This is a genomic window from Clostridium sp. OM02-18AC (assembly GCF_003481825.1).
Classification (GTDB): Bacteria; Bacillota; Clostridia; order Lachnospirales; family Lachnospiraceae; genus Brotaphodocola.
Genome location: NZ_QULW01000004.1, coordinates 1 through 57,671, shown reverse-complemented (window position 1 = coordinate 57,671; position 57,671 = coordinate 1). Strand labels below are relative to the sequence as shown.

Here is a 57,671-nt window from a genome sequence, read left to right as displayed (position 1 = left end):
TGGTGCCATCCGGAAACTTTTACAATTACCCGGAAATCGTATTGTCGGTCATGACAACCCTTGCGGTATTCTGGATCGCATATACGCACAAGAGCTATTATGACAGTCATGCGGAGCTGCTTGACCGTCTGAACAATGTGGTGGATTCCATCGGTTTAGGTATTTTTTCTGTTTACGGGGTTCAGGCAACTCTGCAGTCCGGGTGTCCGCGCAATTTCTTTCTGGCGATTTTCATGGGAATGATCACCGGGGTCGGCGGCGGAATCATCCGGGATATGATGGTGCAGCGGATGCCCATGGTCATTTCCAAGCACATCTATGCGGTGGCATCGCTTGTGGGAAGTGCCTGCTATTTCTTTTGCGTACTCCATGGGATGCAGCAGAGCGCGGCGGCGCTGCTTGGAGCCGGACTGGTGTTTGGAATCCGTATGCTGGCAACAAAGCTGAAGCTTAATTTGCCGCGGATCCGGTAGAGCGGCTAATAGAGAATAAAAAACAGAAGTTACATTTTCAAATTCGAAAAAAAGAAAATGTGGCTTCTGTTTTTTGTTGAATTGCATATCGAGAAGGTATCAGTGGAGTGTCTGTTGATCATTGAGTGTGTGATTTATATTAAATACGTCCGCAAAAATGTAGACTAAAAATAAGCAACGTCCGTAAAAATGTTAAATTAAGCGAAATAACATCCGAAAAAATGTTCTGTTATATGGATTAACATCCGAAAAAATGTTATTATAGAATAAATCAGAGTGGAAAGTATATGTTGTATATGAGGAGGTTTCTATGGAAAGAGAGTTATTTGCCCGGCTGGAACGGTGGATGAAGAAACGAAATCGAAAACCATTAATCATACAAGGCGCAAGACAGGTTGGAAAAACATGGATCATGAAAGAATTTGGTGCCAGATTCTATGAAAATACAGTCTATATCAATTTTGATAATAACAAAGCAATGAAAGATGTATTTGAATTAGATTTTGACTTAAAACGGATTCTGTCAGCGATTAAAATTGAATATGGAAAAAGCTTTCAGGCAGAAAATACGTTGCTTATTTTTGATGAGATTCAAGAAGCACCGAAGGCATTGGCATCTTTAAAATATTTCTATGAGAATGCACCGCAGTATTCTATTATTGCTGCAGGCTCCCTGCTTGGCGTTGCATTGCATCAGGGAACATCATTTCCGGTTGGAAAAGTGGATTTTTTGAAATTGTCCCCTATGAATTTCAGAGAATTCCTTTTGGCTATTGGAGAAAACGGATTATATGAAACACTAAAGGCACAGGATTATGAATTAATAAATGCCTATGCCGGAAAATATATGGATTTGCTGAAAAAGTATTATTTTGTGGGTGGAATGCCAGAGGTTGTTCAGACTTATATTGATACAGATGACTTGTATGAAGTGCGTGAAATACAGGAGAATCTTCTGACATATTATGAAGAAGACTTTAGCAAACATGCACCAAAAGAAGTGGTTCCGCGGATTATGATGGTTTGGAATTCTATTCCATCCCAACTGGCGAAAGAAAACCGAAAGTTCATGTATGGAGCATTACGGGAAGGAGCAAGAGCAAAAGATTTTGAACTTGCAATTCAGTGGTTGGAAGATGCTGGCTTAATCTTAAAAAGCTACAGAGTATCCAAACCGGATATTCCGCTCATCGCTTACATGGAAATGAATAGTTTTAAAATGTTTATGTTCGATGTAGGTCTTTTGGCTGCGAAAGCAGGTTTATCTGCCAGATTGCTGCTGGAAGGAAGCAGGATTTTTGAAGAGTTTAAGAGGGCACTCACAGAACAGTATGTTGCGCAGGAATTCCACGCATCCGGATATCCACTTTATTATTTTGCTACAGAACGTTCAACCGGCGAGATTGATTTTATTTTGCAGGGAGATCTTGATTGTATCCCAATCGAGATAAAAGCAGAACAGAACCTTCGGGCAAAAAGTTTAAAAGCATTTTGCGATAAGTATCACCCCACCACAGCAATCAGAAGCAGTATGGCTAATTATAAGAAAGAAGACTGGCTGATCAATGTGCCGCTTTATATGCTTGCAGAGTATTTGGACAATGTTTTGTGCGGAAAATGAATGACCCGAAAAAATGTGGAAAATAGATAGAATTAGGGACGAAAAAGTGTAAAGAACGGGCGAAAACAGGCCCGAAAAAATGTATGTATTACGGATATAAAACTTTATACAGGAGAACATTTCATGACGACTCATTTACCCGATTCCCAACCGGAATCACAGCCAAACTGGAAACACGGCACCCCGACCGCTATTCAGGTGCGCGGCGCACGGGTGCATAATTTAAAAAATGTTGATGTAGATATTCCTTTACACAAAATCGTGGGGATTGCCGGAGTGTCCGGCTCGGGAAAATCCTCCCTGGCGTTGGGCGTTTTATATGCGGAGGGCTCTAGGCGTTATCTGGAGGCACTTTCGACTTATACCAGACGCCGTATGACACAGGCAGAAAAGGCGCAGGTGGATGATCTGCGTTATGTTCCGGCGGCTCTGGCGCTGCATCAGCGGCCGGGCGTGCCGGGCATGCGCAGCACGTTCGGCACATCGACGGAACTGCTCAATGTGGTTCGTCTGATGTTTTCGCGTCTGTCCAGCCACGTTTGTCCGAATGGACACCGGCTGGAACCGACCATGAATGTAGCTGCCGGACTGGAACTGGTCTGCCCGGAGTGTGGGGAGCATTTCTATCCGCCATCCGCAGAAGAACTGTCCTTTAACAGCACCGGTGCGTGTCCGGCCTGTGACGGAACCGGCATTGTCCGGGTGGTGGATGAATCGACCCTGGTCCCGGATGATTCGCTTTCCATCGAGGAGGGCGCAGTGCTGCCGTGGCAGACCCTGATGTGGTCGCTGATGAAGGATATCGCGCGGGATATAGGCGTGCGGACGGATGTGCCGTTTCGTGACCTGACGGAGCAGGAAAAAGAAATCGTGTTCCATGGACCGGCGAAGAAGGTCCATATGCTGTATCAGAATTCCAAGACCGGTGCGGCGGGAGAGATGGATTTTACTTATTTTAATGCTGTTTATACGGTGGAAAACGCTTTGGCGAAGGTGACCGATGAAAAAGGAATGAAGCGGGTCGAGAAGTTTTTACGGCAGGATGTCTGTCATGCCTGCGGTGGTTCCCGGCTTTCCGAGCGGGCGAGGGCACCGCGCATCGAAGGCATCACGCTGGCAGATACCTGCCGTATGACGCTGACAGATCTTTCAAAATGGGTGGACAGCATTCCGGCGACACTTCCCAAAGAGATGGTTTCCATGGCAGAAAGCATTTGCGATTCCTTCCGCGGAATGGCGGTACGCCTGTTGGAACTGGGGTTGGGGTATCTGACTCTGGACCGGGAAGCATCGACGCTTTCGACCGGAGAGCGGCAGCGGGTACAGCTGGCACGGTCGGTGCGTAACCGTACAACCGGAGTCCTCTATGTGCTGGACGAGCCGTCTATTGGTCTGCATCCGTCTAATATCGAAGGACTGCGTGGTGTGATGCGCGATCTGATCGAAGATGGAAATTCGATTGTTCTGGTTGATCACGATACCCAGATCTTAAAAGATGCGGACTGGCTCATTGAGATGGGACCGGAAGCCGGAGAGAAGGGCGGAAACGTCATTTCCCAGGGAACGATCACGGATGTGGCGGCAGACCCCAATTCCAGGATCGGCGGCTTTTTGTCTGGTGCCAGATCGATGCTGGTGCGCGAAAAAGCAGAATCGGAAAGTATGTTTGAACTGGGAAGTATAGAGATGACGACAGACCAGATCCACACGGTAAAGCCACTGACCGTGAAGATTCCGAAAGGGCGGCTGACGGCAGTAACCGGTGTGTCCGGTTCTGGAAAAACGACGTTGATCCTGGAAAGTCTGATTCCGGGTCTGCAGGCGCAGGTGCGTGGAGAGGCACTTCCGACGCATGTAAAAGCCGTGTCGGCTCCGGGCATCAGCCAGGTGAAGCTGATCGATGCGACCCCGATCGGTATCAACATTCGTTCTACCGTGGCAACCTATGCTGGAATCCACGATGAACTGCGCAAGATTTATGCGAAAACGCTGGATGCAAAGAAAGGAACATACAAGGCAGGGGACTTTTCCTACAATACAGGAAAGCTGCGCTGCCCGACCTGCGATGGAACCGGTTCGATCAGCCTGGATATCCAGTTTCTGCCGGATGTGGAGGTTGTCTGCCCGGACTGCGGCGGCTCCCGCTACAGCAAGGAAGCTTCCCTGGTGCATCGTGTCCGGGAAGATGGTACATCCAGCACGCTGCCGGAACTCATGAGCATGAGCGTGGACAAGGCACTTCCTGTATGCGATGACTTAAAGCTGGTGTCCAGACGGCTGCAGACTCTTTCGGATCTTGGACTTGGCTACCTGACCCTTGGCGAGGCAACCCCGAGTCTTTCCGGCGGTGAGGCACAGCGTTTAAAACTGGCGAGTGAGATGGGGAAAGGCCAGTCAGACACGGTCTTTGTCTTCGATGAGCCGACCATCGGCCTGCATCCGCTGGATGTACAGACGCTTCTTGTGGTATTTCAGCGTCTGATTGACAGCGGTGCGACCGTCATTGTCATAGAACATGACCTGGATCTGATCCGTAATGCCGACTATGTCGTCGATATGGGACCAGGCGGCGGAGAAGAAGGCGGTCAGATCGTGGTGTGCGGCACACCGGAGAAAGTGAAGGCGTGTGCGGAAAGTGTAACGGGAAAATATTTGTAGTAAGTAGGGAGTTTCCGGACTGAAAATCCCGTATGATACAGTCGTGGGAGCAGCTTACTTTTTCGTTCAAAAGAAAATCCCACGCAACCGCCGCCAGCCCTGTAACACCAAGTGCGAGCGCATCATCATCGGTATTGAATTTTGCGTGATGCTGCGCATAATTGGTCCCTTTGATTTCTTCATCTTCCAGAATCAGCTGGGCACCGGATTTTGGACAGTCTTCGCTGAAAATCAGCTCTTCGCAGGGCTGGAAGAGCAGGCGTACATTTCCGGGAATCTGATCTTTGAGCTGGAACAAAAGCTTTGCGGCACCAAGCAGCATGGCGATGTGGGCATCGTGCCCGCAGGCATGCATGACATTTGGATTTTTCGAAGCATAGGAGACTCCGGTTTCTTCACAGACAGGGAGCGCATCGATATCGGCACGCAGGAGAATACAGCGGCCGATGCTGCCAGGATGTAAGTCGGCGATGACGCCCGTGTCTGGAGCCATGGGAATGCCGATCCGTTCACGCTGCTCCATAACAGCGGCTACGGTGGTGCAGCTTCCGGCCTCTGCGATATATTTTTCTTTCCGGGCCATAAAACTCACGGCCCTTCCAATCGATTCTTCGGAAACGGAGATGAGATTATCTGCATAATCTTTCAGCATCTGGTAGCTGAGTGCCCCGACCCCACCGATGAGGGCATCACAGACCGAGCTTTCACAGGGATAATCTTTATAAAATACCCCGTCTTCATAGGATTTGATCATGGCAGGACAGGCTTCTGTCTGCACTCCGATGATCCGGATATCCGGTTTGATCGTTTTTGCGGCGACCGCGATTCCGGTGATGAGGGCACCGCCCCCGATCGGCACGACCATGGTGTCGATGTCCGGATTTTGTTTCAGGATTTCGATGCCGATGGTTCCCTGACCGCCGTAAATCTTCGGGTCATCGTAGTAGGCATCAATGTAGGTCATGCCGTGGACGTTGATGTAGTCCATGCCGAGGGCATGGGCTTCGTCATAATTGTTCCCCATGAGAAGCACCTCTGCACCGAAGTAACGGATCTTGTCCAGCTTGCTTTCCGGCGTTGTCCTGGGAACAATGATCTTTGCGTTTGGAATCCCAAGAAGCGATGCGGCATAGCTGACAGAGCTTCCGTGGTTCCCGGAAGAGATGGTCGCAATACCGCGGGACAATTCCTCCGGTGTCAGGGTCAGAAGCTTATTATAAAGTAATGATCTGTTTAAGTCCAGAATAACAAAACAGGCATAAGACCTCACCCCTCTGCCCGCTGGCAACCCTGACGGAGTGAAGTCCTATGCCTGTAACCCGGCACCCGGGGGTGCTGGAAGCATTCTGTATGAAAGTTAATATTTTTATAGCATGAATGGGCTGACTTGTCAATTGCGTGTGTTACTGTTCACATAAGTAAGCCTCGGGAATACTTGCATTTCACTGTTATTGGCAGTATAATACATTTGCTGCGCCGGTTCTGGGAGGAATGCGCATTTCGCGTATCGCCAGTGTCTAGGCTCACCTTTTCGAATATCCCGTAGAACACTCGGCGGCCGGAGCAGACTTGAAAAGATAATATGGTGGAATAAGCAGGGGCGTATAAGCTGCCAACCGGCAGCTTATACGCCCTATTAGAATTACAACAGCTTTTTTATGGCATCTACCAGATAAAAAATCCATGCCAGCACTGCATATCACCCCGACTTTCTGATACTATAGTATGTGCGAAAAACAGGTAAAAAAACGCGATACCTTGTGCGTGACAGAATGCAACGGGACTGCTATAATTAAGAAAAACGCGTTACAGATCGCGGGTATTTCCAGACCCATGAAAAGTCTGGAAAATCAGAATGCAGGAAAGGACGGTGAGGTGTATGAAGCCGAAGATCAGCATTGGAATACAGGATTTTGCTGTGCTGCGGGAACAGAATTGTTTTCTGGTAGATAAGACCGAGTTTATCAAATCCTGGTGGGAGTCGAACGATGTGGTAACGCTGATCACACGTCCGCGGCGTTTTGGAAAAACCCTGAATATGAGCATGCTGAACTGTTTCTTTTCGCTGCAGTATCAAAACCGGGGCGACTTGTTTGAGGGACTTTCTGTCTGGAAAGATCCGGCTTATCAGAAAATCCAGGGAAGTTATCCGGTTATTTATCTGAGCTTTGCAGATGTTAAACAGAATTGCTATGCGGACACTGTGCAGAAAATCCGCCATATCATAGGAGATACTTACCGGCAGCACCGCTACCTTCTGGAACAGAATTGCTTTACGGAAATGGAGAAACAGCAGTTTACCAAAATCATGAACTGCGACATGGATGAGGTGACAGCACAGGACGCTTTAAAAAATCTAACGTATTATCTGCATCATTACTGGAAAAAACGTGTGATCATTTTGCTGGATGAATATGATACACCCATGCAGGAAGCGTATGTTTATGGATACTGGGATGCATTTACCGGGTTTATCCGTGGTTTGTTCAATTCAGCATTTAAAACGAATCCGTATCTGGAACGTGCTGTTATGAGCGGAATCACCAGAGTATCCAAGGAATCCGTATTTTCCGATCTGAATAATCTGAAGGTTGTCACCATTACTTCAGACGAATATGCAGACTGCTTTGGTTTCACGGAAACAGAAGTATTTGATGCACTGGATCTGGCCGGTCTTGCAGATAAAAAAGAAGAAGTGAAACAATGGTACGATGGGTTCACGTTTGGAAGCAGGAAGGATATTTATAATCCATGGTCGATCACCAATTATCTGGACACGGCAAAGCTTCAGCCGTTCTGGGCATCTACCAGTTCGAATGATCTGGTCAGCAAACTGATCCAGACTGGTTCTGCGGAAATCAAGGAAAAAATGGAAGAGCTTTTGCAAGGCGGTCAGATTACCGTTACATTTGATGAGCAGATCGTGTTTGACCAGCTTGGGAAAAATGAAAGTGCGATCTGGAGTCTGATGCTGGCCAGCGGCTATTTAAAAGCAGAGAATGTGGAATACCGTGGATTGCTGCGAGAACCATGGTATCATCTGAGTATTACAAATCTTGAGACATCCAGCATGTTTTCCAATATGTTCAAGGGCTGGTTCGGAGTTACACAGACCAGTTATAACCGGTTTGTGAAAGCATTGCTTCAGGGCGATCTGGATGCCATGAATTATTATATGAATGAAGTGGCGCTTGCGACATTCAGCTATTTCGATACTGGAAAAGATTCAGACAGTGAGCCGGAGCGATTTTACCATGGTTTTGTTCTGGGACTCCTTGCAGATCAGGCAGAGCGTTATGATATCCGCTCGAACCGGGAAAGTGGGTTTGGACGTTACGATGTGATGATGATTCCAAAAGAAAAGCAGCGAATGGATGGACCGGCTGTGATTCTGGAATTTAAAGTCCACAATCCGCGAAAGGAAGCATCCCTGGAAGAAACGGTGCAGGCAGCATTGCAGCAGATCGAAGAAAAACAGTATGATGCAGAATTATTGGCGCAGGGAATCCGAAAAGAACAGATCCGGCATTATGGATTTGCGTTTGAAGGGAAACAGGTACTGATTGGATGATGGTCAGTACCTGTTTTTGCGGTGGTGCATCTGAATATAGCGGAAAGACATAGGAATAAAAATATAGGGTATCGGAGAGAAAGATGATTACAGATTTGACGAAAGAACATCCGGACCGGACTTTGTGGCGCTTTTTGCTGCCAATGATGTTCAGCGTGATGTTTCAGCAATTTTATAATATTGCGGATAGTATGATCGCGGGAAGGTTCGCCGGGGAAGCTGCTCTGGCGGCAGTTGGGGCATCGTATCCGATTACGGTAATCTATATGGCATTTGCGGTAGGAATGAATTTAGGCGCATCGGTTGTGATCTCGAGGTTATTCGGCGCTGGAGATAAGGCGGGGCTGAAGCGGGCTGTGTCTACAGCGTTTCTTTCGGTTTTGATCCTGGGAGTGACACTGAGTGTGTTTGGATATTTTGGCAGCAGCGCTATGATGCGGTGGATTCACACACCGCAGGATATTATGGCTGATGGCGTTCTGTATCTGAAAATCTATGTGTATGGACTGGTTTTTCTTCTGTTTTATAATGTGTGTACCGGGATTTTTACAGCGCTTGGAGATTCCAGAACACCGTTGTATTTTTTGATGGGATCCTCTGTTGGGAATATTTTTCTGGATTATTTGTTTGTAGCCCGGTTTGGCTGGGGTGTTTCCGGTGTAGCCTGGGCTACGTTTCTGGCCCAGGGTTTATCTGCCGTGCTGGCTTTTGTAACGTTGTGGCAGCGGCTTCTGGAATTTACAAAAGAAGAAGGACGGCAGCCACTGTTTGACAGAATTCTGTTCTGGCAGATCATTGTCATTGCCGTGCCCAGCATTCTGCAGCAGAGCGTTTTGAGCGTGGGAAATTTGTTTGTGCAGGAAATTGTCAATGGGTATGGATCCTCTGTAGTGGCGGGATATTCTGGCGCGATCAAGTTAAATACATTTGCGATTAACACCTTTATGACGCTTGGATCCTGTCTTTCCAGCTACACCGCCCAGAATCTGGGTGCCGGAAAACCAGCCCGGATTCCACTTGGCTTCCGGACAGGAGTGAAACTTTCAGAACTTGCGGCGCTTCCGTTTGTCGTGTTGTATTTTGTGTTTAGCCGCAGGATGATGGGACTGTTTTTGACGGCAGAAAGCGAAGCGGCGATCCGCGCTGGAATGGCATTTTTGAGAATTGTCTCGCCGTTATATTTTATGATTTCAATCAAGCTGATGACGGACGGAATCATCCGCGGATCCGGTGCCATGGCATATTTCGTGGCAGCCACCGTGCCGGATTTGATCCTGCGCATTGGATTTGCACTGCTTCTGACTCCGAAATTTGGAAGCACCGGAATCTGGATGGCGTGGCCATTTGGATGGTTTGCTGCAACGGCACTGACGATCTTGTTTTATCAGAGAGTTATAAAGGAACATATTGCAGATTAAGGAAACAGGTACTGATCGGGGAGAATCAGTACCTGTTTCTTTGTCAGATGTTTAAGTTTTCCATCATCTTATAGAAGCGCCAGAGTGTAGAACGGCTGATACCGAGTTTTTGCGCGATCAGCGTCTTTTTCCCGTGGTAAAAGCGGTCCAGCTCCCTTAATTCTTCAAAGGTCACATTACGTCTTTTGATCAGAATTCCCGGCTGCGCAGCCGGAACAGAAATGTCGGAGTCTGCTTTTGCAAGCGGCGAGTCGTGGAGCAGATGCTGGTAAAAAGCAGTGTCGTCTGGAATAGACAAAGACTCTTTCCCGGTAAATACAGCATCCGGTTCGGAAAGAAGAACCATGCGCTGAATCAGGCTTTCCAGCTGCCGTATGTTTCCAGGCCATGCTTCCAGTGTAAGCGTTTCACAGAATTCTGGAGTATCATTACAGCTTTTTTCATACAGCTGATTAAAGTATGAAATTTTATTGTGAGCGAGAAGTGGAATATCTTCGCGGCGCTGTGCAAGGGATGGAAGCGGCAGGATCAGCGAGTTGACTAAGTAGTAAAAACCAGAAGTCAGTAATTTGGAGAGATCCTGGTCAGAGCCGAGCATCAGGCGCAGTCGAAGCGCTTTCCGGGTCTGCAAATCGAGCCGTACGGAACCTGTCCGGAGCAGATCAGAAAGCGTTTCCTGCATGGAAAGGGAGAGTCTGTGTGCATTTCGGATATAGAGCGTTCCGGTGTTGGCTGATAACAGATCGTCTGTTGTGAGGAGGGAGGCTTCCCGGCTCACGAAAATTTGTGGATTTTGCGGGTCGAGGTGATGCATGCACCGGGCAAAGGTCTCTTTTCCGGTACCTTCTTCTCCAATCAGAAGGACCGGCATGGAGAGTTTTGCATAGCGGATTCCAAGCGAAATTGCGTGCTGAAACAGCGGGTGCGTTCCGGTCAGTTCAAAAAAGGAAGAAAAATCCCCTTTTTTATTGTCCTTTGCATTGCTTTGCATGCTGGTAAGACCATGTTGATGCATCCGCTGCTTTGCAGAATCTGGCCGGAAGTGTGAGCTTTCAGGAGAAAAGGTTAGTACAGCACCACGGCAGCTGCTGCCGGCAAAGATGGGGTTTATGGAGAGTTGAAATGTCTGATCATTCAGAAAAAAAGAATGATGAGTAACGGATTGACCAAGGGTAAAACATTTTTGAATCAGCTCTTTTTCCGACTGTGGAAACAGCGGAGCGAACGACTTCCCGCATAGGTAGGCGGAAGAACTGCCAAAGTATGTCTCAGCAGCGGGGTTGCAGACCGTGACTCTGCCGGTTTCATTGATGCTTAAGATTCCGTCTGTAATCGAGTTCAGGATAAGCGTACGTTCCTGGACTTTTTTTCGTTGGAGGATGAAGCCGCGTTGTACTTCCAGTGCCCGTTCATAAGCCTCTTTTACAGAAGCAAGGGAACTTTCGAGGAGAATGCAGTCCAGACCGGCTTCAGCAGCAAGCTGCTGTGTATAAATTCCTCCAATCACAACCTTTACTCCTTCCCTTTTGGCACGCTGAATGCCGGTTCGGATGTCCTGGCTGCTGTTGATCGGATAGAGGCGGATCTTGCAGTGCATGAGGTTTAAAAATTCGCGGACAGACTGTAGGACATCTTCGATTCCAAGATAGGCAATGGATGTGTCTTTGGCATCGTATGCTTTTTTTGCAGACTCGATCGACTGGATCAGTTCGGAGTCCTGGATCGGTATGGTTACGATCGGTATGGAAAGATGAGCGGCTTTGAGAAGCTTTGCTGTGTTTCCGCGGGCAATCAGAACATCGGTATCACTTGGAAGCTGATTTCTGGCATAGTTGACGGCTTCTTCCATATAGCAGTTGACGATGGAAAGATTCTCTGGGGCAGGAAGTGTTTTTCGCAGCATTTCTGCGTAATGGGCGATTGAGGAACCGGCGGTGATTAAGACAATATTAGACATAAATATGCTCCTTGAACAGTTCGTGTTTCATAATAAGACAATTATAAAACATAACTGCCGAATATACAACGAATTTGAAACGAAAATGGGAGAGAAACAGGGCGTAAGTTGACGGTATTTGAGAGAGCAGATAAAATGAGACCATCCAAAGCACAAAGCGTTGCGGAATGTACTTCACTTGCATGAGGCAACAAAGGCACAGGAAACATCAGATAAAATAAATCAGAAGGGAAATCAGAAAAAATCAGAGAAATAATCAGAAGGAGGAAAACGAGATGTTCCCAATTGACAAAAACGAGAAATTTACATTTGCAAAAGCAGTTTACCATAATTTTCGTCCGATTCCGGTGAAAAAGCCGTGGAGGGATGCAACCGGCGGATTTGGCAGTTTTGTACCGCTTCAGGGCTGGGTGGATATCTATGATTCCGAGGGTTATCATGGAGGAACGTTTTGTTCATCCGGCCTGGTGCAGAACATTCTTCCGCTGATCCTGACTGGCGAGACGAAAACATATGAGGAATGGTATCATTCCCTTTACTGGAAACTGAGAAACTTTGGATTTCAGAGTGGACAGATTGTCGATCTTGGACAGTTCGATCTGATTATGCTGGAGATTATGGCACGGAGACGTAATTTGCCGCTTCACCGTTTCCTTGGTGCGAAAAAAGACTGGGCTGCAGCATACAAAGGCGGCGGTTCTCTTCTTTCCAGCGATGAGGATCTGGTGGCAGACATGGTGCGCTACGTAGAAGAAGGTTACCGGACCATCAAATTCAAGGTTGGAAGTGACTGGGGAAAGAACATGGAGCGGGATGTCCGGCGCATGGAAAAGGTAAGAGCAGCGGTTGGAGACGATATCGAGATTGCCGTGGATGGAAACCAGGTATGGGATCTGGAAGATGCCGTGAAATTTGCGGATATGATTCGTCCTTATCATCCGGCCTGGTATGAGGAACCGGTACATTCTCACGATATGAATGCGATCAAAGAACTGAGAGAACGTGTTGGCATGATGGTAGGTTATGGTGAGTCGATGCGAAACCGTTTCGCATTTGAAACATATGTAGAAAAAGGTGTGGACCATCTGATGCCGTTGGTGGGCCGGATGAGCCGGATGAGCGACCTGCTTGTGATCCGCGATATGGCAAGGAAGAACGGGCTGCGGTTTTCTTCCGGTGGAACCGTGTGGATCAATGCAGCGTTCGGCGCGCTTTATGAGAAAAATGAGATGCTGGAGAATCATGAGCCAATGACCGAACCGATCGGAGACTGTCTGTCCGTGAAACCAGAAGAAAAGGGCGGAAAGCTGTGGCTTCCGGACATTCCTGGAAGCCCGATCCGACTGAATCTGGAGAAACTGGAGAAAGACGGAACATTGGAGAGCACCCGGTATTTCTATGCGGATTCCGCAAACCACAATTTCGCGGTGCGTGCAGCATACTAAGAGTTATGCCCTGCACCTCATCAGCTTCTCAAAATCCCCATGGCACATAGGCCGGTAGTACAGAAATCCCTGGATTTCGTCGCATCCTTCCTGCCGTAAAAAGTCTGCGATTTCTTTGGTTTCCACACCTTCGCAGACGATGGTTTTCTTCATGCGTTTGAGCATATGGAAAATCTCCTGCAGGACGATATGGGCATTTTCGGAAAGAGTGTCGCCAAGGAACATCTGGTCAATTTTTACTTCGTCGAACAGCAGATCTTTCAGCGTGTTTAAGGAAGAGTATCCGGAGCCGAAGTCATCCATGGAAATCTGGATACTGCGGTTCTGAAGACTGCGGATCACCTGGTTGACAGCCAGCGGGTTATTGACGTAGGTGGATTCCGTGATCTCAAACGTGAGCAGGGATGGATCGATACCATAAGAGTCGATGAATTCCTGGATCTTCTGGATGAAGGTCTGGGGCTGTTCGAAATGAACCGGAGATACATTTAAGGATACACGGAATTTTTCAGGAAGCTGATCTGCATATTTGCGCAGCCACTGAAAGGTCTGTTCGTAAACGTAATAATCCAGATCGATCACGAATCCGTTTTGCTCAAAGAGCGGGATGTAAATATCCGGAGACCAGAGCAGCTTTCCGTTCCGGATCCAGCGAACCAGGACTTCGGCGCTGGATACAGTCTGGGAAATGGTGTTGACCTTAGGCTGAAAATAAATTTCAAATTCATGGTTTTCCAGGGCACTGTGGAAAGAATGCAGGATCTCCGCCTGCATTTTTTCTTTCCGGTTGATCTCATCGGAGTAAAGACAGGTGTGGCTGATGAGTTTTTTGGCAATCCGTCTTGCCACGTTGGCACAGGAAATCATGGTTTCCGGCTTGGTTTCCTCTTCCGGGATTACATAGATGCCGGAGTTTGTCCGGAAAAAGCTGATGTGGTAGGTGTCCCGGATACGGCTGCAGATTTTCTGGTCGAGATTCTGAATCTGTTCCCGGAGTGCGTCACCGGTTTGCCTGCTGACATCGGCAATGCTGATAAATACATCGGAGAAAAAACGTGCGGTGAACAGGGAAAGCGAGGAGGCAGTAAGCTCCTCGTAGACAATGTTTAAAATTTCATTTCCGAGCGGATAGCCGTATTTATCGTTGATGAAGTGGAAGTTGTCGATATCAGTAGAAATTAAGGCAATCGGAAGGTTACCGGATGCCTGGGTCTGGAACAGCCGGATCTTCTCGGCGAGAAATTCGGAGGATACCGTCGGAATCACCGGATTGTTTTTCGTTTGACTCTGCGCTTCACTGGTGTTTTTGGAATCCTTTTTATAAAATTTGTCCTGATACATGCGTTTATCGGCTGCATTGATCAGGTCATCCACCATAAAATAATGGTTTCGGTAGCTGACTTCATAGCCTACTGCGTAGCTTAAAGGCAGGCTTGCGCGGGTGTTGTACTCCTGCACCAGCGTGCTCAGCTGCAGATCCATGTGTTTTAAGTCTTCTGGTTTTGTATTTTCCTGGATAATGATGAATTCGTCACCGCCGTAACGAGCAAGAAAACTGTGCTCATCCAGGATCCTGGTCAGACAGTAGGCAAATGCCTGAATAAATTCATCACCCTTTTCGTGTCCGTAGGTGTCATTGACATGTTTTAAATTATTTAAGTCAAACATCATAACGCCAACGCCAAACGTGTTGGCGCGGTCGTTTAGTTCCTGGAGCTTTTTCTCCAGCGATTTTTTGTTGTGGATTCCGGTTACATCCCGGTAGGCATTGTTGAGCAGGCGGGCCAGAAGTTCTCTCTGGATCAGGGCCAGAACAATACAAAGAACCAGAAATGTCAGTGTCATACACAGGGACTGGTACATGGCTTTGTAAGAAAGGTCGGGATCGACCAGAAGTTTGGTGAGATAAAGATTTAAAATCAGAATCAGCATGAGCACAGCGAGGATGATCTCGCAAAGATGCAGGATGCTCTTGTTTCGTTTCATAGTAGGTCTCCTTGGTAAAAACATTGCGATGCGCGAAAAAAAGGATAAGGCATCGTGCAACTGCGTCTTTTCGGGAGCGCAGTGCTGTGATGGGCAGATTACTCTGCCTGTATGATGATCATTTTGGCAAAATCCGCGCTGATGCCGATCTTACTCTCCTTGATCATGACAATATAGTAGCCGAAAAAGGCAGACAGAATGCGGACAGCGGCATTTTCTACAAATCCGAGAGTTTCCAGATAATGGCGCTGCTCCTCATCTCCGCATATTTTTTGAACCGTATATTGCTGATTGATCTCAGCTAAATTCAGTGGCATAAATTCCTCCTCTGGAACATTTTAATAGAAAGTTAGCTATAGCTAACATCATAGCATAAATCCCAATGCTGTCAATCATTTTCCATAGGAAAACGTCCTTCGTTTCCGAATAAAAACAGCAAATTTGAAGATACTGAGAAAACGTGATCAATAAGGATGATTTACAGAAAAAGTGCCGTGTGGTAGACTGTGGTTGGTTAGCAATAACTAACTTAATAAGGCACAGGCAGGAGGACATGACTTATGATGTATCTGGAAATTGAAAAAGTAATTGGAAGAGAGATTATCGATTCCCGCGGAAATCCAACCGTAGAAGCAGAGGTGTATTTAACGGATGGCACCGTTGGCAGAGGTGCGGCACCAAGCGGCGCATCCACCGGCGAGTTTGAGGCACTGGAATTACGGGATCAGGATAAGAGCCGCTTTGGCGGAAAAGGCGTTTCCAAAGCAGTGGAGAACATCAATACTGTCATTTCTGATGTTCTGTGCGGCATGGATCCGTCCAATGTTTATGCGATTGACCAGGCAATGATCCAGGCCGATGGCACAAAAGATAAATCCAGGCTGGGTGCAAATGCAATCCTGGCAGTTTCTATCGCAAGCGCAAGAGCAGCAGCAAACGCTATGGAAATGCCGCTGTACCGTTTCCTCGGCGGCGCAAACGGCAACCGTCTGCCGCTTCCGATGATGAACATCTTAAACGGCGGCGCGCATGCAGCCAATACCGTGGATGTGCAGGAGTTTATGATCATGCCGGCAGGCGCACCGAGCTTCAAAGAAGGTCTCCGCTGGTGTACCGAGGTGTTCCATGCACTGGCAGCCCTGTTAAAATCCAGAGGACTGGCAACTTCCGTCGGTGATGAAGGCGGCTTCGCACCGGACCTTGGCAGTGATGAGGAAGCAATCCAGGTAATTCTGGAAGCAGTTGAGAAGGCAGGATATAAGCCGGGTACCGATTTTGTCCTGGCCATGGATGCTGCATCCAGTGAGTGGAAGAGCGGGAAGAAGGGCGAGTATCTGCTTCCGAAGAGCGGCAAGAAGTTTACTTCCAAAGAGCTGGTAGAGCACTGGAAGAACCTGTGCGAGAAGTACCCGATCTACTCCATCGAGGATGGTCTGGATGAGGAAGACTGGGAAGGCTGGCAGATGATGACCAAAGAACTTGGCGATAAGGTTCAGCTGGTTGGTGATGACTTATTCGTAACCAACACCGAGCGTCTTGCAAAGGGCATTGAGCTTGGCTGCGGCAACTCCATCCTGATCAAGTTAAACCAGATCGGTACCGTATCCGAGACTCTGGAGGCAATCAAGATGGCACACAAAGCAGGCTATACTGCAATTGCATCCCATCGTTCCGGTGAGACTGAGGACACCACGATCGCAGATCTGGCTGTAGCGCTCAACACCTGCCAGATCAAGACCGGCGCACCGAGCAGAAGTGAGCGTGTGGCAAAATACAACCAGCTGCTCCGCATCGAGGAGGAGCTTGGCGTGGCAGCACAGTTTCCGGGTGTGAAGGCGTTCAATATTAAGCGTTAGTCGTTTGCAAGAATTTTCAAAAGCACTTCCTGCAGGGCCAGGGCCGCTTTCGAGTGGTAGCGCCCAGGTGGAAGTGCAGTGGCAAGCTTTACGGAGGCTCCGTCCGAGCCGAGGGACAAAAATTTTGCATCCCGGAAATAATGCCGGGAACTATAGTAAGTAAATGCCAGCCCATGACCGGCAGCGGCCAACGCGGCAGCAAGCAGTGCTGTCAGCGATTCGTTGCAGGTGATGGGCTGGAGTCCGTTTTTATGGAAAATACGGCGTCCTTCCCGCCCAAGGATTGTGTCATAGCCGCTTAAGAAAAATTCGTATTGGATGGCATCGGTCAGATTGACATAGCAGGGAATGCGGGAAGTCGTCTGGTCTGCTTTGGAAAACTGCTTTGCATCGTTCATAATCGGATGGTTTTCATGGGCGATCAGACAGATTTCATCGTTCATGACAAAGGTTGGGTCAAGCCTGGAATCGGAGACAGGGAGAACCAGGAGAGCTACATCAATCTCGCCGTTTAAGAGCATCTGCTCCAGTGCCATGGAGTTCTTTTCCACGATTTGAACCCGGATTCCGGGGTAATCCAGTTTAAAAGCATTGAGTACCGGGGGAAGCAGATAGGAACCGCGAAAACCGCTGATTCCAAGGATCACGCTTCCGCTTTTTAGTTCTTTGAGATCCTGGATCTCATCTTGCGTTCTGTGATATTCCGATAAAGTTGCGTAAGCATATTTCAGCATGATATTTCCGGCTTCGGTCAGCCGGACGCCTTTGGAGGTGCGGACAAACAGTTTACTGTCCAGATTGCTTTCCATCGTCTGCAAAAACTGACTCAGGCTGGACTGTGCCATATAGAGCCGGTCAGCCGCTTTTGAAATACTTTTTTCTTCCGCGATCGCGATCAGATAATTCCATTCTTTGATTTCCAAAACAAAATCCCCTTTCAACAAGCAATCGGTTTTTCCGATGGCAAGTATAACATATTTTGCCTTTTCCCGCTATCAAAAACTGAATACAATAAAGACACGCTTAAGCAGATGAGAATCAAAACAGAAAAAGGAGAGTATGGAATGGGAAAAGTATCCTTACAGGGCGTATGCGATATGCATGTGCACACCAATCCGGATTTAAGATGGAGAGCTTACGATGATTTTGAGCTGGCGGATGCGGCCATCCGCGTGGGAGCGAAAGCCATTGTCATCAAATCGCATCTTGGCTTTACGGTGAACCGTGCGTATATGGCAAACCAGTATGTGAAACGGGTTTACGGGGAAAACACCGGATTTACCATGTATGGCGGTGTTGTCATGAATAAAGTGATCGGAGGAATCAATCCGGAGGCTGTGGAAAAGGGATTAAAGCTGGGGGCAAAAGAAATCTGGCTTCCGACCCAGTCTGCGAAACGTCATCTGGAAAAAATGGGACAGGATCCGGCAAATGGAATTGAACTGGTGCGCGATGGCAGGGTAGTCCCGGAGCTTCTTACTGTATTCCAGCTGATCAAAGATTATGACGTGGTGCTTGGAACTGCACACGTTTCCCCGGAAGAAGCGTTTGTTGTGATCGAGGCAGCAAAGCAAGTGGGGGTAAAGAAAATCGTGGTCACACATCCGGAGTGGTGGGTTGTGGACATGAGTATGGAAGACCAGATCCGACTGGTAAAAGATTACGATGTGATCCTGGAGCGCTGCTATGCCCAGAATATGGGAGGAGGAACGTATAAGAGCAATCTGCCGGACAATCTGGAAATCATCAAAGCAGTGGGATATGAACATGTGATGGTAGATACCGATGGCGGACAGACGGAAAACCCGCATTGGGAATTGGCTCTGGAAGAATATATGCAGTATCTGGTGGATCATGGAATTCCGGAAGAACAGGTTGCTTACATGACAAGAACCATTCCATACCGGCTTCTTGGGATCGAAGAGTAAAAGGGGGAGAAGAAAATGTTAAGTGCAGCAATCATGTTAGCGATTGCCCTGGCTATCTTTCTGGGGTACAAAACGAAGATTAACACGGGACTTTTCTGTATCGTATTTGCCTATATCATTGGATGTTTTGTGATGGGCTTAAAGCCGAAACAGGTTATTGGTTACTGGCCGACCAGCACCATGTTTGTCATTTTATCGGTTTCGCTGTTTTACAATTTTGCGGCGATCAATGGAACACTGGAGAAAATGTCAGGTGCGCTCTTATATGCGTGCCGCAAATTTCCGGGGCTTCTTCCTTATGCGCTGCTTGCCGTAGCGGTGATCTTATCCGTCATGGGAGCTACCTATTTCACCGTTCTGGCATTCCTTGCCCCGATCACCCTGGTGATCTGTGATGAGTCCAGAATGGACAAGCTGACTGGTGCAGTTGCCATTAACTGCGGAGCACTGGCTGGCGGAAACTTTCCGACATCCAACCTGGGCGTGATCTTCCGCGGTCTGGCAGATACAGCATTTGAGGCATCTTTGGATGTGCCAGCAGTCGAGACCTTCGGCATGGAAATGAAGATTTTCCTGTTCTCGGTTCTGTTTTCCCTGATTCTGGTAACCATCTTCCGTTTCGGTTTTAAAGAAAACCGCAACATCGGAAAAGGCGTTACTTTCCAGAAGCCGGAGGCATTTACAAAAGAACAGAAAATTACCCTCTCCCTGATGATGATCATGATGGTAGTTGTCCTGATTTTTCCGCTTCTGCAGGTCCTGATGCCGCAGAATGCAATGATCAGCTATGTCAGCAGCAAAGTCGATGTCGGTCTGGTAGCCATTATTTTTGCAGTAATTGCACTCTTGTTAAACCTGGCACCGCAGAAAGAAGCCATGGCAAGAATCCCGTGGAATACCATCGTGATGATCGCCGGAGCCGGTATGCTGATCGCAGTAGCCGTGGAGGCTGGAGCGATCGATGCGTTATCGACCTGGATCGGTTCGAACGTGCCGAAGCCGCTGGTACCGATCGCATTTAGTATCGTTGGCGCGATCATGAGTTTCTTTAGTTCCACAACTGGTGTCGTAGCACCGGCCTTGTTCCCGCTGATTCCAAACCTTGCGGCATCTGCAGGATTAAGCGCCCCGGCCTTGTTTGCCTGCACCGTGATCGGAGCACAGTCCAGTTCCATCAGCCCGTTTTCTTCCGGCGGTTCCCTAATTTTGGGTTCCACTCCGAAAGAAGAAGACCGGAATATGCTGTTCAACCGTCTGCTGATGGTTGCAGTGCCGATCAGTGTGGTGTTTGGAGCGGTGTTTAACTTTGCGCTTGCGATGATTTTATGATAGTTTAATATGAAAGAAAAAACTGCCATTGCCTGTAGTAGTGGGAAGTGGCAGTTTTTTCTGTAAGGCATGTCACCCATATGGCTGTGTGACGTTCGAAAATTGTGCTAGTTGTTTTCGTTATTGCGGTATTTTGCGTTTTTCTCTTTCAGCTTTGCCAGGTATTCATTGGCTTCTTTCTCGGATTTAAAACGCATCTTCGGGCCCTGTGGGCTGAGCTTTAAGACGTAGCCGCCTGTATTTTTTCTTCTGAACATCGAATGATTCCATCCTTTCTTGAATGATCTTGTGACTTGCGTCACTTGATTGCCTTGCCGTTCGCCAGGACCGTGCAGGCACGTTCCTGGCTTTCTTGCGCTCGTTACATTTTACCATGGCGAGGGAAAAATGAAAAGATTATTTGACGCCCTGGTCCTTTCTGTGCTATACTATCTCGGCTGTGGAGAAAGTTAAAAGTTATTTCTGCAGCAAAATGGCAGATATTTTCTGCCGACTGGTTCGGGAACCTCCCAGGATAAAAAACTAGGCAGACAAAAAACAAGGTGCTGTTTTTGTGTGTTTATCTGAGGTCCTCAGAAAATACGCAAAGACAGTACCTTTTTTGTTGTCCTGAATTCAAAGAAACCTGCTCTGGCAGTTTGCAGAGAATATATGGAACAGGCCCTGTCTTTGCAAAGAAAGAGGGCAAAAAATGGAGAAAGAAAAGAGACGTGTGATCATCGACTGCGATCCCGGGATTGATGACAGCCTGGCTATCATGCTGGCATTGTCCATGGAGGAATTGCAGGTGGAAGGGATCACCATTGTCTGCGGCAATTCCCCGGTGGAGATGGGCGCAGGCAATGCGAAAAAAGTATTGAAACAGATGGACCGGCTGGAGATTCCGGTGTTTCGCGGAGAGGCGGTGCCGCTCAAACGGGAGTATGTAAATGCATTGGATACGCACGGGGAAGATGGTCTCGGTGAGAGTTTCCTTCCAGAAGTAGAAGGGTATGAACAGAGCCAGACGGCGGTAGATTTCTTATGTGAGAAGGTGCGTACCTGTGCGGCAGAGGGCAGCGGTTGTTCTGTGATTGCGCTTGGACCGATGACGAACCTGGCGCGGATGATCGAAACAGACCGGGAAGCGTTTGGAATGATTGATGAGATCGTTTCCATGGGCGGAAGTTTTCGCAGCCACGGAAACTGTTCCCCGGTAGCAGAGTACAATTACTGGGCTGACCCGGATGCAGCAGCACTGGTCTATGAGACAATGGCGGAACTTGGAAAGAAGATTTTCATGGTGGGGCTGGATGTCACAAGAAAGATTGTGCTGACGCCGAACCTGTTGGAATATATGAAGCGTCTGGATGCGGAAACGGGAAATTTTGTGCAGGCGATCACGAAATTTTATTTTGATTTCCACTGGGAGTGGGAGCATTTGATCGGCTGTGTGATCAATGATCCGCTGGCGGTGGCGTATTTTGCGGACCGTTCCATCTGCAGTGGGTTTGATGCCTACACGGCGGTGGAGACAGGCGGGATTTCGATTGGCCAGACGGTTGTGGATTCCATGCATTTTTACCGGAAACCGGCAAATGCACGGGTGTTGACCGAGGGGAATGTGCTGAAATTCTTTCAGCTGTTTTTCTCAAAAATTTTGAAGATACCGGTGGAGAAGCTGGATCTGCTGGAGATGCTTGTGGGCGTGAATGAGCAGGTGCGGAATACGGTATGAGCGCATTGTGATTGAATAGATCGAATAACGAAGGGCAAGACAAAATTCTGAGAAAAAGAGAGGATTACACACATGAACCGAACTAGAAACATGACAACCTTACAGCTTTGCATGCTGGCTATGGCGGTGTGCATCAATGTGGCAGGAGGCCAGCTTGCGCTGATGCTTCGCCTGCCGATTTATTTAGACAGTATCGGAACCATTTTAACCGGTCTCTGGATGGGACCGCTCTGCGGCATGCTGCCGAATCTCTTAAGCGGCATCATTCTTGGTATGACAACCGATATTTATTCTTTGTATTTCGCACCGGTCGGTATGATCACCGGACTGATGGCGGGCATCGCCGGAATGGTTATGAAGAGTCTGCTCAGTGAGCGGAATGTACGCAAACGCCAGATTCTGACCGGAGCTTTTCTGATCACAGTTCCAGGAACTCTGGTAAGTTCTGTGATCAATGCCGTATTGTTTGGCGGTGTGACTTCTTCCGGATCTTCCATTCTGGTGCAATTACTTGCAAAAACTCCGCTTGGCATGACCGGAAGCATTTTTGCAGTGCAGATTTTAACGGATTATCTGGACCGGGTGATCGCGCTTGCGTTGGCTGTGGCAGTTCTGCAGGTGCTTCCGCAGGATCTGCGTACACTTTGGAAACGAAATAAAAATGAAAGAGTGAAAGAGGGAAGTTATGGGAATTCCAACCGAACGATACAGTAAGATAACCAATAAGAACCAGAGAGAAATCTGTCTTTTACAGGGATTTCCCTGCGCCTGGGGAAAGTGTGCATTTTGCGATTATATCGCAGACAACAGCCGGGATGAAGCGTCTATGGTGGAGCTGAATCACCGCGTACTGGATCTGGTAACCGGAGAATTCGGTGTGCTGGAGGTCATTGATTCGGCGAGCTGTTTTGAACTGCCGGAGCAGACGTTAGACCGGATTGCACAGGTAATAAAAGAAAAGAACATCCAGAAGCTGTTTTTTGAAGCGCACTGGATTTACCGGCATAAGCTGGATGAGATGCGAAAGCGGATGCCGGTGCCGATCGTCTTTAAGATCGGCGTGGAGACGTTTGATCACGATTTCCGGGAAAAAGTATTGAACAAGCATGCCGATTTTTCCGGTCCGGAGGAAGTGGCGCGATACTTCGATTCGCCCTGTCTGATGGTAGGAATCAAAGGGCAGACGAAAGAGATGATCGCCCGGGATATCGAGTACTTAAAACGGTATTTCAAGCTGGGCACCGTGAATGTCTACAATAACAATACTACTCCGATCCGACGGGATGAGGAACTAGTGCGATGGTTTATGAAGGAATACCGGTGGCTCCTGGATGATCCGGCTGTGGAGGTGCTGTATGAGATCACGGATTTCGGCGTGGGTTGAGTGCGGTTATTGTTCACAGGCAGAGATTTTGCCGATTGTATAAAATTGACAAAGAAAAAACAAAAACATGTTGACGTGTTGTAGATAATGTGGTAGAGTTAAGACAACATGATTTGAATATAACAATTTTGGATTGTTACTGGGAAGCAGGCAAAACCAATTTTGAACAGTATTTGATAGTTTGTGATGCAGATATTTGTTCAGAATTGGTTTTTTATTTTAAATGGATCAGGACAATGTGAGAGGGAGTGTTGCTGGACGCGCATGTGTGAACGGCAGAGCGTGTACTGGTCTATGTGGGGTTATGGGTATGACAGTAGAGAAAGTGATCAACAACAATGTGATCAGTGCTTTGGAAAATGGCAGAGAAGTTGTTGTGATGGGACGCGGAATTGGATTTCAGATCCGTGCCGGTATGGAAATTCCAAAAGATCAGATTGAGAAAGTGTTCCGGCTGGAGAATCCAGACGTCATGGATCAGTTCAAAAATCTGGTACAGAAGCTGCCGCCGGAGCGTCTGCAGATTTCTGCCGAAGTGATCCAGTACGCGAAAGGCGTTATGGACAAAAAATTAAATCATAATATTTACCTGACATTGACAGATCATATCAATTTTGCCATTGAGCGCTATCAAAAAAAGATGATGTTTGCCAATCCGCTGCTGGGCGAGATCCGGACATTTTACCGGGAGGAATATGTCATTGGCATGTTCGCCATTGACCTGATCGAGCGCAGACTGGGAATTTCATTTCCGGTTGATGAGGCGGCGTCCATTGCGCTTCATAGTGTAAATGCGGAGTATAACACCCGGATGCGGGACACCATCGATATGACGAAAATTATTCACGATGTACTGCAGATGGTAGAGGAATATTTTCAGATAGAAATGGACCCGAACTCAGCAAGCTATGGTCGCATGGTGACCCATCTGCGTTTCCTGGCGCACCGGATCTACAGTGGAGAGTCGCTGGAGGAAGGGACCGGGCTGGAAGAATTCCATGCCATGATCCGGCAGATGTATCCGGAAGAATATGCCTGCGGCAGAAAAATCCAGGAATTTATCCTGCAGACCTATGGGCATCGGGTGTCAGCGGAAGAAATCTCGTATTTGTCTGTTCATATTAGAAGGATACGGTTTAGCGGCAGCGAAGATAAAATCTGAAATACAGAATCATGTGATCTCATCAGAAAAAACTGGGATCATGTTTCAAAAAGAAGGGGGACTTGTTATGTTTCAGGCATTAAAAAAGATGTTTGGAGGAAAGAAAGAACAGGCAGAGGTGTTATCTCCGGCAGCGGGAAAGGTGATTCCGTTAAGCGAAGTAGCGGATCCTGCTTTTGCACAGGGAATCCTGGGAAAAGGCGTTGCACTGATTCCGTCAGAAGGAGCATTCCGTGCACCGGTATCCGGTGAGGTAACGGTGCTGTTTGAAACAGGGCATGCAGTCAGCATCAAAGCAGATAACGGTGCAGAACTGATCGTTCATATTGGTCTGGATACGGTTCAGTTAAAGGGTCAGTATTTCCAGACGCACGTAAAGCAGGGAGACCGGGTACAGGTGGGCGATCTTCTGATCACGGCAGACCTGGAACAGATCCGTACAGCCGGGTATGATGTGGTGACGCCTGTGATCGTCTGCAATACGCCGGATTTCCCGGATATGGTATGCAGCACCGGAATGGTGGTAAAAGCAGGAGATCCGGTTATTTCTTTATAAAAAGCAAGAATCAGATGTTCCATGCACAAATGCGGGTAACGAAAGGAAGACTGTTTTAGTATGAAATACACAACGGTACAGGTGGAAGATCCGGAGGGACTTCATGTACGGAATTGTGCACGCATTATGGCGGCGGCGACCAGGCTTGACGCGGACTTGTCGCTTATTTATGGGGAGAAAACGGCGCGTGCAGACCGTATCCTGGAGCTTATGGCATTAGAAGCGCCGTCCGGCAGTGTGATTGAAATTCATGCGGAGGGAAAAGAAGCGAAAACGGCGGTTGATACGATTGCTCAGATTCTGCGCACGTGATACAGCTGTGCAGATTGCTGTCTGCTTTCGCAAGCAAAAGATGATTTGCAGCCATTGGGGAGTGGTTCAAATACAAAAAGAAAAAAGCCGAAAGGCGAAAAAGAAAGGGGTTTTACATTATGATGAAGTTTTTCCAGAGACTGGGCAAAGCTTTGATGCTTCCGGTAGCATGTCTTCCGGTATGTGGTATCCTGATGGGAATCGGATACATTCTGGCACCTGCGGCAATGGCAGGTGAAGTTCAGGGGTTTACTGCGGGTGGCCTTGGCTATTCCATCGGTCTGTTCCTCATTAAGGCAGGCGGTGCCCTGATCGACAACATGTCCTGGCTGTTTGCCATCGGTGTGGCAGTTGGGATGGCAGATGATGCAGACGGTACAGCCGGTCTGGCAGGTCTTGTTTCCATGTACATGATCACCACGCTCTTAAGCAGCGGTTCCGTGGCTGGTATTACCGGGCATGAGGCAGCGCCGGCGTTTGGCAAGATCGTGAACCAGTTTGTTGGTATCGTATCCGGTCTGATCGGTGCAACCTGCTATAACAAATACAAAAACGTGAAGCTTCCGGATGCACTGGCATTCTTCAGCGGCAAGCGTGCCGTTGCAATCTTCACCGCGCTGTATTCCATCGTTGCAGCGCTGGTTCTGTTCTTTGTATGGCCGCTGGTTTACGGTGCACTGGTTACCATGGGTGAGGCCTTTATTGGCATGGGCGCTCTGGGCGCGGGCATTTATGCATTCCTCAACCGCCTGCTCATTCCGTTCGGTCTGCATCATGCATTGAATTCCGTATTCTGGTTTGATGTAGCCGGAATCAATGATTTAAGTAATTTCTGGGGCAACACCGGTGTTTACGGACAGACGGGTATGTACATGACCGGATTCTTCCCGTTCATGATGTTTGGTCTTCCGGCAGCATGTATCGCGATGTACCAGACTGCAAAGCCGGGCAAAAAGAAAATGGTTTACGGACTGCTTGCATCTGCAGCATTCTGTTCGTTCTTTACCGGCGTTACCGAGCCGATCGAGTTTTCTTTCATGTTTCTGGCTCCTGGCCTTTACGTCGTACATGCGCTGTTAGCAGGTATCACTGCCGGCATTACCGTTGCACTTCCGATCCGTGCAGGCTTCTCATTCTCAGGCGGTGCAGTTGATATGGTGCTTAGCTCCTTCACTCCGCTGGCAGAGAATCCGTGGATGCTGATCCCGGTTGGTCTGGCGGTTGGTGTTCTCTATTATGTTGTGTTCCGCTTTGTAATTACTAGATTTGATTTAAAGACTCCGGGACGTGAGGATGATGAAACAGAGGAAGCGAAAGTAACCCTGTCCAACAACAACTACACGGAAGTCGCAAAGATTGTTCTGGAAGGTGTTGGCGGTCCGGAGAATGTGGCATCCATCGACAACTGCATTACCAGACTCCGCCTGGAAGTCAAAGACTACACAAAGGTAAATGAAAAAGTCATCAAATCTGCCGGTGTGGCAGGTGTGATACGTCCGAGCAAGACCTCTGTTCAGGTCATCATTGGAACCCAGGTACAGTTTGTGGCAGATGAATTCAAGAAACTTTGCAAGTAAGCAGATCCTCCAGGTTTCCGAAAAGATGGCGATCCAGAAACGACTGCTTTCTGAAAAAGATCGCTTTCCGAAGATAGATACGCGAAAGGGCTTTCCTCTTTATGGGGAAGGCTCTTTTTCTTTCCGGAAAATAAAAAATGCAGCGATCTTTCACAGAAAGGTCATATTTGTCTGTTAGAATCAGGTACAGTGAAAGAAGAAAGATCCAGTCAGATGCCTGGGAAATCATAAAAAGTGAAATGGAAATCAGCACCTGAAACAGAATTGAGAAGGAAATTGAGAAGAGAATTGAAACCAGAAATCATTGCGGCCACGACAGAGAGAAAGAAGAGGGCGATCATTATGAAATTGAAACAGAAAGAATTGAAAAAGACCATGAGAGGAATTTTTGCAGGAGCATGTTTGCTGGCAATCGGAAGTGCAGTTGTTTTTGCAGTGGGTACGGAAACCGAGATGAAAGCTTATGCGGCAGAGTGGCAGCAGGCTGAAAACGGGGACTGGACCTACGCAGAGGACGATGGAAGTCATGCGACAGGCTGGCAGAAGATTGACGGCGTCTGGTATTATCTGGAGCCGGAGACCGGTGTCTGGAACAGTCATCCGGCGCTGGATCAGACTTCAGTCTGTTATCTGGTTGAGAATGCAGTGAACAGGCAGGGATGGTTTAACCGGAAAATTTCGGAGGACGTCGTTTTGCATTACAGAGTCGACAGTTCCAGCCAGTACCGATATACCGTCGTGCTGCAGGAGGAAGACCGCCCGGACGAAATTGGAAGCACATTGAAGACATTTGAGGTCGATAAACGGACCGGAACAGCGAAAGACGAGTCCACAAAAATTGTGCTGAACCTGTACGAATAAGGAAAAACAAAAACTTACAAAAACTAAGTTTTTGAAAAAAAGAATTAATTTTACTTATAACATTTCCTGCATTATAATGGGATTATCAACAAGGAGTTAAAGTGCTGCAAAGCATGGATGCGTGATGGAAAAATCGGAATCATGAATGAAAATCATGACAGAAAATACGAATTGTGCACCGTGCGGCAGTGTGAAACGAAGAAGGAGGAAATGTATGGCACGTTTGTATGTCAAGATCAAAGACCAGGATAACGTCGTTGTAGCCGTTCAGGATCTGAAGGCTGGAACAGAAGTTATGGAAGGTCTTGTGACCAATCAGGACATTCCGCAGGCTCATAAGATTGCCCTGTGCGATATCCCGGCAGGCGGCGAGATCATCCGTTATGGTGTGGTTCTCGGCTATGCAATCAACGATATCAAGAAAGGCGACTGGATCAATGAGCATATGCTGGATCTCCCGCAGAGCCCGTCTGTAGACGATATGGAGTACGGCACCAATCTGGTTCCGATGGAGGAACTTCCGATGCCGACCAGAACCACCTGGATGGGTTACCGTAACGCCGAGGGTCCGGCAGGTACGAGAAACCTTCTGGGTATCGTAACTACTGTTCAGTGTGCGGCTGGCGTAGTAAAGGTAGCAGTAGAGCGTATCAAAAAAGAACTGCTCCCGAAGTATCCGAATGTAGATGGTGTTGTAGCAGTGACCCATCCGTATGGCTGTGGTGTTGCAATCAATGCACCGTTAGCTTATATCCCGATCCGTGCGATCACCAATGTCATCCGTCATCCGAACTTTGGCGGTGAGATCATGGTAGTAGGCCTTGGCTGTGAGAAGCTGACCTATGACCGCGTACTTCCGCCGGAGGACATCACCCCGGAGAACGTTCTGACTCTTCAGGACTATGCAGGTCATGATGCTATGATGAACGCAATCCTGGAAATGGCAGAGAAGAAACTGCAGAAGCTGAACAAGAGAACCCGTGAAGAACTGCCGCTGAGCGATCTGTTAATCGGTATGCAGTGCGGCGGAAGCGACGCATTCTCCGGTATCTCTGCGAACCCGAGTGCCGGCTACGCAGCAGATATGCTGGTTCGCGGCGGTGCTACCGTTATGTTCAGTGAGGTTACCGAGGTTCGTGACGGCGTACATATGCTGGCAGCGCGCTGCCCGGATGCCCACACCCGTGACCGTCTGGCAGAAGAGATGAAATGGTACGACAAGTACCTTGCAGAAGGCGGCGTAGGCCGTGATGCAAACCCGACTCCTGGTAATAAGGCAGGCGGACTTGCAAACATCGTAGAGAAAGCAATGGGAAGTATCGCAAAGAGCGGTACCAGCCAGATCGTGGAAGTACTTTCCCCGGCTCAGAAGCCGACCAAGCACGGTCTGATCTATGCAGCAACCCCGGCCAGCGACATTGTCTGCGGACCGAGCCAGGTTGCAAGTGGTATCGGCCTTCAGGTATTCATGACCGGACGCGGAACCCCGTATGGTCTGGATATCAGCCCGGTTATCAAAGTCTGCAGCCGTAACGAGTTGAAGAACCACTGGTTCGACTTAATCGATATCTCTGCAGGTGACGTAGCTACCGGTGAAAAGACCATCGCAGATGTCGGACAGCAGATCTTTGACATGATCCTGGATGTGGCAAGCGGAATCAAGCAGCCGTACAGCGATCAGTACGGATTCCACAACGACATGTGCATCTTCAACCCGGCACCGATAACCTGATCGAAATAAAATCATAATCGTGTTAATCTAACAGGGGCTGGTAAGCTGCCGAAAGGCAGCTTACCAGCTCCATTTTTGTATCTGCGAGACAGCAGATGTTTATTAGATAATAGAATATGCCGCGGTTTTAAGCCATATGCCCCTGATATCCCAGCAGGGAAGACATCTCCTGGCTGAGCGCAAGTAAAAGCTGGGTATATTCCTGGGTACGGTTCTGGTAAACAAGCTTGGATGCGCAGATATTGACAGCAGCAACAATTTTACCAGAGTAATCGCGGATCGGGGCAGCGGCATTGATTTCGAAGTTTGCGTATTCTTCTACCTCTACGGTGTAACCTTGTTTGGGAATCTTTTTTAAGATGTCCGTTAACTGATCTATATCGGTAACGGTAGAGGAAGTGTACGCATAAAGATTCTGGGACTCCAGAATCTTTCTCTGCTCTTCTTCCGGAAATTCAGAGATAAGAATCCGGCCGGAAGCAGTGCAATAGCAGGGATGGACACGCTGCTGGGAAAACTGGTTGCTGGAGCTGGCAAGCAGGGATGGCCATTTGGTAATGAAACGCAGTACTTTATAGTCCTGTTCCAACACCATGATGTTGATGGTATTAAATGGAACGCTGATCTGCGGAAGAATGTTGACCAGTAAGGTATCGCAGGCGAGCAGGTGGCTGTAGCGGATTCTGGCACGCGAACCGAGAATGAATACCTGATAACCCAGAAAATATTTTCCGGTTTCCGGATCGCGGGAGAGATAGTTCATTTCCGTCATGACGTTTAACATGGCATAGGCGGTACTTCTGGATATATTGAGCAGGCGGCTGATCTCGGTGACGGTGAGCGCAGTCCGGTTATCTGCCATAATGTTCAGCAGTTTCAAAGCACGTTCGATGGACTGCTGGGAGGAATTGGATTCTTTTTTTTGCATGGGATTAACTCCTTTGAAATGTATAAGTGTATTCATATTAGGACACAAATGTTGGAAAGTCAAGTCATGGAACTGTAATATGAAAGAAGCATATGATACACCTTTTCGATATCACGAAGCCTCTTGGATTTTGGATGATAAACGATCGCAAGATCATAGGTTTCTTCACATGGTGTCATGAGAAAAAAACGTTCATCATTCTGATTTGGTTTTGGAGCCCGACTGATGGTATTGTACTTCCCCTGTTCAGCCATCAGCATGATATAGGACATGTTGGAAAAAGAACAGGTAGAGGATGGGGTAATCTGATAACGTTTTAAAATCCGTTCAATACAAGCATGCATGCGGCTGCTGGCTGATGGCAGCGCCATAGGTTCCTGATTCAATGCGGAAATTGGAAGTACACGGTATTTTTCTCCGGGAACTGTTTGAGCCAGTGCTTCTGCGGGTGAACCTTTCCGCAGCCAGATGCCGAGCTTTTCACGATACACAATTTTGCAGGTTAGTCCGCTTGTGAGTGTCGGCAGCCGGAGTGTGGCAAGATCCAGAGTATGGTTTTGTACGGCGAGTTCCCGTTCTTTATTGGAATTGATTTCAACAAAATCATAGGAGGCTTCTGAAAAATCAGGATCAGAGTCAGAAAATGCACGCACGATCTGATTCCCGTAATGCGAAGAAATTCCAATACGAAGAGGTGACGTATTTGGCTCAAGAGTCTTCAAATATTCCTGATAGGTATCGCATATTTGCTGGGCTGTTTCAGCAAACTGCATTCCGCTTTCTGTAAGTTCAAAGGATTTTCCAGGACGGCGGATAAAAAGTGTAGTATGAAGTTCGGATTCTACCCGCCGGATGATTTGGCTGAGTGCAGGCTGTGTAAGAAATAGCGCATCGGCCGCTGGTGCAAGTCCATTTAGCTGGATGACTTTGAGTATGGCATCCATATCACTGATTTTCATTCGTAACATCTCCAATCATCGAAATACCCTTAACGTTTGCTTATGACACCCTTATTATATGGAAAATAGACAAAAAGTGCAAGGAAAAGTATAGTTATAGTATAAAAATACACAAGAAGAGGGGGCTTTTCTATGTCACAGGCACTTATTGTTTTAATCATAACGGTTGTTATGATCATCGCATTCTTTTCGAATGTCATACCGATTGCGGCAAGTGCATTGTTTGTTCCGATGTTTCTGCAAATGACGGGTGTGCTTTCCTTTAAGGAAGCGTTTGAAGGATTCTCCAGTTCCACAACGGTTTCGCTGTTCACATTGTTTATTCTTGGAGGAATCTTAGGACAGACTTCTTTTCTGGAACGATTACGGGTATTTGTTTCTACCAAAATTGCTTCCAGTAAAAATGGTAAAAAACATGTCCTTCTGGCCTCCATGCTGATGAGCATGGTCTTGTCTACATTTACAAACCCGTCCAGTGCAATGGCTATTATGCTTCCAATTGTAATTGCGGTGGCAAAAGATGTAAATCTTCCGGTTAAAAATACGATTAAAGCTTGTACGGATGTAGCAAATACCAGTAATAACGTATTACCGGTAGGTGGTGCTCTGACAGCATACCTCACGTTTAACGGATTTTTGGAGGCTGCAGGTGCAACGCAGCGCTTCCGCATGATGGATCCGTTTATTGCAAAAGTACCTACATTTTTGATTTATTTTGCGTTTATTTATTTTGTAGGATATAAGCTGTACTGCAAAGAGGGAAACACAGAAATCAATGAATCTGCGTTGGAAAGTAAAGGAAGCAAGGATGAAAAGAAAAAACGTCAGCTGACTCCATTTCAGGATAAACTTGGAATGTTTTTGTTCTTCGGTGGTGCGGTATTCATTATTGTAGGATCTGCAGTCTTTGATATTGATGTCTATATGATTGCAGGCTGCTGCATTCTGGTAGGACTTCTTACTAAGGTGGTTACTTATAAAGAAGCGTTAAAGGCAGTTCATTGGGATACTCTGTTTGTTTATGGAGGTACGGTATGTCTTGGTCAGGCCATGACAAATGCAGGAATTAATGATCTGATTGCAGACTGGTCTTCTTCTGTACTTGGCAGTGTAAGTAATCCAATTCTTGTAACTGCATTAATTTTTGTAGTAACCTTTGTGATTACGCAGTTTTGCAGTAACCGTACAGTTGGTGCTGTATTCCGCCCATTGTCTGTTGCAATTGGCATGGCTTTGGGAGTTGATCCGAGACTTACCCTTTTAGCAGCACACTATGGCTCTTCTTTATCTACTTTAACACCAATGGCATCTTCTACACAGCTGTATGCGTTTACGGTCGGAAATTTTAAGATGAAAGAATACTTCCTTGGTGCTTTGATTCCTTCCATGGTATTTTTAGTATCCTTTTTGATCTGGTTCCCACTTTGCATTCATCTTGGATTGGTATAAATAAGAAGTTCCTGGAATCAATGATATGAACGAAATGAGGAGGCTTGACAACAATGGAGATAAAAAAATTTCCGGATGATCTGTCCGGAGCCTATGAGCTGATTGATAAACAGGATCCATACAGAATCCTTTTCCAGGGTTTGTATCAGCGCAGTATTCCGAATGGAGAGAATACGGAACAATATTATGTTTACATTCCGCAGAAAGCATATCATTCTGATCGTGCTGTACTGATTGTGATGGATCGGGAAAGTTCGGTGGATGAATGTTTGAAGAAGACTGGATGGCTGGATATTGCAGAGAAAGATTCGGTGATTCTTTTGCTTGCGAAAGGAAACCAGGGGGAAGCGTATTACCATAAATTCTTTGAGGAGAGAAGAGATCAGAAATATTATACGATCAATAAGGCAGTCTGTTATCTGGTTGGATACGGAACTGGAAGCCTGGTCGTGCAAAAAGAAATTGTTAACAGACCGCAGCTCTGGGCTGGTGCTGTCTGTTTCCAAAATTTCGGATTAGATCAGGAATATCTGGTGGAAATAGGAAGTCAGGAATCTGATGTATCCTTCGTGAAAAAAAATCAGGTTCCGATGCCACTCTGGTTATGGACCGATGAGATGACAAAAACGCAGGAACAGGTAGTTCATTACTGGAAAGAGGCAAACCAGATTGGAACGGAAGAATACATCGATGAAACTACGATTCATTATCATCCGGCAGCGAATACGCTGAATTCATTGATCAATGAGCAGACCGGAGCAGATTTGTATGTGACGGTAGATGTTGGAAGAAGTTTTGAAACACCGGAGTGTACGTCCCGAATCTGGGAGTCATTTCTTTCCAGAACAATCCGGACTGTAGCTATCTACAATGGTGACCTTCGTCCGTACCGCACAGCAGAAGACTGGCATGCACAACGGCAAACCATTGATCTTGGAGGTTATTGCAGAGAATGGTATGAGTATATTCCGACAGCAGCAAAAAGAAATCCAGATCAAAAAATTCCGCTTGTAGTTTGTTTTCATGGGGGTGATAACAATGGTTTTACAGCTATGTATCGCACAGAATGGATCAAAGTGGCGGAATGCAGAAATTTTGCAGTCGTATTTCCAACAGGTGCGTTGCGTCGTCGGGCGGAAAAAAATGCAGTGCCCCATCCGGCATGGAATGCCTGCGGAGCACAGGATATTGAGGATGATGTGACTTTTGTCCGTACTGTAATTGAAAATATTGAAGGGCGCTATGCAATAGATGCTTCCCGAATTTATGCGACAGGACATTCTATGGGGGCATGCATGTGCCAGAGAGTACTACTGACCATGCCGGAAATATTTGCGGCAGGTGCAGCGACCGGTGGTGTGCTGAAGGGAGGTTTCTTCGGATATTATGATTCTCCAGGCGTAGTTGAAGGTTATAAGATGCCAATCTGGATCATTCTTGGGGAAAATGACCGCGGCGGAGGAGATTTTGCTACCAACGAAAAAGCGAGATTAAATATCGAATACTGGACAGAGCGCAATGAAACTTCTGCCTGGGATGACAGCTGCGATTATACCGATGGATTATACTGGAATAAAGTATATCTCGACCCGGTCGGAGTTCCGTTTGTACGATTTACAACAGTCCAATATAAACCGCACACCAGCATTCCACAGGACTCCTGGTTCTTTTACGATGAATTCTTTTCAAAGTTCAGTAGAAATGAAGCAGGAGAAAGTGTTTATATGAAAAAAATAATCGTAAAAAATTAAATCTTGAAAATTCCGAATGTTTGGACGTATTTTTGTGTAACAGACAAAAATACGTCCATTTCAAAAAACAAACGTATTAATATTAATACACCAATGTATTTTAATAAATATATAGCACATAAAATATCGATACGCGCATATTGACAAAACAAAAGATGCGTTGTATATTGTGCATAGAACGAAACGAAAATAAACAGTTGATTTGTGAAAAATGAATAGAGAAAGAGGGGGAATACGTGAGACCTGAGGTTACAACCAAAAAAGGAATCTTTACGGGTGTCAGTGAACCGAATGGTGTTCTTGCTTTTAAGGGAATCCCGTTTGCAAAACCGCCGGTTGGAAAACTGCGCTGGCGGGAACCCATCGAATGTGAAAACAGTAAGCAGCATTTTGATGCAGGCACTTTTCGACCGATTCCGGTGCAGATTTACGATGAACGTTATGCCGGATTGGAACAGAGCGAAGATTGTTTGTATTTAAATGTTTACACATCGGATCTGGTTCGCACGAACAAGCCGGTTCTGGTCTGGGTTTACGGGGGCGCTTACATCAAAGGCGGAGCGAGCCGCGAGATGTTCCATGGAGACCGGATGATCGGGGAAAATCCGGATCTGATCCTGGTAACCATCAATTACCGGCTTGGTGTATTTGGAAGTCTGAATCTTTCGGAAATTGACAAGACCGGGGAATACCGTTACAGCAACAATCTGGCGCGCCTGGATCTGCAGGCTGCATTAAAGTGGGTACGGGAAAACATTTCAGCGTTTGGAGGAAACCCGGACAATGTTACGGTATTTGGACATTCGGCAGGATCGAGCAATATTTCCGCCCAGCTTCTTATGAAAGAGCCGGAGCGTTATTTTAAGAAAGCAATCATGCACAGCTCGTTCGCTGTGGATATTGGTATTACTTCCTGGGAAAACAGCCTCGGTGCGGCAAAGGTATTTTTGGATATTTTAGGGAATCCTTCCTTAGAGGAACTTTTAAAAATCCCGGCAGAACAGATTCTGGATGCCCAGATCAAACTTCAGCAATCTGACTTTTTCGATGAAGACCGGAAAGCATTTTCGGTTGTGGAAGATGATATCGTGATTCCAAAGCACAGTTTTGAGAAACTGGTCCAGGGAAATGCGGCAGGAATCACTGCCATGATCGGTACCTGCTGCGGCGAATATGACCAGCAGTTCCGGGATAAAAACATGGAGGAAAAACGAAAATTCCTGCAGAACCAGTGCGGAAAAAAAGTGCCGGATATGGAAGAAACAATCCGCTTCCTGCATGGACAGGAACCGGAAAAGCCGTTGGAAGAAATTTATATGGATATTAAGAATGACCTGTGGCTGAGGGTTCCGGCAAACCTGGTGGCTGAGGCAATGTCGTATCATTCGAATGTATACATGTTCCATACGCTGCTGCGGAAAGAAAATCAGATCCGTGCCCATCATGGAAATGAGTATGAGATGATTTTTGGCAGGGGAGATCAGGAACTGGCAGACGAAGACACGGCACGCCGTATCCGCCAGACCTGGCTGAATTTTGTGCGATACGGACGCCCGGGCTACACGGACATGCCGCAGTGGCTGACTTATGACCGGGAAAAACGTCGCACCATGGTGGTGGAAAAAGAACCTTACGTTTCGGAGGGGGTAAGGTTAAAGGCATTGGAGCAGTTTTATCCTCTTTTTGAGGAACGAAAATATTTAAAGTAAAAGGAGAGAAGGTACTATGAAAAAACGTTTGACAGCAGGACTCGCAGTTGCAATGGCAATGGTGATGATGAGTGCATGCGGAGGCAAGACAGCCGCTCCGGCAGATGCACCAAAGGAAACGCAGGCAGCAGCTGCAGATAGCGGAAAAGGAGAAAAAGCAGAAAAAGCAGAGAGTACAGAGGCAGCAGCAGAGCTTCCGGCATGGCCATTTACGGATAAGGAGATTACGTTCTATACCAGAAATAATGCAGGTGCACCTACAACTCTGGCACAGCAGTATTTGATTGATGTTGTATTTAAAGATGGAGGAACCAATCTGCTCCTTTCTGATCCAACTTCTGGTGGTGCAGTTTGTATAGATAAGACTTATGAGGCAGGCGGAGATGGCTATACGTTCTACGTGTCCGGCAGTGAGATGGTCATTGGTGATGTGCTTGGAAGTTTTGACCATTCTCTGAAAAACGATTTCCAGGTACTTGGTATGGTTCCTTCCAACGGAGCACCAAACTTCTTAAGCGTTTCCAAATCGACTTTACCGGATGTTGACAGTGTAGATAGCCTGGTAGAGTATTGCAAGGCGCATCCGGGGGAAGTACGTTTTGCTTATGCACCGGATACCTTAGGAGAGGTTTATAGCCAGTTATTTGTAGATCATTTCGGGTTGGATGTTAAGATGACGATTTCAGAAGGAAATGATTCCAAGCCGAACCTGATGGGCGGTATTGTAGATGTTGTTTGCTGGAACCAGAATAATACCATTGAATATGCAGATTATCTAACCCCACTTGCTGCATTAAGCAATGAGCCGTCTACCAGAGACGAATTAAAGGATGTTCCGACTTACAAAGATCTGGATATGTCTGACTGTGTGGTACCGTCGGTTATGTTCTTGGTTTGCAAAAATGATATTGATGAAAATCTGGCTCAGGCAATCAACCAGAAGTGGAACGCAGCCATCGAGGATGTATTAAGCGACAACCCGAGCGAAGAGGGCAAGATCTTAAAAGAGCATATGGCAAGCCAGGATCAGACTCTGGAGCCGTTAAGCATTGATGAGTGCTGGAAGATTATCGATGATGAGTATGACAAGATTGGTGCTGTTTTAACGAAGTAATCGGAAAAACTTTTGAAATTGGAGGGCAGTGGCGGAATGAAATTAAGGAAAGACCGGCAATTGGGAATCATATGCCTTCTTCTCGCGGCATTTATTGTCTATGAGACAAGCCAGATTAAAATCCGAAGAGAAGAATTTGCAATCATAGGTCCCAGAACCTTCCCATTGATTGCCGCGGGAATCTTTGCAATCTGCGGAGTGTATTTTCTGGTTCATAAGCTGGAATCAGAAGATAAGAAGTATATGACACTGGGACAGTTTAAACGGGCTATGATGATGTTTGGATGTTATGTGATCTATCTGGCCGGATTATATTTCCTGGGACTGAAGTTTGCGGCACCAATCGCGATCTTTGCGATGACCATGCTGTTCTGTAAAGGAAAGATTGCCTGGTGGAAGGCACTGCTCTATGGGGTGATATTTGGTGCGGTATTTTACGGATGTTATGTATATCTGTTCCAGATCCGGGTACCCATGGGAATCTTAGGCATTTAGGAAGGGGGAGTTGCTGTGGACTGGACACCATTATTAGCTGCATTTGGCAGTATTTTCACACCGACCGGTATGCTGTATATCATCGGCGGCGGTGTACTGGGCATGATCCTTGGTGCGATTCCCGGACTTTCCGGCGGTACCGCATCGGTTATCATTCTGCCTTTGACTTATAAGATGGATCCCGGACTGGCGCTGGCACTTCTGGCGAGCCTTTATATTGGATCCACATCCGGCGGATGTATCGGCGCAATCCTTCTTGGTATTCCGGGAACCGGTGCTTCCATCCCGACTGCCTGGGAAGGTTACCCGATGGCGAAGAAGGGACAGGCTGTGCGGGCGTTGAGTATCGCGGTAACCTGTAACTTTATCGGAACGCTTCCGGGACTGCTCATTGCCATGTTTGCATGTCTTCCATTATCCATGGTTGCCTGCAAGATGGGGCCATGGGAGTACTTCAGCCTGCTTCTTTTGGCAGTTACCATGGTTGTAGCACTTTCCAAGGACAACCTGATGAAAGGTTTTGTATCGGTTGCACTGGCGCTGATCATTTCCTGTGTTGGCTCTTCTCCGATTGATGGAGCGAAACGATTTACGTTCGGAAGTACCTATCTGATGGGTGGTGTCGGCATGATCGTGGCAATGCTTGGAATTATTGCAGGTCGCATGATCATCGAGGCATATGCATTCGATAAACAAATCGATGCCTCCATTGCGGGAAAAGTTTCAAAGTACAAATTCCCCAAAAAAGATCTGGGTGAAAACAAGGGAAATATTCTCCGTTCTTTCCTGGTTGGTATTTTTACCGGATTCCTTCCTGCACTGGGCGGTGGTGTTGCATCCATGATCTGTTATGCAAACGAGAAAAATCGTTCTTCACATCCGGAAACCTTTAACGATGGAGTAACCGGAGAACCGGCCGGAATCATTGCCTGTGAGACCACAAACAATGCAGTTATCGGCGGTGCGTTAATCCCAATGATCTCCATGGGTATTCCAGGATCTCCGGCGCTGATCTATATGATTACTGCATTATCCATTCATGGAATTTCCTGCGGTCCGACCCTGATGCGTGATCATCCGGATGTAGTATATCTGCTTTACATCGCATGTATTTTTGCAGCAGTAGCGGTACTGGTTGCACAGACAGTTGGTATGCCGTTATTCCCGCTTCTGTTAAAGGTACCGTCCCATTTCTTATATCCGGCTATCATTGTCGTTGCATTTTTGGGCGCATTTATCAGTCAGGGCAACCTGTCTGGCGTGGTGATCTGCCTGTGCTTCTGCCTGCTTGGCATGGCAATGCGCTATTTTGAGATCCCGGATGCACCATTCATGCTGACTTACTGTCTGGCGGCTTCCATGGAAACCAAGTTAAGACAGGGACTGGTAAACGGATACAACGGATTCTGGGATTTCTTCACCAGACCGATCTCCTGCCTGTTTATTATTCTGGCTGTCGTCAGTCTGTTGTATAACCTGTATGGAGATAAGATCAAGGCAAAAATGAAACGTGCAAAAGTGTAGTGCGGCAGAATAAAGGAGACGAGAAAACATGATGCAGAAAAGTATTACCTTAAAGAGCGGTGTGACGCTCGGCTATAATGAATTTGGAAGCGGAGATCGGTATCTGTTGAGCTGTCAGCAGTATCATAACAGCAAGGTTGCCTATACCATTGATCTGGCTGAAAAGTACGGATTTCATGTATTCCAGATCCAGATTCGCGGATATGGACTTTCCGCGTCAGAAGCAACAAAAGACTTCGGCGGTTCCTGGTATGACGTATGGGCTCAGGATGCCTGTGACTTTGCAGATGCCCTTGGCATTGACAAATTCTTCTATGGCGGTATTTCCCATGGATCCGGAATTGGCTGGCACATTGCAAGACGCCACCCGGAGCGTATGAGAGGTTTCTTTGCCGGAGTTCCGGGACCGCACAGCAAGGATGGACATGAGACCGGAGAAGCCCGCATGATGACCATTAACGCATCCAAAGATCCGGTTTACTGGAAAGAGTATGCAACGGCAAAGGTAAACCGCCAGGCAAAACCGCTTCGGGAACTGGCAGAGCGCGGTCTGGCTGCACCGGAAAAAATTGAGGCAGCGATCGAGGAAATGATGGAGTTCTGGGTAAATATGAGCCCGGAGACCGCACAGCTGGATCCGAAGAAACCGTTTTCTGACTGTCCGACGGAGGAAGCGCTCATCGAAGAACTGAAAAAGATCACGGTTCCGACCATTATCATTGGCGGTATGCAGGATCCGATCAGCACCATCGACAATATGGTGCGCTCCTGTAAGGCAGTGAAAAACAGCGAGATGGTAATTTTCGAAGATGGTACCCACAATGTTCTTTTGGAGCACCGGGATGAAGTCGTAAGACATATCATGGCATTCTGTGAGAGCAGAAACCTGTTGTGATGAAAAAATTGGAATGATGCAGAAAACGAAATGATGTAGAAAACAAAATAAGACAGGAAAAGAAGGCTTTCGGTTTGTTAACTGAAAGCCTTTTTCTCTAAGAAAAAGGGGATCTTATGGAAACAGCAACAGAAAACAAATCGATTTTTAGCATTCCGTTTCTGGTACTGGTTGTATGTTACACGCTGGGGTGCCTGACGTACCAGTTTCTTGCAACACTGTTTGTCAGCTATGGCGTTGGACTTGGCTATGAAAAAGTGGCTGTTGCAGGAGCCATGAGCATGACTGGTCTGACGGGGCTTATCATGCGTCCGGTTTCTTCGCTGATCCTTGCAGCGGTCATCTATGGTTTTTCTTTCGGAGGCTGTATTCCGGTACTTCAGGCAGTCGTGATCCGGGCGGTCGAACCGTAGTATAAGGCATCTGCGACTGCTACAAAGTCCATCGGTGGAGATATCAGCCTGATGGCGACCAATACCGGACTGGCTGCACTTGCGACTGCTTTTGGAACGTATAAGGCAGGATATTTTGTGATCGGATGTATCGGTATTGTTGGACTTGTTTACATCATTGCATATTTTACTTATTATAATAGGAAACATCCGGGCAATCCGTTGCACTGGTAGTACCTGATTTATAAAATGGTTCGGAACACTGTTATGTCAGTGATCCGGACCATTTTTGCGCGGAACATTGCGGGTAATCAGTCTAGTCCAGACTTGCATGAGAAAACCAAATATGAAATAATAAAAGAAAATAAGTTACCGGCTTTGTGCGTAAACAGTAACAAAAATAACGAAAGAAGAGGCCAAAATGCCATGATGACATTACAGCAGATTCAATATTTTATAACCGTGTGCAAATACAAGAGTTTTACCAAAGCAGCCGAAGAAATGCATATTTCCCAGCCCGGCATTTCTTCTGCGATGAAAGAACTGGAGCGGGAATGCAAGGTGACATTGTTTGAACGTCGCAATAACAGCCTGTATATTACGGATGCCGGTGTCCTGTTTTTGCGGGAAGCGAAAAAAATGCAGCGCCAGTATGAGGCGATGGAATCAGCGGTGAAAACGCTTTCTGAGGGACGGGAATTTGTGCGGATCGGTCTTGCGACCATGTTTGGAAATGCCGTATACCCGAAACTGCGGCGGATGTTCCGCCAGCAGTATCCGGAAATAGAAATTTTTTCTGTGGAAGATACAGTGGATGCGCTGTTTCAGCTTCTGGAGCAGGGAAAAGTGGATCTGGTCTGCTGCGGAACCGGGGAAATGGTGGCAGGAGCGGATTGTGAAAGTTTAAATATCCGGGAGTCGCGGCTGATGTTTTGCGTAAACCGGGATCATCCGCTGGCGAAAGAAAAAGAAGTGACCTGTGAGATGATTGGCAGAGAACCGTTGGTTATGCTGACCGATCAGTTTTATCAGACGCAGCGGCTGAAAAAGTTGTTTGAAGAGCAGAACATTCCGCTTCATATTATTCATAATACCAATCAGGCATACACGGTGCTGCGTTTTATCCGGGATGGTGTAGCGGCAGGCTTTTTGACGACGGACATCATAGCGGAGGATGAAAAGCTGGTTGGCTTTTCCGTTCCGGGGGACCAGGTCTACACAATTGCCCTGTACTGGAAAAAGGACGTATTCCAGTTCTCTGCGGCAAAGAAGTTTATTGAAGTTACCAGGGAGTATGTGAAACAGATCCATAAGTAAAAGTTAGTCAGCCTAATTTAACACCGTTTGCGAAAATCAATCAAACTGTTATCATAATAGTAGATGTTGCGAAAACAATTCATTGAAAGGTTTATGAGGAGGTATTCATTATGGTAACACACAAAGTAGCGGTCATCGCCGGAGATGGCATTGGTCCGGAGGTCCTTGCAGAGGGCAAAAAGGTGTTGGAGAAAGTCGCTGAACTGGATGGAACGTTTCAGTTTGACTTTACGGATTTTCCGTGGGGCTGTGAGTATTATTTAAAGAATGGACGCATGATGGCAGAAGATGGCATTGAGCAGCTGTCAAAATTCGATGCGATCTTCCTTGGCGCAGTTGGCTATCCGGGCGTGCCGGATCATATTTCTCTTTGGGATCTGCTGCTGATCATCCGCAAGAAATTCGACCAGTATGTAAACTTAAGACCGGTAAAACTCTTAAAGGGTGCTCCGTGTCCGTTAAAAGATGTAAAGCGTGAAGATATCGATATGATGTTTGTCCGTGAAAACAGTGAGGGCGAGTATGCAGGAAGCGGAAGCTGGCTGTTCCCGGGCAAACCAAATGAAGTTGTGATCCAGGATGGCGTCTTCTCCCGTGTCGGCTGTGAGCGTATCATCCGCTATGCATATGAGCTTGCAAGAAAAGAGAAAAAGACCCTGACCAGTATCAGCAAAGGAAATGCATTAAATTATTCCATGGTATTCTGGGATCAGATCTTTAAAGAGGTTGGTGAGGAATATCCGGATGTGGAAACCCATTCCCTTCTGGTAGATGCGGCAAGCATGTTCATGGTAAAAGATCCGAAACGTTTCCAGATCGTAGTTACGTCCAACCTGTTTGGTGACATCCTGACCGACCTTGGTGCTGCGATTTCCGGCGGTATGGGACTGGCTGCAGGTGCGAACTTAAACCCGGAGCGCAAGTTCCCGTCCATGTTTGAGCCGATCCATGGTTCTGCACCGGATATTGCAGGTCAGGGTAAGGCAAACCCGCTGGCAACCGTATGGTCTGCAAGCCAGATGCTGGATTTCTTCGGACATCCGGAATGGGCAGCACGCCTGATCGATATCATTGAGGAAATGCTCGTAGAAAAAGCGGTCCTCACCCCGGATTTGGGCGGAACCGCTAAGACAAACCAGGTTGGCGATGAAGTTGTGCGCAAGCTGGCTGAGAAAAAATAAGTTGTTACTATAATTTGATAGAATCCCCCTATATCCGGACTGTGTGAAGAAAGTTAGTGTGTCTGTCCTTCCGCAGTCCGGATATCGTTTTCATAGCTTCCAATTGCCTGGATCGCAGCTTCGATGCCGCGGGCGATATCGTGCAGGTTCATGGATGGAGCCGGTGCAGGTCTTCCAACAACCTGTTCTGGAATGAATGGAACATGCATGAAACCGCCGCGCACACCTGGATAGTTTTTCGCCAGGGTGTAGAGCACACCGTACATTAAATGGTTGCAGACAAAGGTACCTGCAGTATTGGAGACACTGGCCGGAAGACCTGCTTCGCGGATGTTCTGGACCATGGCTTTGATCGGCAGGTCAGAAAAATATGCCGGAGCACCGTCTTCATAGATCGGCAGATCAATCGGCTGGTTCCCTTCGTTATCCTGGATGCGGGCGTCATCTAAGTTGATGGCTACGCGTTCCGGGGTGATGTCGTAGCGGCCGCCTGCCTGACCGATACACAGGACGGCATCCGGCTTTTCTTTTTCAATGGCAGCAGCAACAGTTGCGATGGATTTGCGGAATACGGTAGGTACTTCTACTTTTACGATTTCCACGCTGTCGACCTGGGAAGATACCAGTTTTACAGCTTCCAGTGCCGGGTTGACTTTGTCTCCACCGAATGGGTCAAATGCGGTTAAAAGAAGTTTCATGAGAAAAACCTCGCTTTCGTTTGTATTTGTCTGATGGAAAAGAATGTCAGGCCAGTCTTTCCCAAAAAGAAATTTGATGAGTGATATCGGAATGCCGGGAAACTAAAATGCCAGGAAATACATCAACAAAATGTGGATCACTAGCATGGTGAGTGCCACCGGAAGCTGGGATTTGATGACAGCGTATTTGCTTTTGGTCTCCAGAAGTGCCACCGGGACAATGTTGAAGTTTGCAGCCATCGGCGTCATAAGGGTTCCGCAGTAGCCTGCAGTCAGTCCAAGTGTACCGACAACAACCGGGTTTGCACCCTGGGCGATCAGAAACGGGATACCGATGCCGACGGTGATGACAGAGAAAGCAGCGAAGCCGTTGCCCATGATCATGGTGAAGAGAGCCATGGCGATGCAGTATACGGCGGTTGCGGCAAACAGGTTATTGGCCGGGATCACGGCGCTGACACCGTGTGCGATGACGTCACCGACACCGGCTGCCGTGAACAGGGAGCCGAGGGCAGCGAGAACCTGAGGCAGAATGCCGGTTACGCCGACATTGTCTACCAGACGGGTTCCGTCGGTCACTGCGTAGGAAGGTCTGGTCTTGAAAAGCAGCAGTGCCACGATCAGTGCAATGGCACCGGAGATACCGATGGCGTTGTTGGCGCCGAGTACTTTTAAGAATGTTGCAACAAGGACGGCGCTGATAGCCAGGGTAAGCGGCGGAATGAAAACGGAGTAGCCGATTTTGTCGGCTGCTTTTCTGGTTTCGGCTGCGTCTGGAACATCGCTTCTGGACGGTGCAACCAGATGGAAAGCGGTCAGGGCAGCCATCAGTACGACGCAGGCGCCTGTGATCCAGCGCGGAAGGTATGCTCCGGCAATGAACGTGAATGCCAGGATAAACCAGAAGAGTGCGGTGGTCACGCGTTTTTTGCATTCGGAATCTTTTAATGCCTTGACGCCGTTCGAAACGAAGAAAAGGCCGATGATGCAGTAGAAAATTTCTGCAACAATGGTGCTTACGGTCCAGGTCATGTTAGTTTTCCTCCTGTTTCTTCCGGCTTGCGAACCGGCGTTTTAAGATCTGGTCAAAGATCAGTGCGTAGATGACGCCTACGATCACGGAAATCACGGCGATCGGGACAGACTGTCCGGCAATCTGGAGTGCATCGACCGGGTATCCCTGTTCGCTTAAGGTAGAAACGATCAAAAGCGTACCGGATGAACCCATGAAACAGTTCTGGGCGAAAAAGTTCCCGTAGTTTTCGCTTCCGGCACACATGCCCTTGATCTCGTCTTCTGTTTTTTCATCCAGTTCCCCGTACTGTACAACCGCTGCAGCCTGCGCCATCGGGTTGATGAGAGGACGGATAAACTGCGGATGTCCGCCGATACGCAGGGAAAATGCAGATGCGATGGTACGGATGAGCTGCCAGATGGCAATCAGACGTCCGGTCGTTGCATTCTTTAATGAGGTAATAAAGTCTACGGCTTTATCTTTTAAGCCGCATCGCTCACAGATGCCGATCACAGGCAGTGTGAGAATGAAAAGTGTGGCGGTCCGGTTTGTAATAAACGCGGTACCGAGTGTGTCCAGGATCTGCATTGGGCTCATGCCGGCTACGAGTCCGGTAGCAAGTCCGGCTACGACAACAACAGCGAGTGTATCCAGCTTTAAGATAAAGCCAATGATAACGATCAGGACACCGATCAGTTTGATCACTTCCATGGAAAGAATCCTCCTTATGATATTGTAAGTACGAAACTGCTCACGGACAGGAATGTTCCGGATGGAGAAGCCTGTTGCTGGTCACGGTATGGGAAACGTAACGAAATGCCGTGTGAAGCAGCATCTGAAATTTTATCATAAGGAAGGAAAAGTCACAATGCTATTTTTTTTCCAAACGTATTTTCAGACAGGACCTTGTCTGCCGGAATGTTTATGTGTTCACGTGTTTTCACGGATCGATGATGGATCCTTCATTCCTTGCTTGCATTATCAGTAAACTATGCTATAATAAGTAGTAATAAAAACTATGTGAGATGGAGGCGCGCTGTATCTGCAAAGAAAAAGATGACCGGACAGGTATCTGTGTCCGGCAGCAGGGAAAGAGGCAGCGGGACGGTTTGGAGGAGAATATGAGCTATAAGATTTTTGGCGACAGCTGCCTGGATTTAACAGAGGAATTAAAAAAAGATCCCAGATTTGAGATGATTCCCCTGACACTTCAGGTGGATGATCATATGGTGATCGATGACGAGACATTTGACCAGAAAGCATTTATTAAAATGGTAAAGGAGAGTCCGAACTGCCCGAAAACGGCATGTCCGTCCCCAGAAGCATTCAAGAAAGCCTGTGAGTGCGATGCGGACGATATTTATATCATTACCTTATCCAGTCATTTAAGCGGGACTTATAACAGCGCCGTACTGGGAAAGCAGCTTTATGAGGAAGAGCATGGCGCAGGCAGCAAGAACATCCTTGTCATCGATTCCGAATCGGCTTCTGCAGGAGAACTCAACGAAGCGCTTACAATCCGCGATATGTATGAGGAAGGACTTGGGTTTGGGGAAATCTCAAAACGGATCCTGACCATGCGCGACGAGCAGCAGACGTATTTTGTTATCGATACACTGGAGCCGCTGCGCAAGAATGGCCGCCTCACGGGGCTGCAGGCATTTTTTGCAACGGCATTAAACATTAAGCCGGTCATGGGCGCTGATCATGGTGTGATCATCAAACTGGATCAGGCAAGAGGCATCACAAAAGGTCTGGCCCGTATGTGTGAACTTGCCACAAAACGTGCCGGAAATCCAGAAGAAAAGCGTGCGGTGATTGCCCACGTGAACTGCCCGGAGCGTGCACTCCAGGTAAAGGCAGAGCTGGAAAAACGCGGGAACTACCGGGATATCGTGATCACGGATACCGCCGGAGTTGCAACGGTATATGCCGGGGATGGAGGAATCATCCTGGCGGTTGGTTAAAAATATAACAACATAATATCGATTGGTACGCTGAAATAAAGGCAGAAAACAGGGCAAAGAAGTTGACCATGAAGAACGTCTTCTTTGTCCTGTTTTTTATTTCAGAACAGATCGGGGGAAGACCTCGTTTTTGTATCATCGTTTTTGGGCTCTATGGATGCTTATCACTGCACAAAACAGAAAATAGGATCAAATCACACAAAAAGTAAGGTTTTGTGTCAGGACAGAAAAGAAAATCTAACAGAAAGTATACAATGAGCACAAAAAAAATCAAAGATTTGAGAAAAAATTATCTAAAACACTTGCATTTCCCCCATAATATGTTATGATGAAACTAACAAAAATATATTTAGCAAAAATAAAAAAAAGTAAGGAGGGGAGGCGCAGACGGACTGAAGTCTGGTTGGGGGCCGGACTCGTTGCTCAAGCTAAATATCTGTTTCTTTTGTTGCTACGGACAGAATGAACAGTCCCGTTCGTTTGTACCTCAAAAAAAGCATGAAGGAGAAGACAAAAGAAACCGGAAACGGGAACGTATTGTTTGACTTTTATGGAAAAGCACCGGAAACATCCAAGCTGATTCCGTTAAGTTTACAACACGTTCTGGCAGCAATCGTCGGTGTTATCACACCGTCCATGATCATCGCAGGGGTATGCGGTCTGACCGATGAGGAGAAGACCATGATGATCCAGGCAGCGCTTATTTTCACCGCGCTGGCGACATTTTTGCAGCTGTTTCCGCTGTTCCATAAAATTGGTGCGGCACTTCCGGTTATCATGGGTACCAGTTTTGCTTACGTACCGACTCTGACTGCTATCGGCGGTGAGTTTGGCATTGGCGCGATTATGGGCGCGCAGATTGTTGGCGGTGTTGTCGCAATCGTTTTCGCGGTCTTTGTAAAGCAGATCCGGAAACTGTTCCCGGACATCGTTACCGGTACGGTTATCTTTACCATCGGTCTTTCCCTGTATCCGACGGCAATCCGTTATATGGCAGGCGGTTCCGGACATCCGGAATTCGGTGGTTTAAAGAACTGGTTCATTGCGCTTTTAACATTTGCAGTTGTTTTATTCCTGAACAACTTTACAAAGGGCGTTTTGAAGCTGGGTTCCCTTTTCTTCGGTATCATCGTTGGTTATGTAGTATCTTTGTTTCTGGGCATGGTGGATTTCACCAATGTGCTGAATACCACCTCTGTTGTGGCATTCCCGCAGCTGATGCACTTCAAAATTGAATTTGCTCCGGCAGCCTGTGCTTCCCTGGCTATCGTGTACGCAGTCAATGCAGTGCAGACGATCGGTGATCTTACCTCCACGACCGTAGGCGGTATGGATCGTGTCCCGACAGACAATGAGCTTCAGGGCGGTATCCTGGTTCAGGGTGTTGCAAGTATCGTAGGCGCGTTCTTCGGAGCACTGCCGACAGCTTCCTACAGCCAGAACGTGGGCATCGTAACCATGAACAAAGTAGTAAACCGCGTGATCTTCGCGGTATCTGCAGCAGTGCTTCTGGTAGCAGGTCTGATTCCTGGCCTCTCTGCAGCACTGACCACCATTCCGCAGTGTGTAATCGGCGGCGCTACGCTTTCCGTATTTGCGCAGATCGCAATGACCGGTGTGCGTCTGTTCACCAAAGATGGCATGACTGCAAGAAAGACTACCGTAGTTGGTATGTCAGTAGCACTTGGCGTTGGTATCACCCAGGTATCCGGATGCCTGCAGGGCCCTGGAATCCCGGCGTGGATCAACACCGTATTTGGAAGTTCGTCCGTGGTAGTGGCAACGATCATGGCGATCATCTTAAATCTGACGCTTCCGCCGGAAGAATAAGATCTGGGATGATAAGAGACACAAAGAAAGCCGAACAGTTAAGAATCCTGTTCGGCTTTTGTTTTAGAGGAATCAGAAGCTTCTTCTTCGGCTTTGATCTCGTTTAAGTAACTATAGAGTGTGAACTTGGAGATGCATAAGATCTGGCACACACGCTGGCCGGATTTTGTGATGAGGAATGCACCGGCGTCGTTCAAAAGACGGATAAACTGAACTTTATCGTCCTTGGTCATAACAGCGGCAGGTTTGCCGATGTGTTTAAATGCCTGGTCGATCAGTTCGTCCAGAAGGTCAGTAACATTCATGGAAACGGTCTCCGGACCGGAGTCTTCCGAATCATTGGAAGCGGTAGCAGTCAGGTTCTGCATATGGGTCTGTGCTGCCAGCAGAATGGTGATATCGTAGTTGATACTCAGGATCCCGGTGATCTTTCCTTTGGGATTGCGAATGTAAATGGTACTGGATTTTAAAATTTTTCCATCCTTGGTCTTGGTTAAGTAGGCAAGTTTGTCTTCGGTGTGTTTTTCTCCGTTCTGCAAGGATTCCAGAACAATGTGAGAAGGACCATCGCCGAGTTTCCGGCCGCTGATGTAGCCGTTTTCAATGGCAACAATGGAGTGCTCCACATCATTGCTTTCCAGATCGTGTACGACGATCTCGCAGTTGGAACCGAACTGGGCAGCGAGGCCGTGGGCCAGGCGGGTGTAAAAATCAATGGTGTTTTTATCCATGGTTCGCTCCTTTCTGATAGTGAATGACAGGAAATAAGTCAATCATACAATTTGTTTGGCGTTAATTATTATAACAAGCCGAAAAACAGAATGCAAGAAGAAATGATTAAATTAACTAATTTATAGCAGGAGGTATATTAATGTTACTTATAGGAAATGGAAGAGTTATCACAAGAAACCATGCAAATCCGTACCTGGAGAATGGTGCGGTCGTAACCGATGGGGAGAATATCAAAGAGGTAGGAAGCTTTGAGGATATGAAACAGAAGTATCCGGAAGCAGAGTTTGTGGATGCCCACGGAGGTGTGATCATGCCGGGTCTGATCAATGCGCACACCCACATTTATTCTGGTCTGGCACGCGGCCTTTCCATCGTTGGAAACAACCCGACCAACTTCCTGGAAGTGCTGGAAGGTACCTGGTGGGCGATTGACCGTCAGCTTGACTTAGACGGAACCAGAGCCTGCGCCTGGGCGACGGTTCTGGACTGCATCCGTGATGGTGTGACCACGATCTTTGATCATCATGCAAGCTTTGGTGAGATCCCGGGTTCCCTGTTTGCAATCCGCGATGTTGTAAAAGAAGCAGGCATCCGTTCCTGCCTCTGCTACGAGGTTTCCGAGCGTGACGGCGAGGAGAAGACCGCACAGAGCATCAAAGAGAATGCGGATTTTGCGAAGTGGGCGAAAGATGCTGACGACAGCATGATCAAGGCGATGTTCGGCGGACACGCCCTGTTTACCATCTCGGATAAGACCTTCGAGAAGATGGTAGAGGCCAACAACGGCATGACCGGTTTCCATGTACATGTCGCTGAGGGCATGAACGATGTTTATGACAGCTTAAGAAACTATGGCTGCCGTCCGATCAACCGTCTCTTATACAACGGCATCCTGGGCGAGAAGACCTTACTTGGCCACTGCATCCACATCAGCCCGGCTGAGATGGATATCATCAAGGAGACCGGTACTATGGTAGTCAATAACCCACAGTCCAACCAGGGCAATGCAGTAGGCTGCTCCCCGGTTCTGCAGATGATGGCAAAGGGCATCACCGTTGGTATGGGTACCGATGCTTACACCCATGACATGTTGGAGAGCATGAAGGCATTCTTAACCATCCAGCGACATAACGCCATGCTGCCGAACGTAGCATGGTGTGAGGATGTGAAGATGCAGTTTGAGAATAACCGCATTATCGCTGAGAAATACTTTGGCAAGACACTTGGCATCTTAAAAGAGGGTGCAGCAGCCGATGTCATCATCATGGACTATAAGCCATTTACCCCGTTCTCTGACGAGAATATCGACGGTCACATGATCTTTGGCATGGAGGGTAAGAACTGCCGTACCACTATCATCAACGGTAAGGTTCTCTACAAAGACAGAGAGTTTGTAAACCTGGATGAGGACAAGATCAACGCATGGACCATGGAGCAGAGTAAGAAACTCTGGGGCAAATTAAATCACAGAGTATATTAATCTGAAAACAGAAGCAACGTTTGATCCGGTCAGCGCAGATGGCTGCGCTGACCATACAAAATAAATCATGCAAAAACATATATAAGGAAGCAAGGGTTAAACAAATGGCTTCCGACAGGAGGATAACATGAGCGAAATTATGAGACCAATGACGATCGATCACCTGATGCACTGGATTATGTCCGAGTATGAGCAGAAAAAGAGCATCTTCGGCATCGAGAAACTTGTAAAACATGAGAACGGACAGGCACTGCCGATCTTTGAAGAAAAGATCGAATCTCCGTTTGGTCCGGCAGCAGGCCCGAACAGCCAGCTGGCACAGAACATTGTAGCAGCTTATGCGGCTGGCTCCCGTTTCTTCGAGTTAAAGACCGTTCAGGTCATGGATGGCGCAGAACTGGCAGCATGCATCAACCGCCCGTGTATCATTGCAGGGGATGAGTGCTACAACTGTGAGTGGTCTACCGAGCTGTACGTTCCGCAGGCATACGCGGAGTATGTAAAAGCATGGGTTGCATGTAAGCTGATCGCAAAAGAGTATGGACTTGGCGATCCGGATGGCTTCGTATTCAACATGTCCGTTGGTTATGATCTGGAGGGCATCAAGTCTCCGAAGGTTGACAAGTACATCAACGATATGATTGAGGCAAAGGATACCGAAGTCTTCAAAGAGTGCATCAACTGGGCATTAGAGCACGTGAACGAGTTCAAGAACGTAGATGAGGAGTACATCAGAAACATCAGCTCCAACGTTTCCAACTCCATCACCGAGTCCACCCTGCACGGCTGCCCGCCAGCAGAGATTGAGCGTATCGCAACCTACCTGATCACAGAGAAGCACTTAAACACCTTCATCAAGTGCAACCCGACTCTTCTTGGTTATGAGTACGCAAGAAAACGTCTGGATGGCCTTGGATTCGACTACATCGCTTTCGACGATCATCACTTCTTAGAGGATCTGCAGTGGGCTGACGCAGTTCCGATGCTGCACAGACTGTATGACCTCTGCCAGGAGAAGGGGCTGGAGTTCGGCGTGAAGATCACCAACACCTTCCCGGTAGACGTAACCAGAAACGAGCTTCCGAGCAACGAGATGTACATGGCTGGACGCGCATTGTTCCCGTTAAGTATCCATGTAGCACGCCTTCTGACCGATGAGTTCCAGGGCAAGCTGCGTATCTCCTACTCCGGCGGCGCAACCATCGAGAACATCAAAGAGCTGTTTGACGCAGGCATCTGGCCGATCACCATGGCTACCAACATCTTAAAGCCGGGTGGATACCAGAGAATGAGCCAGATCGCAGACGAGCTTATGGAATGCGGCAGCGAGCGCTTCTCCGGTGTAAACGTAGCAGCACTGGCAGCCATCGATGACGGCGTAGAAGCAAAGGCAATGTACAAAAAACCGGTGAAACCGCTTCTGGAGCGTCATGTAGATAAGAAGCTTCCGCTGTTTGACTGCTTCAACGCACCGTGCCGCAATGGCTGCCCGATCGAGCAGGATATTCCGGCTTACTTACAGGCTATGGTAGATGACGATGCAAAGAAAGCTCTTGAGATCATCTTAGAGCGCAACCCGCTTCCGTTCATCACCGGTACCATCTGCCCGCATCACTGCGGCGACAAGTGCATGCGCAACTACTATGAGGAGACCTTACATATCCGTGAGACCAAGCTGGCAGCAGCAAGCCAGGCATACAACGAGATCCTTCCGGCTCTGAAGGCTGAGGGTTCCGTAGCTGGCAAGAAGGTTGCCATCATCGGCGGCGGCCCGGCAGGTCTGGCAGCAGCTACCTTCCTGTCCCGTGCAGGTGTAGCAGTTACCGTATTCGAGCGCAAAGAAAAACTGGGCGGCGTTGTACGCAACGTCATTCCGGAGTTCCGTATCTCCGCGGATTCCATCGACAAGGATGTAGAACTGTGCAAGGCTTACGGTGCAGAGTTTAAGCTTGGCGCAGAGGTTACCTCTGTAAAGGCATTAAAGGCAGAGGGCTACACCGATGTCATCGTTTCCATCGGCGCATGGAAGCCGGGCAGATCTCCGCTTGCATACGGCGAAGTAACTGACGCTCTGGAGTTCTTAATGGAGGCGAAGAAGAATGGCGCATCCATGAATATCGGCAAGGATGTAGTGGTTCTTGGCGGCGGCAACACCGCGATGGACGTTGCAAGAGCAGCAAAACGCATTCCGGGTGTAGAACATGTCCGCCTGATCTACCGCAGAACCAAACGTTACATGCCGGCAGATGAGGAAGAGTTGCAGTTAGCGATCGAGGATGGCGTAGAGTTCTTAGAGCTTCTTGCTCCGGTTGGCGCAGAGAACGGCAAACTGAAATGTTCCGTTATGGAGCTTGGCGCTCCGGACGCTTCCGGCAGAAGATCTCCGGTCGACACAGGCAGAACCGAAGAGTATCCGGCAGACACCATCATCGCAGCAATCGGTGAGACCATCGACACCAGCCTGTATGCAGAACTTGGCATCGAGGTGGACGCAAAGGGCCGTCCGGTTGTAGACGCAAACATGATGACTACCGAGGCTGGCGTATACGCAGTCGGCGATTCAAGAAGAGGACCGGCTACCGTTGTTGAGGCCATCGCAGATTCCGCTAAGGCTGCAGCAGCCATCGCAGGCATCAGCTATGACAAGTATGCAGAAGAGAATGTTGCAGCAGACGAGAAACTTTACACCGCAAAGAAGGGTGTTCAGAGCAGAGATACCGGGAAGACTCCGGATGACCGCTGCTTAGGCTGCCCGACCGTATGTGAGGTATGTACCGATGTCTGCCCGAACCGCGCAAACGTAGCAATCCACGTACCGGGCAAGTGCAAAGCACAGATCATCCACGTAGATGGCATGTGTAACGAGTGCGGCAACTGTGAAGTATTCTGTCCGTACAAGGGCGGCAGACCTTACAAAGACAAATTCACCTTATACTGGAGCGAGGAGGACTTCCTCGACAGCACCAATGAGGGCTTCCTGTCACTGGGAGGAACCCAGGTGAAGGTTCGTCTGGATGGCAAGGTTGAGACTGTTGACGTTGCCGGAGAGACCGATCTGCCGGCAGATGCAGTGGCAGTGATCCGCACCGTATTAAAGGATTACGCATACCTGATCCGCTAATTTGAAATCACATAGGACCTGGAAGCTGTTTTTCGGGAATTTATCCGCTGCCGTGCACCCCTTACGTGCATGGCAGCGCAAGAAGGAGTTAGGGGTTTACATGAAAAGAAAGAAACATATTGCAGTGGTTCACTGTGCAGGCGGGGCAAGACTGAACGAAGGCATTGACCGTGCATCACTGCCGAAGGACTGCAGCCAGATCATGGAACAGTATCCCGATGGGATCCTAAGCTGCAGCTATGGATGTTTAGGAGGCGGAAGTTGTGTGGCAGCCTGCAGGCTGCATGCACTTTCCATCAATGAAAAAGGAGTTGCCGAGGTTGACCGGGAACTTTGTGTCGGATGCGGACTTTGCGTCAAGGCCTGTCCGAAGCATCTGATCCGTCTGGAGGCACCGGAAGGAACCATTCAACCGAAATGTTCCAATGAACAGAAAGCGGCAGAAGCCGGAAAGGCATGTACATCCAGCTGTATCGGCTGTAAGATCTGTGAAAAATACTGTCCGTCCGATGCGATCCATGTGATCGGTTTCCATGCAGTGATCGACCGGGAAACATGCATTGCATGCGGCATGTGCGCGACGAAATGTCCGCGCGGAGTGATCCATGATGCAGACGGTATCTTTGCGGCAAAGTAATGAGAGCTGCTGTTTGCGCAACGCCTAAGCAGCAACGAATTAGAACAGGAGAAGGAAAATCAATGGGAGAAGTATTTGAGTTTACAGTAAACGGCAGCGTGCAGCGCACGGAGGAAGATAAACCGCTGCTTCGGTTTCTGCGGGACGATCTGCATCTGTTTTCTGTAAAGGACGGCTGCAGTGAGGGTGCCTGCGGTACCTGCACCATCGTCATTGACGGAAAAGCAGTCAAGTCCTGCGTACTGACTACCCGGAAAGCAGTTGGGAAAAACATTCTGACCGTAGAAGGCTTGAGCGAGGAATGGCAGGATGCATTTGTATACGCATTTGGTTCGGTGGGAGCCGTGCAGTGCGGATTCTGTATTCCGGGAATGGTCATGGCAGGTACGGCGCTGCTGCAGAAAAATTTAAATCCGACGGAAGAGGATATTAAATATGCCCTGCGGGGAAATATCTGCCGCTGTACCGGCTACAAAAAGATCATCGAAGGAATCCAGCTGGTTGCAGCCATTCTCCGGGGAGATGCCGCTATCGATGAAGATCTGGAAAAGGGCGATGTTTACGGTGTCGGCCAGCGCGCATTCCGCGTGGATGTCCGGAAGAAAGTTTTAGGCTACGGCAAATATCCGGATGATATCGTCATGGACAATATGGCGTATGTCTCTGCAGTCCGCAGCAAATATCCGCGGGCCCGCGTCTTAAAGATCGACGCATCCAAAGCAGAAGCGCTTCCGGGTGTACTTGGCGTACTGACTGCTGCCGATGTTCCGAACAATAAGGTCGGACACATTCAGCAGGACTGGGATGTCATGATCGCAGAAGGAGATATTACCCGCTGCGTGGGCGATGCAATCTGCCTTGTAGTGGCTGAGAGTGAAGACATTTTAAATAAGGCGAAGAAACTGGTAAAGATCGATTATGAAGAACTGGAGCCGGTAAGGGGCATTGCAGATGCAAAACGGGAAGATGCACCGAAGGTGCATTCGAAGGGAAACCTCTGCCAGACCCGTCACGTGGTGCGCGGAGATGCGGCAAAAGCACTTGCCGAGTCCAAATACACGGTAACCGATTCCTTCCGTACTCCGTTTACGGAGCACGCGTTCCTGGAGCCGGAATGTGCGATCGCATTTCCTTATAAGGACGGCATCAAGATCTTAAGCACCGATCAGGGTGCGTTTGATACGAGAAAAGAGACCGCCATTATGTTTGGCTGGGAGCCGGAGCGTATTGTGGTGGAAAACCAGCTGATCGGCGGCGGTTTTGGTGGAAAAGAAGATGTTTCCGTCCAGCATATCGCAGCACTGGCTGCCTGGAAATATCAGGTTCCGGTAAAGGCAAAGTTCAGCCGCCAGGAATCTTTATTCTTCCATCCGAAGCGTCATGCCATGGAAGGAACCTTTACGCTGGGCTGTGACGAAAACGGTATTTTCACCGGAATGGACTGTGAGATCAATTTCGATACCGGCGCTTATGCATCTCTTTGCGGACCGGTTCTGGAGCGTGCCTGCACCCATTCCGTGGGTCCGTACTGTTACCAGAACACAGACATCCGCGGCTATGGTTACTATACCAATAACCCGCCGGCCGGCGCGTTCCGTGGTTTTGGCGTATGCCAGAGTGAGTTTGCACTGGAATCCCTGATCAATGTGCTGGCAGAGAAGGTCGGCATTACCCCGTGGGAAATCCGTTACCGCAATGCCATCGAACCTGGAAAGGTTCTTCCGAACGGACAGATTGCAGACTGTTCCACCGCATTGAAAGAGACTCTGGAGGCGGTGAAGGATGTCTACGAGAAGAATATGGATCATGCCGGAATCGCCTGTGCCATGAAGAATGCCGGCGTTGGTGTCGGACTTCCGGATAAGGGCCGTGCGAGACTGGTGATCGAGGATGGAGTCTGCGTGATCTACTGCGCGGCTTCGGATATCGGGCAGGGATGTCTGACGGTATTCTGCCAGGCTGTAGCACAGACAACCGGGCTTCCGCTTTCTAAGATCCGCAATGCGGTAGCGAACACGGAGAATGCGCCGGATTCCGGAACGACATCTGGTTCCCGCCAGACGCTGCTTTCCGGTGAAGCGGTCCGCGGTGCCTCTGCCCTGTTAAAAGAGGCAATGGATGAGGTTGGCGGAGACTTAAGCAAGCTGGAAGGCCGCGATTTCTTCTATGAATACTTTGAGCCGACCGATAAGCTGGGCGCAGATGTTCCGTTCCCGAAGAGCCACATTGCATATGGCTACGCAACCCATGTCGTGATCCTGGATGACGAAGGAAAAGTCAAAGAGGTTTATGCCGCACACGATTCCGGAAAGGTCGTAAACCCGATTTCCATTCAGGGACAGATCGAGGGAGGCGTGCTCATGGGTATGGGTTATGCGCTTACAGAGGACTGGCCGTTAAAGGACTGCGTGCCGCAGGTGAAATATGGCACGCTGGGACTTCTGCGTTCCACCCAGATCCCGGATATCCATGCCATTTACGTGGAGAAGGATGAACTCCTCGGTGTGGCATACGGAGCAAAGGGAATCGGCGAGATCGCAACCATCCCGACGGCACCGGCAATCCAGGGCGCATATTATGCACTGGACCATAAGTTCCGCAAGTCCCTTCCGTTAGAAGATACATATTATAGGAAGAAATAGGTTTTCACGCATTCTGGTTTTATGATAGATGAACAAAATGAGAAAAAAATGAAAAAAAGTTTTGTACATACTTGACATAGAGCCAGAATGTGTTATGATAGCTATAGAAACAAACAAAAAGTTTGAACAAATACAAAAAGTTTGTTAGGAGAGTAAACATGGAGAAAATTCTTTGGGCATTGAACAAGATGCCGAAAAGCGAAGACAAGTGCCTGCCTGTTATGAGCATTGAAAATATCAAACAGGCGCGTGAGTTCCACAAGAGCTTCCCACAGTATTCCATCACCCCGCT

At 48.0% G+C, this 57,671-nt stretch carries 46 protein-coding genes and 2 pseudogenes (1 of these 48 running past the window's edge); 36 read left to right on the top strand and 12 right to left on the bottom strand.

Features of this window, described 5'->3' with window-relative positions:
• The 3 genes from DXB18_RS04140 to DXB18_RS16500 all read left to right on the top strand — a co-directional run.
• Positions 1-473: the 3' portion of a trimeric intracellular cation channel family protein gene (locus DXB18_RS04140; RefSeq protein ID WP_182430466.1), read on the top strand. It extends 172 nt beyond the left edge of the window; only the last 473 of its 645 coding nucleotides appear in the window; its start codon lies beyond the left edge, outside the window; the stop codon is at positions 471-473.
• 310 nt (positions 474-783) lie between these two features.
• Positions 784-2,094 carry an ATP-binding protein gene (locus DXB18_RS04135; RefSeq protein ID WP_118542012.1) on the top strand — a complete coding sequence of 437 codons (1,311 nt, stop codon included), beginning with the start codon at positions 784-786 and terminating at the stop codon, positions 2,092-2,094.
• Between the two features lie 123 nt (positions 2,095-2,217).
• Positions 2,218-4,752, top strand: coding sequence for an excinuclease ABC subunit UvrA (locus DXB18_RS16500; RefSeq protein ID WP_182430465.1), 2,535 nt, complete (start codon positions 2,218-2,220; stop codon positions 4,750-4,752).
• 187 nt (positions 4,753-4,939) lie between these two features.
• On the opposite strand, the pseudogene DXB18_RS16315 reads toward DXB18_RS16500, so the two are convergent.
• Positions 4,940-6,022, bottom strand: a pseudogene (locus DXB18_RS16315) (pyridoxal-phosphate dependent enzyme); the annotation flags it as partial.
• A gap of 609 nt (positions 6,023-6,631) precedes the next feature.
• Between DXB18_RS16315 and DXB18_RS04120 the strand changes: the two are divergent.
• Complete coding sequence (locus tag DXB18_RS04120; RefSeq protein ID WP_118706148.1) at positions 6,632-8,323, top strand: AAA family ATPase; 1,692 nt, start codon at positions 6,632-6,634, stop codon at positions 8,321-8,323.
• Positions 8,324-8,406: 83 nt separating this feature from the next.
• The gene (locus tag DXB18_RS04115) at positions 8,407-9,741 is read left to right on the top strand and encodes an MATE family efflux transporter (RefSeq protein WP_118706146.1); all 1,335 of its coding nucleotides are present in this window, start codon (positions 8,407-8,409) and stop codon (positions 9,739-9,741) included.
• 43 nt (positions 9,742-9,784) lie between these two features.
• Here DXB18_RS04115 and DXB18_RS04110 read toward each other — a convergent pair whose 3' ends face one another.
• Positions 9,785-11,698: a sigma-54-dependent Fis family transcriptional regulator gene (locus tag DXB18_RS04110; protein ID WP_118706144.1), complete on the bottom strand. Its 1,914-nt coding sequence runs from the start codon at positions 11,696-11,698 to the stop codon at positions 9,785-9,787.
• Positions 11,699-11,973: 275 nt separating this feature from the next.
• Between DXB18_RS04110 and DXB18_RS04105 the strand changes: the two genes are divergently transcribed.
• Complete coding sequence (locus DXB18_RS04105; RefSeq protein WP_118542022.1) at positions 11,974-13,143, top strand: enolase C-terminal domain-like protein; 1,170 nt, start codon at positions 11,974-11,976, stop codon at positions 13,141-13,143.
• A gap of 3 nt (positions 13,144-13,146) precedes the next feature.
• On the opposite strand, the gene DXB18_RS04100 is transcribed toward DXB18_RS04105, so the two are convergent.
• A complete protein-coding gene (locus tag DXB18_RS04100; RefSeq protein WP_182430464.1) occupies positions 13,147-15,129 on the bottom strand; it encodes an EAL domain-containing protein in 1,983 nt (660 codons plus the stop codon).
• 98 nt (positions 15,130-15,227) lie between these two features.
• Positions 15,228-15,446, bottom strand: a complete 219-nt coding sequence (locus DXB18_RS04095; protein ID WP_118706140.1) for a FeoA family protein — start codon at positions 15,444-15,446, stop codon at positions 15,228-15,230.
• Between the two features lie 243 nt (positions 15,447-15,689).
• Between DXB18_RS04095 and eno the strand changes: the two genes are divergently transcribed.
• Positions 15,690-16,985 (top strand): phosphopyruvate hydratase, encoded by a 1,296-nt coding sequence (eno, locus tag DXB18_RS04090; protein WP_118706138.1) that lies wholly within the window; start codon positions 15,690-15,692, stop codon positions 16,983-16,985.
• Here eno and DXB18_RS04085 read toward each other — a convergent pair.
• Complete coding sequence (locus tag DXB18_RS04085; RefSeq protein WP_118706136.1) at positions 16,982-17,908, bottom strand: LysR family transcriptional regulator; 927 nt, start codon at positions 17,906-17,908, stop codon at positions 16,982-16,984. The two genes, eno and DXB18_RS04085, sit on opposite strands and share 4 nt — an antisense overlap.
• A gap of 141 nt (positions 17,909-18,049) precedes the next feature.
• Here DXB18_RS04085 and DXB18_RS04080 point away from each other — a divergent pair, with 141 nt between their 5' ends.
• Positions 18,050-18,913, top strand: a complete 864-nt coding sequence (locus tag DXB18_RS04080; protein WP_118706134.1) for a DUF6282 family protein — start codon at positions 18,050-18,052, stop codon at positions 18,911-18,913.
• 15 nt (positions 18,914-18,928) lie between these two features.
• The gene (locus DXB18_RS04075; RefSeq protein WP_118706132.1) at positions 18,929-20,242 is read left to right on the top strand and encodes an SLC13 family permease; all 1,314 of its coding nucleotides are present in this window, start codon (positions 18,929-18,931) and stop codon (positions 20,240-20,242) included.
• Between the two features lie 107 nt (positions 20,243-20,349).
• On the opposite strand, the gene DXB18_RS16115 is transcribed toward DXB18_RS04075, so the two are convergent.
• Complete coding sequence (locus DXB18_RS16115) at positions 20,350-20,499, bottom strand: hypothetical protein (protein ID WP_154106752.1); 150 nt, start codon at positions 20,497-20,499, stop codon at positions 20,350-20,352.
• A gap of 434 nt (positions 20,500-20,933) precedes the next feature.
• Here DXB18_RS16115 and DXB18_RS04070 point away from each other — a divergent pair, with 434 nt between their 5' ends.
• The 9 genes from DXB18_RS04070 to garD all read left to right on the top strand — a co-directional run bounded on the left by DXB18_RS04070 (position 20,934) and on the right by garD (position 29,543).
• Positions 20,934-21,959: a nucleoside hydrolase gene (locus DXB18_RS04070; RefSeq protein WP_118706130.1), complete on the top strand. Its 1,026-nt coding sequence runs from the start codon at positions 20,934-20,936 to the stop codon at positions 21,957-21,959.
• A gap of 72 nt (positions 21,960-22,031) precedes the next feature.
• Positions 22,032-22,673, top strand: a complete 642-nt coding sequence (locus DXB18_RS04065; RefSeq protein WP_243103149.1) for an ECF transporter S component — start codon at positions 22,032-22,034, stop codon at positions 22,671-22,673.
• Positions 22,645-23,343, top strand: a complete 699-nt coding sequence (locus DXB18_RS04060; protein ID WP_118706128.1) for a radical SAM protein — start codon at positions 22,645-22,647, stop codon at positions 23,341-23,343. Before DXB18_RS04065 ends, DXB18_RS04060 begins: the two co-directional genes overlap by 29 nt.
• Before the next feature lie 310 nt (positions 23,344-23,653).
• On the top strand, positions 23,654-24,505 hold the full coding sequence (locus tag DXB18_RS04055; RefSeq protein WP_118706126.1) for a PRD domain-containing protein: 852 nt from the start codon (positions 23,654-23,656) through the stop codon (positions 24,503-24,505).
• Between the two features lie 67 nt (positions 24,506-24,572).
• On the top strand, positions 24,573-25,061 hold the full coding sequence (locus tag DXB18_RS04050) for a PTS glucose transporter subunit IIA (RefSeq protein WP_118542048.1): 489 nt from the start codon (positions 24,573-24,575) through the stop codon (positions 25,059-25,061).
• A gap of 60 nt (positions 25,062-25,121) precedes the next feature.
• Positions 25,122-25,373, top strand: coding sequence for an HPr family phosphocarrier protein (locus tag DXB18_RS04045; RefSeq protein WP_118542050.1), 252 nt, complete (start codon positions 25,122-25,124; stop codon positions 25,371-25,373).
• A gap of 119 nt (positions 25,374-25,492) precedes the next feature.
• A complete protein-coding gene (gene nagE / locus DXB18_RS04040) occupies positions 25,493-26,950 on the top strand; it encodes an N-acetylglucosamine-specific PTS transporter subunit IIBC (protein WP_118542052.1) in 1,458 nt (485 codons plus the stop codon).
• Between the two features lie 342 nt (positions 26,951-27,292).
• A complete protein-coding gene (locus DXB18_RS04030; RefSeq protein WP_147355217.1) occupies positions 27,293-27,811 on the top strand; it encodes a hypothetical protein in 519 nt (172 codons plus the stop codon).
• Between the two features lie 214 nt (positions 27,812-28,025).
• The gene (gene garD, locus DXB18_RS04025) at positions 28,026-29,543 is read left to right on the top strand and encodes a galactarate dehydratase (RefSeq protein ID WP_118542058.1); all 1,518 of its coding nucleotides are present in this window, start codon (positions 28,026-28,028) and stop codon (positions 29,541-29,543) included.
• 127 nt (positions 29,544-29,670) lie between these two features.
• On the opposite strand, the gene DXB18_RS04020 is transcribed toward garD, so the two are convergent.
• On the bottom strand, positions 29,671-30,471 hold the full coding sequence (locus DXB18_RS04020; protein ID WP_182430463.1) for an IclR family transcriptional regulator: 801 nt from the start codon (positions 30,469-30,471) through the stop codon (positions 29,671-29,673).
• 59 nt (positions 30,472-30,530) lie between these two features.
• A complete protein-coding gene (locus DXB18_RS04015; RefSeq protein WP_182430462.1) occupies positions 30,531-31,430 on the bottom strand; it encodes a LysR family transcriptional regulator in 900 nt (299 codons plus the stop codon).
• A 132-nt stretch (positions 31,431-31,562) separates the two neighbouring features.
• On the opposite strand from DXB18_RS04015, the gene DXB18_RS04010 reads away from it, so the two are divergent.
• The 11 genes from DXB18_RS04010 (at position 31,563) to DXB18_RS03965 (ending at position 43,257) form a co-directional block, all read left to right on the top strand.
• Entirely contained in the window at positions 31,563-32,879 is a 1,317-nt protein-coding gene (locus DXB18_RS04010; protein ID WP_118706120.1) for an SLC13 family permease, read from the top strand.
• 53 nt (positions 32,880-32,932) lie between these two features.
• Positions 32,933-34,630 carry a PHB depolymerase family esterase gene (locus DXB18_RS04005; protein WP_118542066.1) on the top strand — a complete coding sequence of 566 codons (1,698 nt, stop codon included), beginning with the start codon at positions 32,933-32,935 and terminating at the stop codon, positions 34,628-34,630.
• Between the two features lie 236 nt (positions 34,631-34,866).
• Positions 34,867-36,339 carry a carboxylesterase family protein gene (locus DXB18_RS04000; protein ID WP_182430461.1) on the top strand — a complete coding sequence of 491 codons (1,473 nt, stop codon included), beginning with the start codon at positions 34,867-34,869 and terminating at the stop codon, positions 36,337-36,339.
• A 16-nt stretch (positions 36,340-36,355) separates the two neighbouring features.
• The gene (locus DXB18_RS03995; protein WP_118706116.1) at positions 36,356-37,453 is read left to right on the top strand and encodes a tripartite tricarboxylate transporter substrate-binding protein; all 1,098 of its coding nucleotides are present in this window, start codon (positions 36,356-36,358) and stop codon (positions 37,451-37,453) included.
• A 36-nt stretch (positions 37,454-37,489) separates the two neighbouring features.
• Positions 37,490-37,948 carry a tripartite tricarboxylate transporter TctB family protein gene (locus DXB18_RS03990; protein ID WP_118706114.1) on the top strand — a complete coding sequence of 153 codons (459 nt, stop codon included), beginning with the start codon at positions 37,490-37,492 and terminating at the stop codon, positions 37,946-37,948.
• A gap of 15 nt (positions 37,949-37,963) precedes the next feature.
• A complete protein-coding gene (locus DXB18_RS03985) occupies positions 37,964-39,472 on the top strand; it encodes a tripartite tricarboxylate transporter permease (protein ID WP_118706112.1) in 1,509 nt (502 codons plus the stop codon).
• Between the two features lie 28 nt (positions 39,473-39,500).
• On the top strand, positions 39,501-40,367 hold the full coding sequence (locus DXB18_RS03980) for an alpha/beta hydrolase (protein WP_118706110.1): 867 nt from the start codon (positions 39,501-39,503) through the stop codon (positions 40,365-40,367).
• Positions 40,368-40,483: 116 nt separating this feature from the next.
• Positions 40,484-40,780: a hypothetical protein gene (locus DXB18_RS03975; protein ID WP_118706108.1), complete on the top strand. Its 297-nt coding sequence runs from the start codon at positions 40,484-40,486 to the stop codon at positions 40,778-40,780.
• 51 nt (positions 40,781-40,831) lie between these two features.
• The gene (locus tag DXB18_RS16110; RefSeq protein ID WP_182430460.1) at positions 40,832-40,993 is read left to right on the top strand and encodes a hypothetical protein; all 162 of its coding nucleotides are present in this window, start codon (positions 40,832-40,834) and stop codon (positions 40,991-40,993) included.
• 192 nt (positions 40,994-41,185) lie between these two features.
• Complete coding sequence (locus DXB18_RS03970; protein WP_182430459.1) at positions 41,186-42,076, top strand: LysR family transcriptional regulator; 891 nt, start codon at positions 41,186-41,188, stop codon at positions 42,074-42,076.
• A gap of 110 nt (positions 42,077-42,186) precedes the next feature.
• Positions 42,187-43,257, top strand: a complete 1,071-nt coding sequence (locus DXB18_RS03965; protein WP_118542082.1) for a tartrate dehydrogenase — start codon at positions 42,187-42,189, stop codon at positions 43,255-43,257.
• Positions 43,258-43,310: 53 nt separating this feature from the next.
• On the opposite strand, the gene pcp is transcribed toward DXB18_RS03965, so the two are convergent.
• The 3 genes from pcp to DXB18_RS03950 all read right to left on the bottom strand — a co-directional run bounded on the left by pcp (position 43,311) and on the right by DXB18_RS03950 (position 45,672).
• Complete coding sequence (gene pcp, locus DXB18_RS03960) at positions 43,311-43,955, bottom strand: pyroglutamyl-peptidase I (protein WP_118542084.1); 645 nt, start codon at positions 43,953-43,955, stop codon at positions 43,311-43,313.
• A 102-nt stretch (positions 43,956-44,057) separates the two neighbouring features.
• The gene (locus DXB18_RS03955) at positions 44,058-44,987 is read right to left on the bottom strand and encodes a DUF979 domain-containing protein (RefSeq protein WP_118542086.1); all 930 of its coding nucleotides are present in this window, start codon (positions 44,985-44,987) and stop codon (positions 44,058-44,060) included.
• A 1-nt stretch (position 44,988) separates the two neighbouring features.
• Positions 44,989-45,672 carry a DUF969 domain-containing protein gene (locus DXB18_RS03950; protein WP_207664493.1) on the bottom strand — a complete coding sequence of 228 codons (684 nt, stop codon included), beginning with the start codon at positions 45,670-45,672 and terminating at the stop codon, positions 44,989-44,991.
• Positions 45,673-46,091: 419 nt separating this feature from the next.
• On the opposite strand from DXB18_RS03950, the gene DXB18_RS03940 reads away from it, so the two are divergent.
• Positions 46,092-46,937, top strand: coding sequence for a DegV family protein (locus DXB18_RS03940; RefSeq protein ID WP_118542122.1), 846 nt, complete (start codon positions 46,092-46,094; stop codon positions 46,935-46,937).
• Between the two features lie 498 nt (positions 46,938-47,435).
• Complete coding sequence (locus DXB18_RS03935) at positions 47,436-48,767, top strand: solute carrier family 23 protein (protein WP_118542124.1); 1,332 nt, start codon at positions 47,436-47,438, stop codon at positions 48,765-48,767.
• A 38-nt stretch (positions 48,768-48,805) separates the two neighbouring features.
• On the opposite strand, the gene DXB18_RS03930 is transcribed toward DXB18_RS03935, so the two are convergent.
• Complete coding sequence (locus DXB18_RS03930) at positions 48,806-49,498, bottom strand: helix-turn-helix transcriptional regulator (RefSeq protein ID WP_118542092.1); 693 nt, start codon at positions 49,496-49,498, stop codon at positions 48,806-48,808.
• A gap of 140 nt (positions 49,499-49,638) precedes the next feature.
• On the opposite strand from DXB18_RS03930, the gene ssnA reads away from it, so the two are divergent.
• The 5 genes and pseudogenes from ssnA to DXB18_RS16495 form a co-directional block, all read left to right on the top strand.
• Positions 49,639-50,979, top strand: a complete 1,341-nt coding sequence (ssnA, locus tag DXB18_RS03925; RefSeq protein ID WP_118706104.1) for a putative aminohydrolase SsnA — start codon at positions 49,639-49,641, stop codon at positions 50,977-50,979.
• Positions 50,980-51,106: 127 nt separating this feature from the next.
• Positions 51,107-54,100: a putative selenate reductase subunit YgfK gene (ygfK, locus tag DXB18_RS03920; RefSeq protein ID WP_118706102.1), complete on the top strand. Its 2,994-nt coding sequence runs from the start codon at positions 51,107-51,109 to the stop codon at positions 54,098-54,100.
• 100 nt (positions 54,101-54,200) lie between these two features.
• A complete protein-coding gene (locus DXB18_RS03915; protein WP_118706100.1) occupies positions 54,201-54,737 on the top strand; it encodes a 4Fe-4S binding protein in 537 nt (178 codons plus the stop codon).
• Positions 54,738-54,799: 62 nt separating this feature from the next.
• Entirely contained in the window at positions 54,800-57,379 is a 2,580-nt protein-coding gene (gene xdh / locus DXB18_RS03910; protein ID WP_118706098.1) for a selenium-dependent xanthine dehydrogenase, read from the top strand.
• A gap of 158 nt (positions 57,380-57,537) precedes the next feature.
• Positions 57,538-57,671 (top strand): annotated as a pseudogene (locus tag DXB18_RS16495) (diaminopropionate ammonia-lyase); the annotation flags it as partial.

Coding starts and splice junctions, on each gene's coding strand:
- DXB18_RS04135 (WP_118542012.1), top strand. CDS start 784: ATGGAAAGAGAGTTATTTGCCCGGCTGGAACGGTGGATGAAGAAACGA.
- DXB18_RS16500 (WP_182430465.1), top strand. CDS start 2,218: ATGACGACTCATTTACCCGATTCCCAACCGGAATCACAGCCAAACTGG.
- DXB18_RS04120 (WP_118706148.1), top strand. CDS start 6,632: ATGAAGCCGAAGATCAGCATTGGAATACAGGATTTTGCTGTGCTGCGG.
- DXB18_RS04115 (WP_118706146.1), top strand. CDS start 8,407: ATGATTACAGATTTGACGAAAGAACATCCGGACCGGACTTTGTGGCGC.
- DXB18_RS04110 (WP_118706144.1), bottom strand. CDS start 11,698: ATGTCTAATATTGTCTTAATCACCGCCGGTTCCTCAATCGCCCATTAC.
- DXB18_RS04105 (WP_118542022.1), top strand. CDS start 11,974: ATGTTCCCAATTGACAAAAACGAGAAATTTACATTTGCAAAAGCAGTT.
- DXB18_RS04100 (WP_182430464.1), bottom strand. CDS start 15,129: ATGAAACGAAACAAGAGCATCCTGCATCTTTGCGAGATCATCCTCGCT.
- DXB18_RS04095 (WP_118706140.1), bottom strand. CDS start 15,446: ATGCCACTGAATTTAGCTGAGATCAATCAGCAATATACGGTTCAAAAA.
- eno (WP_118706138.1), top strand. CDS start 15,690: ATGATGTATCTGGAAATTGAAAAAGTAATTGGAAGAGAGATTATCGAT.
- DXB18_RS04080 (WP_118706134.1), top strand. CDS start 18,050: ATGGGAAAAGTATCCTTACAGGGCGTATGCGATATGCATGTGCACACC.
- DXB18_RS04075 (WP_118706132.1), top strand. CDS start 18,929: ATGTTAAGTGCAGCAATCATGTTAGCGATTGCCCTGGCTATCTTTCTG.
- DXB18_RS16115 (WP_154106752.1), bottom strand. CDS start 20,499: ATGTTCAGAAGAAAAAATACAGGCGGCTACGTCTTAAAGCTCAGCCCA.
- DXB18_RS04070 (WP_118706130.1), top strand. CDS start 20,934: ATGGAGAAAGAAAAGAGACGTGTGATCATCGACTGCGATCCCGGGATT.
- DXB18_RS04065 (WP_243103149.1), top strand. CDS start 22,032: ATGAACCGAACTAGAAACATGACAACCTTACAGCTTTGCATGCTGGCT.
- DXB18_RS04060 (WP_118706128.1), top strand. CDS start 22,645: ATGGGAATTCCAACCGAACGATACAGTAAGATAACCAATAAGAACCAG.
- DXB18_RS04055 (WP_118706126.1), top strand. CDS start 23,654: ATGACAGTAGAGAAAGTGATCAACAACAATGTGATCAGTGCTTTGGAA.
- DXB18_RS04050 (WP_118542048.1), top strand. CDS start 24,573: ATGTTTCAGGCATTAAAAAAGATGTTTGGAGGAAAGAAAGAACAGGCA.
- DXB18_RS04045 (WP_118542050.1), top strand. CDS start 25,122: ATGAAATACACAACGGTACAGGTGGAAGATCCGGAGGGACTTCATGTA.
- nagE (WP_118542052.1), top strand. CDS start 25,493: ATGATGAAGTTTTTCCAGAGACTGGGCAAAGCTTTGATGCTTCCGGTA.
- DXB18_RS04030 (WP_147355217.1), top strand. CDS start 27,293: ATGAAATTGAAACAGAAAGAATTGAAAAAGACCATGAGAGGAATTTTT.
- garD (WP_118542058.1), top strand. CDS start 28,026: ATGGCACGTTTGTATGTCAAGATCAAAGACCAGGATAACGTCGTTGTA.
- DXB18_RS04020 (WP_182430463.1), bottom strand. CDS start 30,471: ATGCAAAAAAAAGAATCCAATTCCTCCCAGCAGTCCATCGAACGTGCT.
- DXB18_RS04015 (WP_182430462.1), bottom strand. CDS start 31,430: ATGAAAATCAGTGATATGGATGCCATACTCAAAGTCATCCAGCTAAAT.
- DXB18_RS04010 (WP_118706120.1), top strand. CDS start 31,563: ATGTCACAGGCACTTATTGTTTTAATCATAACGGTTGTTATGATCATC.
- DXB18_RS04005 (WP_118542066.1), top strand. CDS start 32,933: ATGGAGATAAAAAAATTTCCGGATGATCTGTCCGGAGCCTATGAGCTG.
- DXB18_RS03995 (WP_118706116.1), top strand. CDS start 36,356: ATGAAAAAACGTTTGACAGCAGGACTCGCAGTTGCAATGGCAATGGTG.
- DXB18_RS03990 (WP_118706114.1), top strand. CDS start 37,490: ATGAAATTAAGGAAAGACCGGCAATTGGGAATCATATGCCTTCTTCTC.
- DXB18_RS03980 (WP_118706110.1), top strand. CDS start 39,501: ATGATGCAGAAAAGTATTACCTTAAAGAGCGGTGTGACGCTCGGCTAT.
- DXB18_RS03975 (WP_118706108.1), top strand. CDS start 40,484: ATGGAAACAGCAACAGAAAACAAATCGATTTTTAGCATTCCGTTTCTG.
- DXB18_RS16110 (WP_182430460.1), top strand. CDS start 40,832: ATGGCGACCAATACCGGACTGGCTGCACTTGCGACTGCTTTTGGAACG.
- DXB18_RS03970 (WP_182430459.1), top strand. CDS start 41,186: ATGATGACATTACAGCAGATTCAATATTTTATAACCGTGTGCAAATAC.
- DXB18_RS03965 (WP_118542082.1), top strand. CDS start 42,187: ATGGTAACACACAAAGTAGCGGTCATCGCCGGAGATGGCATTGGTCCG.
- pcp (WP_118542084.1), bottom strand. CDS start 43,955: ATGAAACTTCTTTTAACCGCATTTGACCCATTCGGTGGAGACAAAGTC.
- DXB18_RS03955 (WP_118542086.1), bottom strand. CDS start 44,987: ATGACCTGGACCGTAAGCACCATTGTTGCAGAAATTTTCTACTGCATC.
- DXB18_RS03940 (WP_118542122.1), top strand. CDS start 46,092: ATGAGCTATAAGATTTTTGGCGACAGCTGCCTGGATTTAACAGAGGAA.
- DXB18_RS03935 (WP_118542124.1), top strand. CDS start 47,436: ATGAAGGAGAAGACAAAAGAAACCGGAAACGGGAACGTATTGTTTGAC.
- DXB18_RS03930 (WP_118542092.1), bottom strand. CDS start 49,498: ATGGATAAAAACACCATTGATTTTTACACCCGCCTGGCCCACGGCCTC.
- ssnA (WP_118706104.1), top strand. CDS start 49,639: ATGTTACTTATAGGAAATGGAAGAGTTATCACAAGAAACCATGCAAAT.
- ygfK (WP_118706102.1), top strand. CDS start 51,107: ATGAGCGAAATTATGAGACCAATGACGATCGATCACCTGATGCACTGG.
- DXB18_RS03915 (WP_118706100.1), top strand. CDS start 54,201: ATGAAAAGAAAGAAACATATTGCAGTGGTTCACTGTGCAGGCGGGGCA.
- xdh (WP_118706098.1), top strand. CDS start 54,800: ATGGGAGAAGTATTTGAGTTTACAGTAAACGGCAGCGTGCAGCGCACG.